This window comes from Flavihumibacter profundi (assembly GCF_020076305.1).
GTDB classification, from domain to species: Bacteria; Bacteroidota; Bacteroidia; order Chitinophagales; family Chitinophagaceae; genus Flavihumibacter; species Flavihumibacter profundi.
Map to the genome: position 1 here is coordinate 633,321 of NZ_JAIQXE010000001.1, position 57,671 is coordinate 690,991.

The window sequence follows — 57,671 nt, forward strand, 5'->3', positions numbered from 1 at the left end:
GCCCATCATTTATAGCTTTGATCACACTGTAAAAATCCTCCCTGGTTGCATTTCGGCTACTCATTAATGTCGTTTCCCTTTTGTGGAATTCAGGATGAGAAAAAATCAGGTCTCCTTTCTGCAGGCCAATTAAAACATAGCGCCCGCTATGTGTAAGGTAGTTGAGCCCGTTATTGATCGCCTGCTGGTTGCCTGTTGCATCGATCACAACTGATGGCATGTCACCATGCGTAATCTGGCGGATCTGCTCTGAAACGTTTGGGCCCAGGGCATTTACTGAATAGGGTATTTGAAACTTAGTTTGTGCAATATTTAGCCTTTTTTCATTTACATCCATAGCGATTACTCTTGCTCCGGCTATCCTGGCGAATTCCATCGTGCCTAATCCAATAGGGCCGGCCCCTATTACCAGCACATATTCCCCTTCCTGGATTTGAGCGCGGCGAATACCGTGGGCGCCAATGGCCAGGGGTTCTACCAGGGCCAGTTCTGAAGCATTTAATCCCGAACTATGCACCAATGAATAGGAAGGTACCTGAAGGAATTCTACCATGCCACCATCAACATGCACCCCGCAAACTTTTATGTTGGCGCAACAATTTGGTTTGCCTGTCCGGCAGGCCAGGCATTGGCCACAACTGAAATAGGGAATAATTGTAACCAGATCCCCTTTTGTAAATCCCGGTGCCTGGTCAAATGCGATCAGTTCGCCCGATAATTCATGGCCAAGGATCCTGGGGTAATTGAAATAGGGCTGCGTGCCATCAAAGGCATGAAGGTCGGTACCACAAACACATACCCTTTGCAATTTTATGATTGCATGTGCGGGTTGCAGCTCCGGCTCAGCCATTTCCACATAATCTAACTGTCCGGGTTTTGTACAAACTAATGCTTTCATGGCTTAAATTGAATGCGATAGGATATGGCAAAAGTTGAAGGATATTTTATTAATGGTTTGATCACCAGTTCGTCATCCTTCTGTATCCAGTTTACTTTTTCTGAACTGCCAATTAATTCAATCTTTGCAATCTGCCCATTTTTGGCCCTTTTTGCCAGGGCCTTGATACTGGTGGCCGATTTCGGAGCGCCTAGCAATGTGGCATAAACGATATTTCCTTTTTTCGTGAATCGTACATCCTGTGCAGTAAATGGAATGGTTTGATCGGCAAAGGAGCCACTGGCAGATTTCGTTGGTCCCTCTCCAAAGATAACCCATGGCCTGGTTCCATAAATTGCTTCCCCGTTAATGCTGAGCCATTCCCCTGTTTTTGTCAGTACTTCGGTTTCCTGGTCAGTAATCGTTCCATCCGGGCGCGGACCAATATTCAACAGCAGGTTTCCGTTCTTACTAACAATATCAATCAGGTTTGTGATAACATATTGGGCCGATTTAAAAGTATTGGTGGTGGTATATCCCCAGCTTTCGTTGCCAATTGCGTCATCAGTTTGCCAGGCCAGTTTGCGGATGCTGTCCAGTTTTCCACGTTCCATGTCAAGTACAGCAACGTCTTCGGGATAGGATATGTTATTTTTATAATTAATCACCACGCCTTTATTCCATTCCAGGCCTTTGTTATAATAGTAGGCAGCAAAGCTTTTCCGGTATGGATCAAGCGCTGGTTGCTCAATCCACCAGTCGAACCAGAACAATTGCGGCTCATATTTATTCACGAGTTCAGTATTTCGCAACAACCAGTCGTTCATAAATTCTGGCGACATGGTTTCATTTTCTTCATGGGCCGGACCATAAAAATCACTGAATGCCAGGTCATTTACATCAGAATCAAATTTTCTGCCTTCGTTAAAAAACCACCAGTGTTCAATACGATGGGATGAAAGTCCGAACACCAGTCCGGCTTTTTTGACTGCTACCGACAATTCCCCTATGATATCACGTTTGGGGCCCATTTCAGCTGCATTCCATTTGGTCATGGATGTTTTGTACATGGCGAAACCATCATGATGTTCCGCAACCGGAACTATATATTTCGCACCGGCTTTTTTAAACAATTCCACCCATTTGGTTGCGTCAAATTTTTCTGCTTTAAAATCAGTTATAAAATCTTTGTACCCGAATTTTTTTTGTGGTCCGAACTTTTCAACATGGTGCTTAAATTCATCGGTTCCCTGGTCGTACATATTTCGGGGATACCATTCACTGCCAAAGGAAGGCACCGAATACACCCCCCAATGGATGAAAATGCCAAATTTGGCATCCCTGAACCAATCGGGAATCTGGTAACTTTTCATTGACTCCCAGTTGGGCTGATAATATTTTTGTGCTGATAAACCGGAGATAGAAAGAAATGAAATAATGGCAAAGGCCATACAAATTTTGCGAAAGTTTTTCATGGCGCAATTATTGCCCAAACATACTTTGATCAGGCAGCTTTTAATTTTATTTATTTTACAAAAACTTGTGTTATTTTAACATTCCTGAAAATGGTAAATATAAATGAAGCCAATACTCCGGCAGGTAACTGCAACTCCCGAAAACTCTTTCCTGGTAAGGAAAGACAAGGGCAGTGAAATGATCAATACCTGGCATTACCACCCTGAACTGGAATTATTATTGATCAGAAAAAGTGCAGGAACCTGGTTAATCGGGAACCATACCGGTCCTTTCGGTCCCGGTGATATTGTGTTGATCGGTCCTCATTTGCCGCATTGTTTCCGGCATGAAACGCAGTATGCAAACGACAACACGGAAGCAACCGGGGAAACCATTTGCGTTAAGTTTTTGCCCGGAATTTTTGGCCGGCAATTCATGGACCTTCCTGAAACAAGGGGGATAAGGGAATGCCTTGCTGCAAGCGAATTTGGAATAAGGATTAATGATAGTATAAGGGAAAGGATCGGTCAATTGATAGAGAAAATGCTGGATGCTTCCAATGGCATGAAACTGGTTTACCTGTTAACTATTCTCCAGGAGATGGCCGACCATGGTGATTTTACCCTCTTGTCATCTGCTGGCCTCATGCAGACTAACGGTGTTGTAGATGCGAATAGGATAAAAAAGGTTTTTGACTACACTTTTTCCCATTATGCTGAAAGGATCCAGATAGACGATGTTGCTTCCCTTTTAAATATGACACCGCAATCTTTCTGCCGGTATTTCAAGCAAAAGACCGGTAAAACCTACGTACAATTCCTGATGGAAGTCCGTATTGGTTATGCCTGTCGCCTGTTAACGGAAGATGAGAAAAATGTGGCCGAAATCTGCTATGATTGTGGTTATAACAATATCTCCCATTTCAACCACCAGTTTAAGATGATTACTGCCACTACTCCGCTGGGATATAAAAAAAATTCCCGGCGTACGATTATTCAATGATAAATGAAGAGTATCTTCTCGGTATAAAATTGTTAATTTAAGGGTATGGGTTTGTATGTTAAATCTTTCAGTTGTTGTTTGCTGATTGCGGTGTTTTTTTTTGCTGCCTGTAAACCCAAAGCCAAACTGGTCCCAACGGAAAAGTTTGAATTCAATTCCTTTGTGGATTGCAATATGGCTACTGTCTGGGTTGGCGACACTTTCCGGATTTTCCCGGGTAAATATGGCGAAGATCCGCTATGGGGGGATGCCCATGAACTGAAATATGCCAGTGGAAACACGGTGGATGAGGCTTTCAGCCGTCGTTCAAACGAATTTACTGAGCCGGTCATGCCAATGAATGCAGCTGTTGGGAAGGAAGGATTGCATGGGGCCGTTTGGTTTGAGACCCTGTTCCAGGATAAAAATGATACTTCAGGCAAAACTATTTATGCCTTATACCATAACGAAAATTATCCATCTACATTACCCTATGATTCCATTTCGGGTGTTGGTTACCGTGATATTGACTGGCCGCAGGGATTGAAGGGCCCTGAAACCAAAACTGCAGTATGCAGGATAGGGATCATGAAATCAACGGATGGTGGCAGAAGCTGGTCTAACCGGGGTATTGTGCTGGAAGACTACCAGCCCAGGCTGATTTTGCGTCCAAACAATACAGGGATCAATTTTGCCGGTGGCGTTGGTGATCCGTCGGCAGTGGCCAATGGCGGTTACCTCTATATATTTTACGGCGAATACGGCTATCCGGGTGAATACAACCCGGCAACCTATGATCCGTCTTTCGAATGGAAAGGCCAATGTATCAGTATGGCAAGGATTGCACTCGCAGATCTTGACAACCCGGTTGGTAAAGCCCGGCGTTGGGATGGAAAGGGATTTAATGCAGCGGCAACGGGAATTGGAGTTCCTGTTAGTGCTATCCGGATACCACGTGAAAATGGCGGCGGGCCTGCTTCTTCCCCTGTTGCAAAATACTATTGGGGCCCATCTGTAAGTTGGAACAATCATTTGAAATGCTGGGTGATGCTGATGGCGAAGGCCGAGGGACCGTCCTGGAAAGGCAGCAGTATTTATATTTCCTTTAATCCAAATGCTGACCTTGGCCAGGGAGATAATTCCCAGCAATGGTCAAGGCCGGAATTATTGCTCGATAAACCCGGCCATATCTTATGGTATCCATCTTTACAACCTGTTAACAGTGCAGTTGATAAAGCCAAAAAATACACATCATTGAACCTTGGGAAAACTGCAAGGTTGTTTTTCAAGGACCAGTTTGGCGGCCAGAGTCCATATGTATCGGAATACCTGGTTGAGTTTAAGTAAACCGGAAAATAGAAAACATGAAGCAGCAAAGGGTTTTATCCTTTCTTATAGTATTGGTATTATTAGGTACAAGGGCCTTAAGTGCAGATACCTTGCAGGTTTGCTCGCCATCAGGTAAAATTTGCGTGCAGGTATGGATGGGTAAACTGTTGACATACCAGGTGCGACAGCACGGCCAAATAATTCTGGAACCATCCTTCATTGATCTGGAGCCCGTGAATAAGCCGGCAATGTCCTTTAAAGCCGCCATAAAATCATCTGCAGTGGCAAAGGTCGAAGAAGAGATTATTTCACCGGTTCCTGAAAAGCGGAAAATTATTCCGGATATCTATAATAAGCTCACCCTGGTGTTTAAGCAGCCTTACAAAATTGAGTTCAGGGCCTATGATGATGGCGTAGCTTACCGTATATCCACCGCATTCAAAGACTCCATTAAAATTAAAAACGAAGTTGCAGAATTCAGGTTTCCTGGAACGCCTTCCGCTTACTTTCCTGAAATACCTGTAAAAGCCGGCGAAGATGCTTTTAAAACCAGTTTTGAAGACCTGTATAGTTTTAAAAAAATTGCTGAGTTCCCGGCAACATCAATTGCCTACACGCCTGTTTTAATTGTGCCTGGAGCCACATCCAAAATTGCAATTACAGAATCGGACCTGGAAGACTATCCGGGTATGTTTTTAACAGGAACCGGGTCTGCTGCCTTAAAAGGGATTTTTGCAGGTTACCCGGTTAAAGAAACTATTGCAGAAGCGCTTTACTCCCAGGTAAGGGTAGCCGAACATGGCGATTTTATTGCCCTTACAAGAGGTAACCGCACATTTCCATGGCGGGTGTTGATGATTTCCGAACTGGATAAGGATTTACCATCCAATGACCTCGTTTACAGGTTAGGCTCCCCCTCTCGTGTAGCCGATGTTTCCTGGATTAACCCTGGCAATATAACAGATGAATGGATCATTGATGTAAACCTCTTTAATGTACCTTTTAAATCGGGCCGCAACACAGCCAGCTATAAATATTATATTGATTTTGCACAGCGCTTCGGATTCGACCGGATCATGATGGATGCCGGCTGGAGTGATAACAATGACCTGTTTAAAGTTAATCCCGATATCAATATGGACACCCTGGTTGCTTATGCCAGAGCAAAAGGGGTGAAAATTGCGATGTGGACCCTGGCAATGACACTTGACCGGCAACTGGATAGCGCCTTACAGCAGTTTAACCGATGGGGAATAGATTTTATTATGACTGATTTTATTGACCGCGATGACCAGAAATCAGTGAATTTCCATTACCGCATTGCCAAGGCCTGTGCCGAACATAAAATCATGATCATGTTTCATGGTACTTATCCGCCAAAGGGATTTAACCGGACTTATCCGAATGCTGTAGCACGTGAAGCTGTGCTGGGTTCGGAGTATAATATCTGGAGCGAAAAAGTTTCCCCGGACCATGATGTGCTTTTACCCTATACGAGAATGTTAGCCGGTTCCCTTGATTATGAGCCTGGTGCATTGAACAATGCAAATAAAAAAAGTTTCCGGATGATTGAGGGGATTGTGCTGAGTCAGGGCACAAGGGCGCACCAGGCTGCAATGCCGGTAATATTCGACAGCCCGATGCAGTTTTTTTCAGGAAACCCTTCCCAGGGTTGGTTGGAACCAAAGTATATGGAACTGATTGGAGGAATTCCTACAACCTGGGATGAGACCAGGGTACTTGATGGAAAAGCGGGAGAGTTCATTATTACTGCTCGCAGGAAAGGAACGAATTGGTACATTGGCGGTATGACCGGATGGGCGCCAAGGGACCTTTCCGTGAAATTGGATTTCCTGGATGATGGTGAATATAAAACAACACTTTGCAAGGATGGTGTTAATGCCGACCATTATGCAGCGGATTATATTTTGGAAAACAGTGGAGTAAAAAGGAATGAGACTTTAGGCCTGCACCTGGCTCCAGGCGGTGGTTTCCTGTTGAAATTGGAAAAGCATTAATTCCTTAATTTTCCGGTTGATTTATTTCCGGATCATTTTCAGGTAACGTCCCATCCAGTAAGGCAACAACCAGAACACGGGTTCCCTTTCCATAGTGGGGTGGCCTCCGACTGCATTCCAGGGGTTTTTATCCCAGCGTACAACCATCCTGATAGATGCAGGTGGTAAAACATTTACCTGTAAATCATTGAGTACCGGTTCATGCACAAGGGTGATATCTTCCCTTTTTGTATGGTCAATATGCCAGTCAATTAAATCCAGCGGGGTGTCGGTTAAGAAATCTATGGAAGCAGGCAATTCGCGCTGCTTATTTGCTGCATAGCAATACAGGAAATTGAGCAGCGGGTTTTTGTCATTTATCCGACGCGCCATCCATTGCTCCAAATGTTGCTGGTAAAATGCCAGGAGTTCAGGATCCTTTTCGCAATGCAATAAAATAGGGTATATGTATGCTTGTAAGCTAACATCAAAGTAAATAAACCAACCGGGGTTTTGCTGGAAAATCTTTGCCATATTATCGAGATAGTGCTCTTCTTTGATAAGCCGCAGGTAATTTTCCTGGTACTTCATCTTCCCGGTCATATAATAAGCCAATTTCAAAAAAGCCAGCAGTTCCATGGAATTCTGGTACTGGTCTGGCTGCCATTCAGGATCCCTGTTAAGTGATTCCGGTGACCATACAGACCAGCGCGTGTGCGTACCATCAACATCTACCATATTGAAATTATGGGCAATCAGGTGGTCCACTAATTTGGCGACATGTGTTCGTACCTGTTCTTTCTCTGCTTCATCTGCCGCAAGTTCATAATAAAAGTAATAGCCCATCATATGCCCGCACCATTCATCACTGCTGGCATCACCCTTCCAAAGCCATTTGCCATCTGCAGATTTTCTCCAGCGGATTTCCACTGGTTTATTCCGGGGCTCAATTACCATTTCATCAGCAAGTTCCCTTTCAGTATAAGTCCGGTTTGGATCATGCACACGGTCTCCCCATTCAACGGGCACAATAGTGCGGGCAAAATATCCGTCACCACCAGTGATCTCCTCAAGCTTCTGTAAGAAATGGTAGGCTTTTTTTGCCTTTTCCCGGGCGTCATCATCTTTGGTGGTAGCATAGCGGAAGGATTCCATTGCGAGATAGTTGCCTGTGTATTCACCATCATTATCATCATCTTCAGGCTGCCATGAATTGACATCCCCCGGAATGGTCAGGCGACAGTAACCGGCAATCCATGGCGCACGGATATGTCTTTTCATCAATACATCATAGAAATAATCCTGTTTGCCGGCAAGTGTCATTTTCTTTTTCATGATGGCACTAACGCCGTTGTCAGTAGCCACCCAGGCATTGCCATCTGCATCAAAGGCGATATCATTAACATGGTCATCCAGCAACCATCGCCTGCTGAACAAAAGGGAATGTTTGCCATTTAATGAAAACCGGGCAATCCCAACATTTGTACCAATCCATATAGTGCCATTTTCATCTTTCTTCAAACAGTTTACAAACCTGGAAGGGCAACCATCTTTCGGAAGGATTACTTTTTCTTTCACATCCTTATACAAGATACTGACCCCGCCAAGACCGCCTGCCCATAACCTGTTACCTGCATCAATTGCCAATCCGTTAATGTATGCACTTACCAGGTAAGTGGTGTCAACAAAATGATTTAAACCATTAGGTGTACAATGATATAAACCAACATCAGTAGCCACCCATACGCCATAGTTATTATCTGATATTATTTTCCTGACAGACCTTCCAATGGCATAGTTGAGCTTTACAAATGATTGTCCGTTGTAGCGCCATAAGCCTTTTGGGCCGGCTGCATATAAACCTTCTTTTGCAGTACATACAGCAGCTATAGGACCTTCTGTTCCATTCAGCAATTTCAGGGAATTATTTTTGAAGGAATAAACACCTTTCCAGGTTCCCATCCATACATCTCCCTGGTTGTTTGTTGCAATGCTGAATGCAGGACCGTTTTCAGCTGGCGGAAATGGTGAAGACCACAATTTTTCATTTGCTTTTTTCAGCAACACGCCAGATTTTGTTGCGATCCATACATTGCCATCTTTGTCAACAGCAATGCTCCTGGCACCTGCATCCATATTATCTGCAGTAACAGGATAGGGGCTATGGTATTCTTGCCAGAATGTAGTGTCTGTAAATGAATTCTCCTGTGCATTTGACAGCAATGAAACAGGCAATATAAAAATTAAGATAAATAGGTATCGCATTGTCAATATATTTTGAACCGGCGGTTAGCAGTCAGCAAATTAAATTTTGAGAAATATTTTCTTCCTGTACATTAGGTAAACCGGAATGTAGCAAAAGAGGCAATACAATAAAGCCCATAACAATGAAATAAATTCCGGGGATAATCCTGATGGCAATACTGCATTAATAATGGTTTCATTCAGGCTCGTGCCTTGTTTTCCACCAAACCTGTAATATATAACATCGTAGAATATTTCTGAAGCCAGGTAAGCCGCAATCGCATTGGAACCAAAGACTACCGCGAACTTCGACCATTTTTTTATTCCGAGTACATCGACAAGGAAATATAAAAAAGCCAGCATCATACTGTCTAGTCCTGCTGTATATAAAACAAATGAGCTGGTCCATAAATTCTTATTGATCGGGAAGAACCAATTCCACGCGTTGGCAATTGCAAAGGATATAAAGCCCGCAAAGAAAAGCCAGATGATTTTTCGTTCAGCGGTATTCTTGCTGAGCAATAAATGTCCGGCCAGCATACCGGCAATGCCTGTTACAATAGCAGGAAAAGTACTTAGCACTCCTTCAGGATCCCAGGTGCCGTTGAACAATTTTCCCGGGATAACCAATTGGTCGATCCATGCAGCAAGGTTCTTTCCGGGCTCAAGGATGGCATATCCATATCCTGGCACAGGGACAACTGTCATCAGTAAAAAATAAGCCAGCAAAATGCTTATACCCAACCTGATTTGAAATTTTTTCGTTGTGTTCAGGTATAATAGGGAACAACAAAAAAATACAATTGAAATACGTTGCAATACTCCAGTTATCCTCACTTTGGAGAAGTCGAAGGTTTGCAGTATACTGAGCAGTACACCCAGCAAAAAAAGTATGACAACCCTTCTTAGTATTTTCCTCAGGATGAATTTTTTCGCAATGCCATTTTCCAATTGCTTTGAACAGGAGAGTACAATGGAAACACCAACAATAAAAATGAACGAAGGGAAAATATAATCTGTTGGTGTAATCCCATTCCACTCGGCGTGCTTTAATGGCCCATAAATACGTGACTCTATCCCCGGATCATTAACGAGGATCATCGCGGCCATTGTGATACCCCTGAAAATGTCCAGGGATAATAATCGTTTGCCCTTCTCCAGGGGCAAAACCGTAGCTGGATTATGCTGCATGAAATAGTTATTAGGATTTTTTTTGATTTTTTCTGCTGATGGTCATTGCCTTCTAAATTGCTGAAAAGCAAAATTGACTGCCGAAATTAAGGATATAAGATTAGTAATTCAGCTAACCTTATTTTGCGATAATTCATTTCATGAATTATTATTAGATTAATCGTTGAATGGTAGAATAACCAACTTTTAATAATTGTTGCATATAAAAAACATGAAAAGACAATTCATTTATTTCTTGCTCCTTCTTCTGATGGCAAATGATTCTTTTGCGCAGACTTCTGCACAAAAACTTACCCCTGTTTCCAGCTCACTGATATTTCCACCGCAAAGCAAGCATACCCATGGCAGTAGCCTGGTAGCCCTTCCAAATGGTGATTTCTTATGTGCATGGTTTATGGGAAGTGGCGAACGTACTGCTGATGACGTGAAAATTATGGGTGCGCGCCTGCAAAAAGGCGCAAAAGTGTGGAGTGAACCATTTGAGTTAGCGGATACTTACAATATACCAGACTGTAATCCGGTTCTATTCCTGAATAGCAAAGGAAAACTTTTCTTAGTCTGGATTGCAGTGAATGCTAACCAGTGGGAATCTTCGGTCTTAAGATTTAAAACATCTTCCGATTTTTCAAAACCAGGCCCACCTGCCTGGAACTGGCAGGATAATATTTTACTTAAGCCAAATGACAATTTTGTATCAGAAGTTGCTAAAAATTTTAAATTTTTGCCAGAACGCGGAAAGGGATGGTCCGCCTATGCTCCGTCATATGATGCAATGATCATTGAGGCCAGTCACGATATAAAAAAACGGAGCATTGGGTGGATGACCCGCATTAAACCCCTGGTCCTGGATAGTGGAAAAATTTTACTTCCCCTTTATTCTGACGGCTATAATTTTTCAATGGTCGCTATATCTGATAATGACGGAACAACCTGGCGCCCCAGCTTGCCAATTGTTGGAAGGGGCAATGTACAGCCAGCTCTCGCGCTAAAGAAAGACGGCCGTATTGCAGCGTACATGCGGGATAACGGGGATTCACCCGCACGGGTTCAGGTTAGTGAATCCGGCGATAAGGGGGAAAGCTGGTCTGTGGCAACAGAATCGGAAATCCCGAATACGGCCAGTGTTGAATTACTTGTTTTAAAGGACGGGCGCTGGGCTTTCGTGGGAAATGATATCGAGGATGGCCGGTATAGAATTGGCCTTTTTATTTCAGATGACGAAGGCAAAACCTGGAAATCGAAATATTACCTGGAAAATGAAGCGCCTGGAAAGGGAAGTTTCTCTTATCCATCGCTGATTCAGGCGACAGACGGGCTTTTACACATAACTTATTCATACCAAATGGATAAGACAGGTGAAACCATTAAATATGTGGTGGTTAACCCCAGGCAGTTATAATAATTGCCTGTTATTTCTCATTTTAACTGCGATTTTGATTAAAAATATTTCGGTTATATTGGGAAGGTTATAATTAGATTAAGGAATTTGACCAGCAAAAATTAACGATTAAGCTTTTATACATTCGCCATAGCATGTTAGCAAATCTGAAAAACATAGATGCTGTTTATTGGCAGAACCTCAAAAACGGGGATACTGAGGCATTGGGTTTTTTATATGATAAATATGTAGACAAACTATTTATTAAAGCCTACAAACTTACCAATAACCGTGAATTGGCAAAAGATGCTGTGCAGGAGGTTTTCCTGGAATTATGGAGATACAGGAGTTCAATAACAGAAATTCAATACTCCCAAAGCTATCTCTCTAAAGTGCTGCTTTCTGTTACACTGAAAAAGCAGAAAAAAGAAAAATCCATTTCTTACGGTCAACTCGAAGATTCTTTCATTTCAGATGAACTGAATATAGAAAGTATCATTATTTCCCGTGATCTTGAAAACGAGAAAGAGAAAAAACTGCAAACAGCTATTTCCATGCTCAGCCAGCGGCAAAAGCAAATTTTAAAATTGCATTTTACGGACGGACTTAGTTATGAGCAGATTTCCGAAATGCTTGGCATAAACTACCAGTCGGTCAATAACCTCGCTTTCAGGACTATCCACCAGTTACGCAACCTGATGTACCTGCTTATCCTTTTTATTTTTTTATAGGCCATTTCCAGCATTATTTTCAGGATATGGGGTCCCTGTGTTTAAACACTGAAAATAAACTTTAACATTTTTGAGTATTAAGGACTCAAACGATTCTCTAATGTGTCAGTGAAGTCAACATTTTCCATTTACAAAGGGTATACGCCGGCACAATTAGCTGAAGATGAATATTTTCAGCAATGGGTAAACCTTGCCCGGCCCGACGAAGAACTTTTCTGGAATACCTTCCTTGAATTATACCCTGAACAACAGGAAACTGTCTTAATGGCCAGGGTTTTAGTGCTGGAGAGCGATAAAGACGAGGATGTAGAACCATTAACTCCAGAGGAAAAATCCAATTTGAAGAAACAGATTTTAGACCAGATCAGGCCTAATACCACTTCGAATAGCTTAGCCAGGTCAGGTACTATGGCGATTTTCAAAATCGCAGCTGTTGTTGCAGGTCTTGTACTCCTGACAGCAACTTTATTCAAAGCAACTCCTGAGAAAGTTTACGCAATTGTTGAAAAATCCGGACCAGGGGAATCCAAAAGGGTTTTTCTGGCAGATAGTTCCGTTGTGATTCTAAATGCAAATTCCACATTAACCTATGCCAGTAATATGGCAGAAGCCCCAAGCCGTGAAATTCAGCTTGAAGGAAATGCGTTCTTCAGCATAAAGAAAAAAGCAGACCATAAATCCTTCAGGGTGCATGCTAATTCACTTACAATTGCTGTACTGGGAACAGAATTCAATGTCAATGCCCGCAGTAGGGAAACTGAAGTTGTACTTGCCCGTGGTAAGGTAAAAGTTAGTTCAGACAACAATAACCTTGAGCCGGTATTCATGGATCCCGGAGAAAAAGTTCAGTTTGACCCTGTGAAAAAATCCTTTGTAAAATCCAGTACAGATGCTGGTTTGTACGAGGCATGGTCTGATGGGAAATGGCATTTTTCCTCCACATCAATGGAAGAAATTTCCGACCTTATCTATTCCTATTATGGAATTGAAACCATTTTTACTGAACCTAAGGTTAAGTCTCTTACTATAAATGGAATTATACCGGTTACCGATTTAGCGTCATTCACGAATATAATCGCCAAGACTTTGGATTTAGATATCGTTCAAAAAAACAAACAGTTAATTATTCAACATTAACGTAACCAAAAACAAACAGGGATGAAAAAGAAGTATGCTTTACTGAGATTCTTGCCTGCCTTATTGATGGGCATTCTCTTTATGATGGTGTCGCCCTTAAACACTATCGGACAAAATCTTGCAGCCGATGCTTCGGTGGTGCAAGATGCTCCGGAAGAAATGGGCGCAAAAACAATTTCCCTGGAACTGTTTATGCAGAAATTCCAACGTGTTTATAACGTGTATTTCAGCTACCAGGCAGTTTCCTTAAAGGAAATTAAAGTGACTGATATTAATATAGAAGGTAACCGGCAGCAAGACCCGGACCAGCTATTAAAAAAAGTATTGAATCCTGCAGGATTAACCTATGAAAAAGTAAGTAACGTTTACGTTATCAAACAAATCCCGGAGCCGAAACTGGTCCTCACAAAAAACGAAATTACCGCCCCGGTTGATTTTTTAGTTAAAGGATCAGTGAAAGACAAGAATGGTGCCCTGGCAAATGTTACCGTTTCTGAAAAAGGTACCACAAATGCTACAACAACAAATGCAGATGGCCGGTTTAGCCTGAATGTTGCGTCCCCAAACGCAACACTTGTATTTAGTTATGTTGGCTATAAGGCAGTGGAATTGAAAATAAACGGACAGTCTGATGTAATTGTACTGCTTGAAGCACAGGTATCTGAACTTTCTAATGTTGTGGTGACAGCGCTGGGTATTACCCGCAATAAAAAATCCATGGCCTATTCAGTTGGTGAAGTAAAAGCGGAAGACCTGGTAAAAGCCGGCAACCCAAACGTGCTTAAATCCCTGGATGGAAAAGTAAGCGGAGTGAACTTTACCAACCTTAGTAGCGATCCTACCTCCTCTGTTTTAGTGAATATAAGAGGTACCACAGCAATGCCCACAAAGAGTAATGCCAATGTTGCTATTAGTGGTCAACCGCTTTATGTTATTGATGGTATACCAGTAGGAGCTCAAACATTCACCAATAAAAACGGGGTTGATTTTGGTAATATCCTTTCGCAGTTGAATCCGGAGGATATTGATAATATCACCATTCTTAAGGGTGGTAGTGCTGGTGCCTTGTATGGTGCAGATGGCGGTAATGGTGTTGTTATGATCACCACCAAAACTGGCAAGGGCCGCAAAAAAGGGCTCGGCGTTAGCTTTAACTCTTCCTCTGTTTGGGACAAACCCACCGATTTTATTGAGGAGCAAATGGAATATGGCCAGGGTGAAAGGGCTTTCGAATGGCAATATGACAATACAGATACCTGGGGACCAAAACTGGATGGTAAATTCTCAGGCGACTACTGGGATACCAAACAGCAAAAATGGCTCAATAAAAGTATGACTTCTTCCATGGAAAACAGGATGCAGGCATACCTCCAGACTGGTAATACCCTTTCGAACACAATCGGCGTGTATGGTAATTATGATAAGGGATCATTCCGCTTCTCCTTTGGTGATATGAATAATAAAGGAGTGATGCCAAATACTAAAACAGACCAGAAGTCAATTAGCCTGAACACAGATTACAGGATTACTGATAAAGTTAAATTAACTGTTAGCTCCAGTTATATCCATACTTTATCCCCCAATAAAGCAAACAGTGTTGGTTCAAACAGCGTGATCAATAACTTATTGTTCAACTTCCCGGCCAACCTGCAACCTTTGAGCGAAATGACAAATTACTGGCTCACAGGCTATGAAAATATCCAGCAAAATGGCGCCATTATGAAAGATAATGGCCTTGATGTGGATACCGACAATCCATGGTGGTCGACTTATGAGAAAATTAACCGGTTTGGCCGCGATAATTTCTTTGGGAAAGTGCAGTTAGACTGGCAATTGAGCAAGCCATTGGCCCTGGTAGTGCGTACCGGTATGGAAAGTGTAAAAGAAGAATACGAATACCGTCAGTCATGGGGTAAAACCAAGATGGCAGATAAGTTTAAAACCGGTGACGGGCAGTATATTACTGGAACGAATAGCATGGCTATCTATAATACTGATGTTATTCTTACCTACAATAAAAATTTCGGAAAGTTTTCCCTGAATGCTTTTGGCGGTGGAAATTACCAGTATACTAATAACAATAGCCTGGAAATGAATGCAGCGAAATTATCTACTCCTGCATTATTTACACTTAATAATGCTATGCCGGGACAATTATTCGTATCCCAATCTGGTTGGGCAACAAGTCAGACATATAGTCTTTATGGTAGTGCAAGTGTTGGTTACGCAAACCAGTTGTTTTTGGATATAACAGGTCGCAATGACTGGAAGGGTATTTTGCCGGAAGAAAAAATAAATTATTTCTATCCGTCAGCTTCCTTAAGCTGGGTAGCTTCAGAAACGTTTAAACTTCCTGAAATTTTTAACCTGGTTAAGGGAAGGTTGGCCTGGGCAGATGTAGGTAACGGACTAGTAAAACAAAGGTCAGTAGACACCTATTCTTACGATCCGAGCAATTGGGGTGCAGCTAAAACCGTAAGTATTAATGCTACATTGGTTGACCCTAATATTAAGCCAATGCACTCTATTACACAGGAAGCAGGACTTGATATCTGGATGCTGCAAAATTTGCTCAAATTTGATTTCACTTATTTCATAAAAGACCAGAAAGACCAGATTGACAATATTCCTACTGTACCGGGTACAGGTTATCCTGGTATGCTGACTAATATTGGTGATGTGCGTAGCAAAGGATATGAAATGGGCTTAACGATTAACCCGGTTAGGACAAAAGACTGGAACTGGACAATTTCCGGAAGCTTTACCCATTACAAAGCAACAATCACCAGGCTTTCTGACCAGTTTGCACCAAATGGTTATGTATTTGCAGACTATGATGGAAAAACAAGGGTGAAGATTGCTGTTGGTGAAGAAATTGGAAATATTTATGAGCAAAACCCAATCCTTAGGGTTAAAGAAGGAAAATATGCCGGAATGCCACTACTCGATGGAGCTGGCGGGGAATTCCAGACTTCAGGTGATGAAAAAGACCGTGGTAAATTGGGTAATTATAACCCTGATTATATTGTGGGCTTTAACACGACTTTGCGTTATAAGCAGTTCGCGCTTAACCTGGTAGGTAGTTACAGGAAAGGTGGTAAATATGTTTCTGTTAACCAGCAATACCTGGAATCAAACGGTAGGGTATCAACTACCCTGGGTTCTGGTCCTAATAACCCCTGGTGGATGGGTGGAAGGGATGCTGAGCATGGTGGATTACCATGGCCAGCTGCAGGATCCAGCCAGTATGAGGCTATCAATACTAATAATGATGGCCAGCGCGCAGACTGGAGTGATGCCAGTTATGCAAAAGGCGTTTTTGTTAACCCGAATTTTACTGGTGATAAGCCAACCGATGCAGACTATATAGTTAATGGCGCAGATCCTAACAATACCTTTTACCAGTTTGCTTATAATAGCTATGGAGATGTTATCTGGGATTTTGCTGCAACAAGAACCTATAGCGCAACCAACTTCAAAATGAAAGAAATTTCATTGGCTTATACAGTACCAGCCAGTCTGACCAGCAAATACAAGCTTAATAATTTAACCCTGTCGTTTATCGGAAGGAACCTCATCCAGTGGAACGAATCAGGCCGTCACGAAGATCCTGAATCTGCCTTCAGTGGCGTAGGTACAGGCCTTGGCGTGCTTAGGGCTACATTGCCCAGCATTCGTTCTTATGGCTTCAAACTTTCCGTTGAATTTTAAATTATTAATGATCGAATAAATAAATAATATGAAATCTTTAATTATAAAATCACTGGCAATCGTTTCTATAGCCGCTCTTGCATCCTGTAGTAAAGATGCCCTTAGGTCTTATGACAAGAAGCAACAACTGGATGCTGTAGAATCTGTAAATGATCCGTTCCTGCTTTCTTCTGTTATCAAGCAAACAAGTCTTTTTTACCAGGGCTTTGGTTATGATAACAGCAAACTGCCAGCTGCAGTGCAATACATGCAGAGGAATTTCCAGGGTGGTGATAACCTGTATAACGGGTTTAAACAACCATCTGATGATATGTATGCAGCTTTGAATATCCTTAAGCTAATTGATGGCGCCATCGGTCTGACACATGATAGAGGTTCAAGTACACATGAAGGTATTTTCACGACTTTCAGGGTGTTGCTGTTTTCTTACATTACAGACTTCTATGGTGATATTTATTATACCGAAGCGCTGAAGGGTAGGGAAGGTATTCTTTATCCCAAGTATGACCACCAGCAGGATATTTACACTGGTCTGCTGGCAGAACTTGACAATGCCAACGCTCTGATCGCAAGCGGCACTGAACCCTTATCAAGTACTTACGACCTGATGTTCGCCGGTGATAAGGTAAAATGGCAAAAATTCACCAACTCATTAAAGCTTCGTCTTTTAATGCGTGCATCAGCCAAGATGCCGGATGCGGGAGCTAAAATGTCTGCAATTCTCAGTGACCCGTCCCAACCCATCTTTACAGAAGCTGATGATAATGCTTCCATTCCATTTGTTGGGGCAACAGCCGAAAATTCCTGGAAGGGTGGTACCAATAACTGGCCTGATGATGAGGAGTTCGATAAAAGAAGGCCTTGTAAAACGCTGGTGGATAAACTGGCAAGTTTAAATGATCCGCGTATGCATGTTTGGATTGCCCCTGTTGAAAAACCCTGGACCAGTAATAAATCCCTTGATGGTGTTAGCTTTACAACCACAGATCCTAATGGATATAGCTATACTTCAACCTGGGAATTAATAGACAGGAATAAGGCGGAAATTGCGGCCCAATCTGAAAATATCCTGGACTCTAATAAAGTTTATGCCGGCTTTATTGCAGGTATGCCCGGTGACTGGAAAAACGGTAATGGCCATTACGATGTAGAAGCTGGAGGTGTTGTGGGTAATTTTAAAGTGTCCAGGTATTCTAAATTATTCCGGGAAAATTCGCACCCACTGCTTAAAGCAATGGTCATGAACAGCGATGAAGTACAATTCATCCTGGCAGAAGCTGCTGCTAAGGGAATGATTACTGGCGATGCCGATGCTTATTACAGGAAAGGCATTACTTATTCACTGCATCGCTGGGGTATTTCAGATGCAGATATTTCTACCTATTTAGCACAGCCTGCTATTGCTTTACCAGGTGGTACTACCCCGAATCTGGAGAAAATTGCTGACCAGAAATGGCTGGCCCTATTCTTTGTTTCAACAGAATCATACCTTGATATCCGTCGTACAAAATTGCCCAATATCTTCCAGAATGGTAATCTGGGTACCCGCGATTTCCCGGTACGGTATCGTTATCCGGGTGCTGAAATCGGTCAAAACAAAGACGCATACGATGCAGGTGTATCTACCCTGTCACCAGCAGTAGATAATGAATTTTCAAAAATGTGGTTATTGCAATAAGCAATTAACCCGTAATAACTAAATACTAGTAGCATAGAACATCCTGGCCTTATTATAGGGCCAGTTTGTTCTATGTTATAAATACATGCTTGCCACATATTTCAATAGTTTATCCCAACATTCACAAAGCATGAGAAAATCCTTTTCCTTCCTTACTACTTTCGTACTTCTTTTCGCACAAATCATTTGTTTTGGTAATCCTGCGAATGAGCCTGTCTATAAGCAACCTGTTTCAATTCAATACAGTTTACCTGAAACCTTAAAAGGGGCTATCCTGAAAAAAGTGGTAGTCGATTATAACGATAATGTTTATGTGCTGACTAATAAGGGTGTTTACCGCACGAACGGGAAAGACCTGGTAAAAGATTTTCGGTATACACCTATTGCAGAAAAAAAACCGCTGGATATTACCATACAGGAAAATACCGGTCACTTGTTTTACCTCTATGAGGAAAAATGGCTGACAAACGGCTATGCCGGTGTGCCTTACCTCAATATACCCAAAGGGAAATTTGACCAGCTGGCAGTGGCTGCAGATGGCACTGTTTTACTGGTTGGCGCAAATGCCGTATCCCTCTGCAGGGATGGCAAGCTGACAGAAATTAAAAAGCCTGCCGATAAGATAAATGCAGTGCAGGTGAATAACGGAATTTTCTATGCCCTGAGTGCAAACGGAGTATATAAACTCTCTGATGACCATTTTACACAAATCCATAAAGGTAATGGCCTGCAGGCTATGGCTTTAAGGGAAAACGAAATTGTGCTGGGCACAACCAAAGGCTATTATGGGATCAATAAATTGAATGGTGATTCAAGTTTCTCATTACAAACCAAAGTGCCGGTTGAAAATATTTCCTGCCTGCAGGTAATTGACAATAAAGTTTGGGCTGGTACACCAATGGGTGCTTTTATGAAAGAGCCCGCCGGAAACTACAGGTATTATGCTTCCAGGAGATGGTTGAATGAGGATAAGGTAATTGCTATGGCGGCTGACAGCAAAGGTGATGCTTATTTCTTATCACCATCCGGATTAAATAAAATTGAATTTATTCCTTTTACACTTTTAGATAAGGCCAATTTATTCCAGGATCAAATCAGGCAAAGGCATATCCGGTATGGCTTTATTTCAAATGTAACCCTGCAATCACCTGGCGACCTTGCTTCGGCAAAAATGACCGATACAGATAATGATGGCCTCTGGTCTTCTTTTTATCTCGGCAGCCAGGCATTCCGTTACGCTGTTACCGGTGACAAAAATGCCAAGCGTTACGCCTGGGAAGCTTTTGAAGCTTTTGAAAGAATTATTTCCATAAACCCTTTGAAAGGCTTTCCTGCAAGGACCTTCGAACGGAAAGGTTTTAAAGTTGGTGAACCGGCTGCCTTTCGCGACTCACAGGACCCTGAGTGGGAATGGAAAGGAACCACCAGCAGTGATGAATTTTGCGGCTATATTTTTATTGCATCCGTACTGAATGAAATGGTTGCAGAAACAGAAAGCGAGAAAAAAAGGGTGGCAGATTTTATAGATAAAATCCTTACCCATATTATCGATAATAATTATTATTTCGTTGATGCCGATGGCAAACCCACTTTATGGGGAAGATGGAACCCTGAATATATCAACTCCTTCCCGGAATCAGTAGAAGACCGGAAACTTGGTAGTGCCCATATCCTCGCCGGACTTCAGTTAGCATATGCATTAACTGGAAAAGAAAAATACAAGACTGAAGCGTATAAATTAATTAACGAGCACGGATACCTGAAGAATATGATGGTGAGCTATACCAAAATAAAAGAGACCCCGGGTACCATCCGGATGGGCATCGACCTTGGTATTGGTGGCTGGAACCACTCTGATGATGAAATGGCTTTTTTGACTTACTGGCCATTATACCGTTATGCGTTTACCCCTGAATTGCAGGAACAATACAAGTGGGTAATTACAGACCACTGGCAGATTGAAAAGCCGGAAAGGAATGCCCTTTGGAACCTGATCTCCCTGGCAACGGCCGGCGTTTGTGACGCGCCATCTGTTAACTGGCATTTGCAGGAATACCCGCTTGACCTGGTTAGATGGAATGTTAAAAATTCGCACAGGAAGGATATCGTCCTGCTTCCTGCAAATTTCAGGAAACAATCTACTGAGGTACTTTTGCCACCGGGCGAAAGGCCAATGAACCGCCACAATGCGAATGCTTTTGAACTCGACGGCGGCGAAAACGGTATGTCCGAGCTGGCTGGTGATGAATACCTTTTGCCTTATTGGATGGGGCGTTACTTAAAAGTGATAGAATAGTTTAAATTGCTGTATATGAAACCAATTGTTCAGATTTCCCTCGATTTAACCAATATTGACGAAGCTTTAGAGACTGCCGCAATGGCTATGCGTGCCGGCGTGGACTGGCTGGAAGCCGGAACCCCGCTGATCCTGGCGGAAGGCTTGCGCGGCGTCCGGTTATTGCGCGAGGCTTTCCCGAATGTTCCTATTGTGGCTGACCTGAAAACAATGGATGGCGGTTACCTCGAAGCGGAAATGATGGCGAAAGCCGGCGCCACCCATGTAGTGGTTATGGCAAGGGCCCACGAAGAAACCATTAAGTGTGTGGTACAGGCCGGCCGTGATTTTGGTGTTAAAGTAATGGGCGATAACCTTGGTTGTCCCGATATGGTTGCAGCTGCAAAGTGGCTGGAAGACCTTGGATGTGATTATGTAATCCATCATATCGGTTACGATGAAAGGAGGGGCATAGCTGCCCGTGGATTACGCATGCCCAGTCCGTTAGACCAGCTGCGCGAAGTGGTTAATGCCGTGAAAATCCCTGTACAGGCAGTTGGTGGCTTGTCCCTGGAACAGGCCATTCAATGTCCGGCTTATGGTGCTCCGCTTGTTGTTCTGGGCGCACCTTTAACCATTGATGCCGATGCTTTTAAAACTGCCGATGGCAACCTGGAAGCATCACTCCGCATGATATGTTCAACCATTCATGGTTACGGGGATGTTACTGTTAAATAAACATGATTAATCTAATAAACGTTCTGATATGTCTACGATAAAATCTGCAGCGGTAATCAATTACTCATCTGCAAAAGGATCCGTTGAAATAAGGGAAATAGCAAAACCCGAAATTGGCGAAGAGGATGTGCTGCTTGAAGTGGCCAATGTTGGTGTTTGTGGTAGTGACCTGCACCAATGGACTGCTGACCATAGCTGGACCGTTAATTACCCGGTAGTGCTGGGCCATGAATTCGGCGGGCATATCGTTGAATTGGGCAGCCGTGTTGCCAACTGGAAAATTGGTGACAGGGTAGTCAGTGAAACTGCAGCGGTTGTGAATATGGCCAGTCCTATGTCCAGGATTGGTTTGTATAACCTTGATCCCGACCGTAAAGGATTTGGTTATGGTGTGAATGGCGCCATGACAAAATATGTAAAAGTGCCTGCAAGATGCCTGCACCGTGTTCCGGATGAACTTCCTTTCGAACAGGCCTGCCTGACCGAACCCTGTTGCGTGGCGTATAATGCAGTTGTAAATAATTCCGGTATTAAACCCGGCGATCGTGTTATTGTGATCGGACCCGGAACCATCGGCATTTTGTGTGCAGCTGTTGCGAAACTTTGTGGCGCACAGGTTGCTGTAACCGGATTGGAAGCTGACCGCAAAAGGTTGGCCATTGCCGAACAATATGGTTGCGAATCTATTGTTGGTGATGCAACAGAATGGGCAAGAAAAGTTGATGGTTTGGGTGCAGATGTAATTATTGATGCAGCAGGTACAAGCTTTACACTGAAAATTGCCCTCGACCTGGTTCGCCCTAACGGACATATTACTAAAGTTGGATGGGGCCCCCAGCCACTGGGCTTTTCCCTTGATCCGCTGGTACAAAAAAATATCACCTTACAGGGAAGCTTCAGTCATAACTGGCCTGTATGGGAAAAAGTAATTGCTCTGCTTGCAAGCGGGCAACTGGATGTTAAACCTATTATTGGTGGTGTATGGCCAATAACAGAATGGCACGAAGCATTCGAAAAAATGCACAAAGGTGAAGTCGTGAAAAGTGTTTTAAAACCAGTATAATTTATGCGGTTAGAAAATAAGGTCATTATTATCACAGGCAGTACCACGGGTATTGGCAAAGCTATTGCTTTGCGCTGTGCCCAGGAAGGCGCCAGGATTGTATTGCATGGCCTCGAAGAAGAATGGGGCCAGGAAGTACTCGACCTGCTGGGCAATGATAGGGCAGTGTTGCACATTGAAGATATCAGCAGGGAAGGTGCTGCCGGCAGACTGGTTGAAGTTGCCATTACAAAGTTTGGGCAACTGGATGCCGTAGTGAATAATGCTGCCATGGTTGCTTCTTCAAATATTCAAACCACTGATACAAAATTTTTAGAGCGGATATTTGCTGTTAATACAATTGCACCTTTTAACCTTATCAAAGCCGCATTGCCTTACCTGGAAATGCAGCGTGGTGCAGTATTAAATATCGGTTCTGTTAATGCGTACAGTGGTGAGCCAAACCTTTTTGCATATAGCATTTCAAAGGGTGCCTTAATGACCATGACCAGGAATTTGGGTGATACCTTATTTCGCGAAAATGGGGTCAGGGTTAACCAGGTCAATCCGGGTTGGGTACTTACTGAAACAGAAATACAAAGAAAAAAGACGCACGGCCTTGCGGATGACTGGTACAAGGATTTACCGTCTGTGTATGCACCTGCCGGCCGTATCCTTAAACCATCTGAAATTGCTGCTGCTGCAGTATATTGGCTGGCCGATGAGAGCGGACCTGTCAGCGGGCAGGTAATGGACCTGGAACAATATCCATTTATTGGCCGCAATCCGCCAAAAGATACCTCAACTATAAAAACTTCTAAATAATTATTGCGCATGCCTAAACTTGCCGTATTTCCCAAAGCATTTATGCAGGCACTCTGTAAGGACGGTTCCATGCTTGTTGAAGAATGGATCAAACTGGCAGCAGGACTGGATGTCGAAGGCCTGGAATGGTACGCCGGTTTTTTACAGATGGCCGACCAAAAAAACTGGAGTAAGTTTCGCAGCATGGTTGAAGACCATGGTAAAACCATTCCCATGATGTGCTGCTCACCAGATTTTACACATCCTGATAAAGCATTCCGCGATAAGGAAATTGCCAAGGAAAAGTATTGGATTGATATGACCTATGCACTGGGTGGCAGTTATTGCAGGGTGTTATCCGGACAACGGCGCCCTGAATTGTCGATGGAAGAAGGTGTGAAACTCGCAGCGGATTGTATTTACGAATGCCTTCCTTACGCCCAGGAAAGAAATATTACCCTGATCCTCGAAAACCATTACAAGGACGATTTCTGGGAATACCCGGAATTTGCCCAGAAAGCTGATGTGTTTTGCGCGCTGGTGGATGCAGTTAACCATCCTAATTTTGGGGTGAACTACGATCCCAGCAATACCTACCTGGCTGGTGAAGACCCGCTTGACTTATTAAAGCGTATAGCCAAACGCGTGGTAACCATGCATGCCAGCGACCGCTACCTGAAAGAAGGGACCATTGAAGACCTCCGGAAAGAAGAGGGCGGCGCAGCCGGATATGCTAAACGATTGAGCCATGGTGAAATCGGGAAGGGGCTTAATGATTACGACGCCATTTTCTCTACACTGAAACAAGTTGGTTTTGATGGATGGATCAGTATTGAGGACGGGGTTGACGGTATGGACCAGTTAGAAAGAAGTGTTGCCTTCCTAAGAAAAAAACTCCCGCTTTACTGGGATATGCCTTAATAAAAATTACATGAAGACGATTTGCTTTTCACTATTACTTTCTATGATGAGTTTTGCCGGCCTTGCCCAACAACCAGCCCAGGCTGTATCCAATAAGACTGCCAAAAAATGGGTCAAAAAAAAGGAATGGGCAAATGGTTTAGCACTTGAACCCCATCAAACAGTAAATAAGCCTGCGTTTTATACAGCCTACCATACCAACCAAAAATGGTGGGATGCGGCTTTCGCTTTTTTAAAGGAACAAAACCTGGATGAAATAAAACCCGGTAAGTATCCTATTGTTGGTGAAGATGTATTTGCCTCTGTAACTGAAGCACCATCCCATCCAAAGGAGGAAGTGAAGTGGGAATCACACAGGAAATATATCGACCTGCAGTATATAATAAAAGGAAAGGAAATCATTGGTATTGCAGATGCATCAAAGGCTACCATTACAAAACCATATACGGTAGATGTGGTCAATTATACGGCAGACGGAAAGTATTATACCACAGAACCTGGTAAATTCTTTTTATTTTTTCCCAATGATGCCCATCGCCCGACCATTAAGGCAGAAGGTTATGATGTGGTAAAGAAAATTGTAATTAAAATAAGGGTGGACGCTAATCAATAAGCCCGGCCAATAATTAAACAAAAAACATTCTGGCATGAAAACAACAAATAAATCATCAAGGCGGATTTTTTTGGAGAAAATTGCTGCGGCATCTGCTGGTGTTGCCCTTTCGGCTACAGTAGGTGAAAAAATATATGCTGCACAAAAATCACCGGTTATCAATCCATTCGCCAGTGATAAAAAGTTTGTACCCGTAATGGTTACACCGTACAAGCAAAATGGCTCAATTGATTATGATTGTCTTTCGAGGCTGGTTGATTTTTACAGAGCTGCCGGTGTTAAAGGATTTTTCGCTAATTGCGCCAGCAGTGAAATGTATAGCCTGAGCCCGGAAGAAAGATTATCACTCGGCCGGCATGTGGTAAAACAGGTTAACGGCGCGATGTCTGTTGTTGCAACGGGCTCATTTGGAGATACCCTGGAGCAAAAAGCCGATTTCACAAAGCAGATGTACCATACCGGTGTTAACGCAGTTATTTTAATAACCTCGCATTTTGCAAAAAAGGAAGAATCAGATGACGTGCTGATTGCCAATTTAGACAAATTCCTTTCCATCACTGATAATATTCCTTTAGGTACCTACGAATGTCCTTCTCCTTATAAAAGGATTATTACCCCTTACGTATTTAAATATATGCTGGGTACCAACAGGTTCATTTACCACAAAGACACTACGATTGACCTGGATAAGGTAAAGGAGAAAATAGCCATGATCGGTAACAACAGGCTGGAATTCTATGATGCCTGCGTTGCCAATACCATGTATTCCCTGCAGGCCGGTGCAAAAGGCATGTCTGCTATCTGCGGAAATTTCTATCCTGAAATCCTGGTGTGGATGTGCAACAATTCCACTAATCCCGATCGCCAGGAAGATGTGAAATGGATGCAGGCACAGCTCACAAAGACTGAAGATATCGTTGGGCAGAATTATCCCCTCAGTGCAAAATATTTCCTGCATAAAAGAGGGCTGCCTATTGAAGTTACCAGCCGCGTAAATCCCAACCCTTTAACAGCTGCACAAAAACTGGCATTGGATGATACCTATAAAGTATTCCTTGGCTGGTGCGACCGTTTAGGCATTCGCCCGGCGAAAGCATAATTCCCAGCACCTATGCGCAAGACTATTTTGTTGCTTGTTTTTTGTATTGCCCTGGTGCATTTGTTTGCGCAGGACAATACCTATAACCTCATGCCGGTTCCCAGGTCGTTGAAAACACATGGGAACTCTTGTGCCATCAATAAGCAATTCACCATTGGTATTATTGGACATCCGGGTGACCGGGTTTATAAAGAAGCTTCCAGGGCTTTAAGGCGGCTCGACAACCGGATGGGATTTTTCTTCACCCAGGGTAATATTACCCCTAAGGATTCCAGCTCTTCCGCAACACTGTTGATTGATGTGAAGCGCAAGGCCGAACTGAATTTACAGGAAGATGAGAGTTATCATTTAATTACGGGTTCAAAACAGGTGAAGATCACTGCCAATACTGATCTTGGCGCAATACGGGCATTGGAAACCCTCCAGCAGTTGGTTAGTGTGCAAAAGGGGGGCTACTATTTTCCTGGCGTAGAGATTTACGATGAACCGCGTTTTCCCTGGCGCGGCCTGTTGCTTGATATAACCCTCCACTGGATGCCGATGGATGTGGTAAAACGAACCTTGGATGCAATGGCTGCCGTTAAGCTGAATGTGTTTCACATGCACCTTACCGAGGACCAGCTATTTGGCATTGAATCAAAAGTTTATCCAAGGTTAACCTCTGTTGGCGCCGAGGGTAATTTTTATACGCAGGAAAATATAAAGGAGATTATAGCCTATGCCGACCAGCGGGGTATCAGGATTGTGCCTGAGTTTGATGTGCCCGGCCATTGCACGGCCATGCTGAAAGCGTACCCGCAACTGGCCAGTGTGCAACGCGACTATGAACTGCAACGGTATTATGGGGTTTTCGATCCTGCGCTCGATGTTACTAAACCGTATACCTATGCGTTTTTAGATACCCTGTTTACAGAAATGGCTGCCTTATTCCCGGATGAATATTTTCATATCGGCGGCGATGAAAATACCGGCAAGGACTGGGACCGCAATCCCGAGATTAAGGCTTACATGCAGCAAAAAGGCATGACCACTTACCGCGAACTCGAGACGGAATTTATCAGCCGGTTGCTGCCGATCCTGAAAAAAAACGGCAAGAAAATGATGGGCTGGGATGAGATTTTCCGCCCGGGTGTTCCGCATGATATTATGATACAGTCATGGCGGGGTTTGGAATCATTGGTAGATGCTGCCAGGCAGGGATATACAAGTTTGCTATCTACAGGCTATTATATTGACCTGATACAACCCACAGATTATCATTACCTCGTAGATCCTGTTCCGGTTAACACGCCGCTTACAAAGGAAGAGCAAAAATTTATTGTGGGTGGGGAAGCTACCATGTGGACGGAACATGTAACGCCGGAAACAGTGGATTCCCGTATCTGGCCAAGAACTGCGGCTATTGCTGAGCGTTTGTGGTCATCCCAGTCGGTAAATAATGTGGATGATATGTACCGGAGACTGGATAAAATTGATTTATACCTGGAAGGCCTGGGTACAACGCAGTTAAAAAACAAAGGCATGCTGATGCGCAGGCTGGTTAACGGCTACAATACCCAGGCACTGGAAGTATTGGTGAATGTAATTGAGCCATTGAAGCTGTATGAAAGGAATGAAGGGGATACCATGTACACGGTATTTTCTCCCTATACCAAAATTGCTGATGTAGCAACGCCCGACCAAAAAACAGCAAGGGAATTCAGGAAGCTGGTTGCCGCTTTTTGCCAGTCGAAAGACGCTAAGGTGGTTCCCGAACTACGGAAAAGCCTTGAACTATGGAAAAATAATGATGTTGCTTTTCAAAAACTAATACAACAATCCCCGGTACTGAAAGAAGCAGCTAATTTGTCTGAACATTTAGCTCAGATCGCAAAAGTTGGCATTGAAGCGTTGCAATTTATTACCTCTGGTAAAAAGCCGCCACTGGGTTGGGAGACGAAGAGCCTGCAAATTACCAAAAAAGCAAAAGAACAGGGGGGGCGTTGTGAATTGCAGGTTGTTACAGCCATTGAACAATTGGTCAAAACCGCATTATAATTCAACGTTTTTTATTAGCTTACTGGAATTATTTGAAAAGGTTGTATAAGTATTAAAAAATACATGATAATGAAAAAGAAAACGGTAGGTTCGGATTCAAGGCGGAATTTCATCCGCAATTCAGCGTTAACTGCAGCTGGATTCATGATTGTGCCACGCCATGTACTGGGTCGTGGGTTTATTGCCCCAAGTGACCGCCTGGTTGTTGCAGGCATTGGTGCTGGTGGTAAAGGTACCAGTGATATCAAGAATTTCTTCGATAGTGGGAAAGCAGATATCGGGTTCCTTTGTGATGTTGATGAACGCCAGTGTGTGGAAACCAGGAAGAGATTTCCCAAAGCGAAATTCTACAAGGACTTCCGCGAGATGCTTAGCAAGGAACATAAATCTATAGACGCAGTTTCGGTTTCAACACCAGACCATACACATGCTGTTGCTGCAATGGCTGCTATGTCCCTCAACAAACATGTTTACGTTCAAAAGCCGCTGACCCACGATATTTACGAAGCAAGGATGCTTACCGAGGCTGCGCATAAATATAAAGTGGTTACGCAAATGGGTAACCAGGGATCTTCAGGTGATGGTGTACGTCAATTGCAGGACTGGTACAATGCCGGTGTGATTGGTGATGTGCATACCATTTATTGTTATACAGACAGGCCGATCTGGCCCCAGGGTGTAGGCCGTCCTTCTACTTCTTCACCGATCCCGGCCGGACTTGATTTTGATCTATGGTTGGGTACTGCACCAAAGCGTGATTATTTTGATGGTATTCTGCCGTTTAACTGGCGTGGCTGGTGGGATTACGGTACCGGTGCTTTGGGTGATATGGCCTGCCATATTATGTCCCCGGCATTTGCTGTTTTGGGATTGGGTTACCCCACAAGTGCCGAGTGCAGTGTGGCAACAAAATATATTCAAAACTGGGACAGTGGTTATTTCCCTGAAAGTGGCCCGATTGCTTCCCATATCACATTAAACTTTAAGGGTCAAAATGGTAAACCAGATATCGAATTGCATTGGATGGATGGTGGAATACAGCCATCACGTCCGGCGGAACTGGGTGCCAATGAAGAAATGGGAGATGGCGGTAATGGTATCCTGTTTTATGGAACAAAAGGTAAAATGATGGCCGGCACATATGCAGTAAACCCGCAATTGCTGCCCACTTCAAGAACTAAGGAAGTTAAAGTGCCCCAAACAATTGCCCGCGTAAAAAATGGCGAAGATGGTCACTATGCAGCCTGGGTTGAAGCAGCTATTGCCGGTTATGGCAGTGATAAAGCAAAGAACCTGAGCTCACATTTTGATATCGCTGGTCCCTTAACGGAAAGTGTGCTGATGGGTAACCTTGCCATCCGTAGCTTTGACATCCGGAAGAAAAATGCAAAAGGTGATGACTTTGATTACCCGGGCCGTCATATTAAATTACTCTGGGATGGTCCAAATATGAAGATCACCAACTTCGATGAAGCTAACCAGTTTGTTAAACGCCAGTACCGTGAAGGCTGGAGTTTGTAAACTTTTAATACGATTTCTATTTCTTAGCCCTGGCTTTCTTAGCCAGGGCTTTTTTTTGGTTTTCACCAATCCGGTATTTGACAATTTTTGTAATTAGGGAAACCGGTAGTGGTTGGTCATATGGGAACTGGACCCCGCCCTTCGACCCTTTAAAATTCGAAAGCTCCTCCTGGAATTCTTTTAATCCGGATGGCGCCGGGAAAAAACCGATATGCGCTTTAAATCCACCGAAATGTACCAGGTTGCCGTCAAGCTTAAATGTCGGGATCCCATAACCAATGGTTTCCGTAGCCTCAGGGGCAGCCTTACGGATTATTGCCCGCATATGCTCTAATCGTACCTGGATATCTTTTGGAAAACCAGCAATATACTCATCAATTGTGGCAGCCATTTTACAGGATTTTAAGCGTTCAGTAATTCATCAATATTGAACTTTTTCATTTGCATAAATGCTTTCATCACGCGTGGTGATTTCTCCGGGTCATTCATGAGCTCCCCCAGGATTGTGGGAACTACCTGCCATGATAAGCCGAATTTGTCTTTCAGCCAGCCGCACCGCGATTCTTCGCCGCCTTCCGTAAGCATTCCCCAGTAGTAATCAATTTCCTCCTGCGTTTCGCAGTTGATGACAAATGAAAATGCTTCGGTTAATTTGAAATGCGGGCCACCATTTAAAGCTGCGATCTGCAGGCCTTCCAGTTCAAAATTGGTGACCATTGGATTGGAGCTAATGATCCTTGCATTTTTAAATATTGTTGTATAGAAGGCAGCTGCTTCTGCTGCTTCATTATTGAACCAGAGGAAGGGAGTTATTTTTTGCAGGGCCATAAGATCAATGGTTAGGCTGGTTAACGGGACTCGGTATACTTTTTAAAACTGTCAAGTATGGCTTGCCAGCCATCTTTTTGCAGATTTATTGGGTTAGTCTTTTCAGCCTCGAATTTTTCGGTAACAATTATACCTTCATCAGATAGCTGAAAACTCACTTCCACTTTCCTGCCATCGGCAATGGTATAAGTGATCAATCTATGAGGGATGATAGAATCGTAGGTCCATACGAAATCAAACCCGGTACTACCATCTTTGGCTTCCATCCGGATGGTACTCTTACCGCCATCCCTGAAATCGCTGGATGCTGCCGGCGCATGCCAGTCTTTCGAGGCATGGTACCAGTGGGTGATATGGCCAGGTTCGTTGAAGAAGTCCCAGACCTTTTCCATCGGGGCATTAACGGTGGTGGAAACGGTTATTACTGTGGAGGATGATGGTTCCATGACAAAGCTTTTTATTTGATAAGAAATGTAAAAACGGGAAAATAGGGGGGATTGCTACCAGAAAGTTAAATTAAAATTCTATGGTTAGCCTTGCTTTTACAAAAAATGGGGTACCGGGAGTAAAATGAATTTCTTCCACGGGGATGGGCTCATTGTATAACCTGCTTTCTGTAAGGAACTGCGTCTCCTTCCATTTTAGGTTAAAAATATTTTCTGCTACGAGACCTGCACTCCATGTTTTATTGAAATGCCAGGTTGCATTAGCGTCAGTGATAAAATATCCTTTGGCAATAACCGTGTTAGTTTGATCGGCCGGCCTGTTTCCCAACCAACGGTAACGCAATCCGGCATTGAATTTTACGCCAGTGTAGGCTAATCCACCGGTACTGCTGAATTTGGGGGCAAGGGGCAGGTACTGTGCATTTTTCGGTTCGTCTATAGCACGGCCAATGGTATAATTGGCATCTATGTCGGCAAAGAGGTGCTTAAAAATCTCATATCTGATTGAAACATCAATGCCCTTGCGAAAGGTTTTCCCACCTGGCTCAACAACAGCTTCATCGCCGACATAAATGAATTCCTGGTCAAGGTATAAAAACCAGGCAGCAGCATTGACCAGCATATTCTTTAAGGGCTTGGTAATTATCCCCAGGTCACTGCCCCATGCTGCAGGTAAAACATTCTGGCCGTTTTCGGGGATTACCACCCTGGCATCATTACTATGAAATCCCCTTCCGGCTTTAAGGTATAGGGCGGTTTGCTTTGATGCCTGGTATTGTAAGTTCAATTTTGGACCCAGGATGCCTTTGCCAACTGATTTATTGGGAAGGCTATTGAGGTCATCTCGGTATTGGAAATTGAAATAATCATACCGCAAAGCACCGTTAATGGTCCAGTTATTTTTTTTATAGGTTTCACTCAAATAGCCTGAAAGGCTGGTTTCCCTGGCTGGCCCGAATGACATTGGCTCAGTAACCTCAGTACGCTGGTAGGTCCTGGAAAGTTCCAGGTTCCTGATATCATCATGGCGAAAATTTGCCCCTGCTTTAAACAGCAGGCTGGCGCCGTTCCGGAGATACTTTTCCTTTGTAAAGCTGCCGTTGTAGCCAAAGAGGTTGCGGTTTTCCTTTTGCCGGATCTGATCACCATGTATTGTGTCTTCTTTAAAAAATGTGTAGTTGCTGTATAATTCAAAATTGTAGTTGGAATAGTACACCTGGTTTTCCATTGTCCCCCCATTCTTAAGCCGGCTGGTCAGCTTTGTGCTTAGGTTGGTACGGGAGGTCTGTCCGCCCTGGTTCGGGTCAATTGCGCCAAACCAGCCTATGCTTCCATCTGCCACTGCGCGTTCGGGAATCAGGCCACTTGCATTCCATTTGCTGTATAATGTAGAAGCCTGTGTGGTGAGGGTGGCGTTTTTGAAATGGAACTGGTGCTTGCCCGACAGGTTATACCTTTCCAGGTTTTGCGGATGTTCAAACGGTCCATCTGTAAAGTATAGTTCGCCGGCTATATATGCATTTTGTTTTTGGGACGGTTGAATGACATTGAAGAGTCCGGCAGTCCTTAGCGTATTAAATATACCGCCTTCCACCCGCACCATATTTTTCGGGAGTTCATTAAAAGTATGCAGGGCTACATAACCCGCCGTGGTAAAATCACCTTTATCTGCGTAGTAGGGGCCTTTCCCGAAATCCAGTTTTTCAATGGTTTCAGGAATTACAAAATGCAGGTCTGCATAACCCTGGCCATGGGCATGGCTTACCATATTCACGGGAATACCGTCGGCACTGATATTCACATCTGTGCCATGGTCAACATCGAACCCGCGAAGGAACAGTTGTTCTGCCTTCCCCCCGCCGGCATGCTGCCCGATAAACAAACCGGGAACCATCCGTAAAATTTCCTGTGAGTTATTTAACGGCCGGGTGGTTAAATCAATCTTGTGCATATTGCTGAGTAAGGCATTGTCCAGTTTGGCGACGACCACTATCTCATCAAGGGAAGCCATTGCCTGGCTGAGGTAAATGACATTAGCCGTATTGTTTGTGGTGGCTAACATTGATTTACCGAGATAACCAACTTTAGATATAAAGATAGAATCTGATGGACCTGCTTTGATACTGAAATAGCCATCCTTGTCTGATATAGCGGAATATCCTTTTGTTGTTAAAATGGTGGCAGCATCAATGGCTGTTTTATATTGGCCATCCACCAGGCGGCCACGGTACACCTGGGCTTTTAGCGCAAAAGGTAAAAGCAGTAAGAGAAGGAATGCATATTTCATTTCGGTTGTAAAGTTAAAGCGCTGCCTGCCATTTTCAACAGCACTGCTTGGAGTTTCCCCGGCTTCCCTTAATTTCATAGCCATACAGCCATATTTATGAGAAAGCATGGTATCGGGTTATTAGTAATACTTTTTATTTGTTTTCCGAAAGCAAATTACGCGCAGCAAGCACCACCCGATACGGTTATTGCCGGTATTTATATTACCAGCATCCATGATATTGATTTCAAGCAGAAAGAGTATGTGGTCAATTGCTGGTTGTGGCTGAAGTATAAGAACAAGGATTTCAATTTTGTGGATAACCTGGAGATCCCGCAGGCGAAAAGCGTAACCAAATCGTTCTCCACCATAGATAGTTCCAATGGCCGGGTTTCCCTGATGATGAAGCTGCAATGTGTGATGAAGGATTCCTGGAAGATCAATAATTTCCCGTTTGACCAGCAGAAACTCAGGCTCTCCATTGAAAATTCCCAGTATGATGTCAATTCCCTGGTGTTTAAAGCCGATACGGCCGGAAGGCATTATGACCCCCGCTTTGCTTTAAATGGATGGCTTATTGACAGTTGTGTGTTGCAAACCGGAGTGAAGGCTTATGAAACAGCATTCGGGGATGAGTCGCTTTCCAAACAACATATGGATTACAGCAATTTCAGGGTTCGGATGACCATCCATCGCGATGCGACCGGGCTGTTCTGGAAAATGTTCCTGGGTATGTACATCGCCTTCCTGATTGCCTATATCTGCTTTTACATCCATTATGACGGAATCGATTCCCGTTTTGGGCTTAGCGTTGGTTCGTTGTTTGCCGTGATTGGTAATAAATACATTATTGATTCTTCCCTGCCCGAATCCTCCTCGTTTACGCTGGTGGATACTTTACACGGCCTTACCCTGTTTTTCATTTTTGGCATAATTACAGCAACAACGTACACGATGAAACTGGTAAAGGCAAACAGGGTAGAAGCTGCCAGGCGTTTTGATAAACGTATGGCTGTTTTGGTACTGGTTGCTTATATCCTTTTAAATACCTGGTTCATCTGGCAGGCGGCGAATGTGTAATTGACCTTTTGGAAACCGTATGTTTTGTTCCCCGTTTGAGGGATATCATCATAGTGCCTGATGAAAGTCATGTATAGGCTTTTCCGTTCATGCATACTTTTATCAAAATAAGTACAGAGCGTATTTCAAATTTGAATTATGCTTTCCTTTAATTAATTATGATGCACTATTTAAAACAATTAAGGCCATCCGCCTTTTATCTGCTGCTTGCAATAATAGCAATCGGGTTATTCAGTTGCAACCAGAAGAAGCCTGAAGGCGCTGGAACTGGAAAGGAAGAAACGGGAACTGTACAACCAGCAGGTGAAATGGACCGTACAGTCCTTCCTATTAAGGAACCTAAACGCCAGACCTACTCTGAGCTCGATGCCCGTAATGCCAAGGCGCCTGAACGTTTTGAGGTGAAAGCACCGAAGGGAGCACCTAACGTAGTGATTGTTTTAATTGACGACATGGGCTTCGGGGTATCTGAAGCTTTTGGGGGGCCTGTACATATGCCCAACCTGGATAAGCTCGCCCAGAGTGGTATCAGGTATAACAATTTTCACACGACCTCACTTTGTGCACCAACCCGGGCAGCCTTGTTAACCGGTTATAACCATCACTCAGTAAACATGGGATCTATTACGGAAACAGCCACTGCTTTTCCGGGTAACACTTCCATGAGGCCCCAGACGATAACGCCAATGGCGGAAGTACTTCGCCAGAACGGTTTCAATACTGCATTTTTCGGTAAAAGCCATGAAGTGCCCACCTGGCAAATTTCACCATCAGGCCCCCAGGATTTTTGGCCTACGAGATCGGGGTTTGAAAAATTCTATGGCTTCCTGGGTGGGGAAACCAACCAATATGCCCCGTTAGTGTATGATGGCGTTACCCAGGTGGAAATTCCAAAGGACCCCAGGTACCATTTTACTGTTGATATGACCGACCATGCGATTTCATGGGTAAGGTTCCAGCAGTCAATAACACCCGACAAACCCTTCTTCATGTATTATGCCCCTGGTGCAACACATGCGCCGCACCATGTTCCTGCCGAATGGTCGGATAAATACAAAGGGAAATTTGACCAGGGATGGGATAAGGTTCGGGAAGAAACCCTCGAACGACAGAAAAAACTGGGCATCGTACCACCAAATACCAAGCTTGCGCCTAAGCCTGCTGATATAAAGGATTGGGATAAGCTTTCTGCTGATGAAAAGAAATTGTTCACCAGGCAGATGGAAGTTTATGCAGGTTTTGCCGAACACACCGATCATGAAATAGGACGGCTTATTGCTACCCTTGAAGATTTAGGTAAAATGGATAACACCGTTTTCATTTTTATAGCAGGCGACAATGGTGCCAGCGCGGAAGGCCAAATGAACGGTATGTTCTCTGAAATGACCTATTTCAATGCAGTCGTGGAAACTGTCCCTGATATGCTGAAGCATTATAAAGAATGGGGGTCACCCAGTACATACCCGCATTTTGCTGCAGGATGGGCCGTGGCCATGGATGCGCCTTTTTCTTATACAAAACAGGTTAGTTCTGACTTTGGGGGAACCAGTAATGGTATGGTTATTCACTGGCCCGAAAGCATTAAGGCCAAAGGCGAGATCCGTTCACAATTCGGGCATGTGATTGATATTGCCCCAACCATCTATGAAATTACGGGTATCCCTTCCCCTAAAATGGTGAATGGTATAGAACAGGATCCCATAGAAGGTACAAGCCTCGCCTACACGTTTAAAGATGCCAATGCAAAAGAGCGGCATACCCTGCAGTATTTTGAAATGTTCGGGAACAGGGCCCTTTATAAAGACGGGTGGTTTGCAAGGACAATTCACAGGCCGGCCTGGCGCCCCAAACCCCTTAATACCTTACAGGCGGATGTGTGGGATTTGTATAAAGTGACTGAAGATTTCAGCCTTGCCAACAACCTGGCGGATAAATATCCTGATACACTGAAAGCGCTGCAGGCTTTGTTTATGAAAGAAGCCGAAAAGTATCATGTACTTCCCCTGGATGACCGTTTCCTGGAAAGAACAGACGCCAAATTAGTTGGAAGGCCAACGGTTATGGAAGGACGCAATACTATGTTACTCGGTGACGGGATGACAGGAATGGGGGTTGATATTTTCATTAGTTTAAGAAATACCTCTTATAACCTTACAGCAGATGTTGATGTTACTGCAAATGGGAATGGAGTAATCGTTTGCCAGGGTGGCAGGTTTGGTGGTGTATCATTTTACCTGAAGGCTGGCAAACCTGCATTTGCCTATAACTACCTTGGCCTGCAATCCTACTCAGTTATCGCTTCGCAGGCAATTAAGCCAGGTAAGCATACACTGGTTTACAACTTCGCCTACGATGGCGGCGGACCAGGTAAAGGCGGTTTGCTTAGCATCAATGTGGATGGGAATAAAGTTGCTGAGGGCCATATTGAAAAGACACAGCCCGGCATATTTTCAGTGGACGACCTTGCAGATGTGGGTGTTGATGAGGGAACTTATGTAACCGATTACGGGGCTTCTTCAAAGTTCAATGGCAAATTGGGCAATGTAAAGATCGAGGTTAAGAAATAATTCAATTGTTATAGTAAATAAACTAAGATGAAAACAAGGTATTTTAAAAACAGGTTTATCCAGGGTATCGCAGCAGCTTTCTTTCTGCTGGGGGGTCAAAACGCAATGGCCCAGCAACCAGCACCAACCGTACCCGATACGGCTAAGATGACGTATAACCAGATTTCAAACACGATGAAATTATATGTTTTTCCTTCTAAGGGACAAAGCAAGGACCAGCAAAAAAAGGATGAGTTTGCTTGTTATAACTGGGCTGTGGAACAGTCTGGCATTGATCCTTTGAACCTGCCTAAAGTAGAAGCGCCACCGCCTCAAACCGGTCCAACCGGCGGGGCTGTAAAAGGTGCCGCCAAAGGTGCGGCAGTGGGTGTGGCCATTGGTGCCATAGCGGGCGATGCAGGTAAGGGTGCAGCTATTGGCGCTGTTGCCGGCGGTGTGGCCGGAAGGCGTCAAGGCAAACAGGCGCAGGCCGAGCAAAACAAGCAAGCGGAGGCTGCAGCTGCAAAAACAGAGCAGGATATGAAAAATAGCTTCCAGAAAGCTTTTTCAGCATGTATTGAAGGGAAAGGGTACACGATTAAATAAACCGACAACAATAAAAATTTTTCATTTATGAAGCAGCTTATCTTTTTCGCAGTTATAATTACCTGCCTCTATTCATGTTCAGCGCCATCTGCTCCTGCTGATAAAATAAGAACAGAAAACCTTGCCCTTGCCAAAAAGTTTCTGCATGCTGTGGAAACCAAGGATGCTGTGACGATGGACTCCCTGCTTGCAGATAATTACAAAGGATTTGGTCCTTCTTATGGTGATTCAGTCAACAAAGAAGAAGCCCTTAAAGGCTTTAAGTATAATTCAGAAAACCTTTATGAATCAGTTAAGTATACCCGCTTTCAAAATATTGCGGTAACGGTAGAAGAGGGTGAAGAGGCTGAGCCGGGTAACTGGGTTTCCAACTGGGCCGAAATTGCCATTAAATACAAGGATGGCCGGGGGCCGGTACATGCCTGGGTGAATGCTGTTTACAAAATTAAGAACGGGAAAATCGTGTTGAGCAGGACCTTTTACAATGAAGCAGATGTGTTGCGGCAGCTGGGGTATAAATTTACTCCACCTAGTGAATAGTAATTTTTTTTGATCCAGGCGAGAGAAAGCAGCGTCTATGCCAAACCGTAATTTTTTTTTAAAAATTTCCCTGGCCCTGATACTGGTTGGATCGGGATCGGAGGTAATGTCACAGCTTTCAAAAAAGGCCCAGGAAGTCTGGCCCTCTATTGATGCTTATTATACTATTAATCATAGGTTTCGGTTATACGGAACCGCTGGCGGGACTAAACTCGATGAGTCATCCTATTCTGATGGAGCAATAGGACTGTTTGTTGACTATTTCACGTTTCCTATAGTAAAGAAAATCCACTCCAACTATAGCCATGCTGATAGTCTTCCCGGAAAGTATATATTCTTTAGGGGTGGTTATCAATATAGTGCCACCCCGCCGAGTTCAGAAGACCCTTTCAAAGAGAGCATGATCGTTACTGAGGCGGATGCCAGGTTCTACCTGCCCTGGGCAATGTTACTTACCAACAAAAACCGTTTCGACTGGCGGATAAATAACGGTGAATTTAAAAGCCGCTACCGGCCGCGATTGAACGTTGAAAAGGACTTGCGGACCCAATACCTGATTTTTACAGCCTATGGGTTTGTAGAATACTTTGCCAACTTCGGTAATAGCGCTGTCAACCGTTTCAGGACCCAGCTGGGGGTTGAATTAAGGGTAACAAAAAGGACGAACTATGAAGTTTTCTGGAACCACCAGTTTGAGCACCAGCCAGAGATCCAGACCGTAGATGCCTTCGGTATGACATTTAAAATGTACTTGGTAAAAAAACAAAAGAAGGCTAAATAGAATTATAAATGTATTCGGGTTAATTATAAAATTTTATATTATGGAAAAGCAGAGACTCCAGGAAGCAAGAGAAAATAAACTCCCATGGAAAAAATGGGGGCCTTACCTGAGTGAACGCCAGTGGGGTACTGTGCGTGAGGACTATAGCGAAAATGGTGATGCCTGGAATTTCTTCACCCACGATCATGCCCGCTCGCGTGCATACCGTTGGGGTGAGGATGGTATCGCCGGCATTTCCGATGACAAACAGCATCTCTGCTTTGCATTAGCCCTGTGGAATGGGAAAGATCCCATCCTCAAGGAGCGTATGTTCGGATTGACCAACAGCCAGGGTAACCATGGGGAAGATGTAAAGGAATATTATTTCTACCTCGACAGTACACCGACGCACTCTTACATGAAAATGTTGTACAAGTACCCGCAGGCGGCTTATCCTTATCTTGACCTTGAACAAGTGAACAGCCGGCGTTCACGCGAAGAGATGGAGTACGAACTCCTCGATACCGGTATATTTAATGAGAACCGGTATTTCGATGTCTTCGTCGAGTATGCTAAAGCCGGACCTGAAGATATACTGGTGAAAATCAGCGCAGCTAACCGTGGGCCTGAAGCAGCTGAACTGCACCTGGTGCCAACACTCTGGTTCCGGAACGACTGGTCAGCCTGGATCGCAGAATCTAACAGGGCCGAAGTGAAACCAAACCTCCGGCAGGTTAATGCAAAACCAGGTATTAGCGCTATCACAGCAAGCCATCCACTACTGGGTGAATTCATATTAGCCTGTGATGCCGATGTGCCTTTGTTATTTACAGAAAATGAAACGAACCATGAAAGACTTTTTCCTGGATCCAAAAACGAAAGCCCGCATGTTAAGGATGGCATAAATGATTATGTTGTATATGGCAACGCGGGTGCTGTGAACCCCGAAAAGCAGGGTACAAAAGCTGCAGCGCATTATACCGTAAATATCGGTGCCGGCCAGACTTCAGTGATCAGGTTGCGACTTACAAAAAATCCGGCAGAAATTAAGGACAGCCCGTTCGGGCTTAATTTTGAAAAGATTTTTGCGGATAGGTTAAACGAAGCCAATGCATTTTATAAGTCAGTCACACCGCCATCAATAAGCGAAGACAAGGCCAATGTAATGCGCCAGGCGCTTGCGGGTATGCTATGGAGCAAACAGTTCTTCTTTTTTGACGGCGATAACTGGCTGGATGAACACAATTCCAATCCCCTGCATAAAGGCTATAAAAACGCCCGGAATTCTGAGTGGTACCATATGCTGAACGAGGACGTTATTTCCATGCCCGATAAATGGGAATATCCCTGGTATGCGGCGTGGGACCTGGCTTTCCACACATTACCCATATCAATAGTGGACCCCGATTTCTCCAAAAATCAATTGGAGCTGATGCTAAGAGGGGCATATATGCACCCTAACGGCCAGATGCCTGCATACGAATGGAATTTCAGCGATGTGAATCCTCCGGTACATGCATGGGCGACCTTGTTCCTGCACCGCACTGAGCAGGCCCTGCGCGGTGAAACAGATATTGAATTCCTCAAGTCGACTTTCAATAAGTTGTTGCTGAATTTCACCTGGTGGGTGAACAGGAAGGACCGCTATGGTAAGAACGTATTCGAAGGAGGTTTCCTGGGCCTTGACAATATCGGTGTTTTCGACCGCAGCGCACCATTGCCCACCGGTGGCAGCCTGGAGCAGGCGGATGGCACTGCCTGGATGGCACTTTTCAGCCAGAATATGCTGGAGCTCGCAGCAGAAGTCGCTGCCCAGGACCCCAGTTATGAACCGATGGTTTTCAAGTTCATCGAACACTTCTTTTTTATCGCCGCGGCTATGAACCAGCCGGGGGATGAAAGTATGTGGGATGAAGAAGACGGATTCTATTATGACCTGCTCCGGTTACCCGATGGCAGTGCCCATCGGCTTAAAGTGCGGTCAATGGTGGGATTGCTGCCATTGTGTGCCAGTACTGTCATAGAAGAATACCAGCGGAAGCGACTGCCGAAGTCGATGGCTACTATAGGAGAACGTTTGCGCCGTATGCCTGAACTTAAAACATCCATCCATCCTACCGGTGAAGGTAATTTGGGGGTAGCCAATAGGGGTATCCTCGCCCTTGTGAACCCGGATCGCCTGCGCCGCATCCTTACGAAGATGCTGGATGAGAATGAGTTCCTGGGACCTCACGGCATCCGTTCGATCTCTAAATTCCACAAAGACCATCCGTTCGTTTTCAACGTCAATGGCCAGGAGTACCGGGTAGACTACCTTCCGGCCGAATCTAATACGGGTATGTTCGGTGGTAACTCCAACTGGCGCGGACCGGTATGGATGCCTGTAAATGTTATGATCATCAGGGCACTGCTCAACTACTACCTGTATTACGGCGACAATTTCAAGATCGAATGCCCGACAGGGTCTGGTAATATGATGAACCTGTTTGAAGTTTCAAAAGAAATCGGCGACCGGCTTACCAGCACTTTTTTGCTGGATGAAAAGGGCAGGCGACCAGTCTATGGCGGAACAGAAAAGTTCCAGACTGATCCCAACTGGCGTGATAATATCCTCTTTTATGAGTACTTCCATGGCGACAATGGTGCCGGGCTTGGTGCCAGCCACCAAACCGGATGGACCGGTGTCGTAGCCAAAATTATCCAGCTTTATGGAATGATGGATCCAATCCAGGCGCTTAACACTGGTAAGGAGTCTGCATTTTTAAAAAAAACGGACAAGAGCTGAAAGAGATTGAAAGTCAGAAGTGAAATAAGTATCAAATGAATTCAAAACAAATTATTTGTTGTTGCGGCATCTTCTTATCAACCTTATTTATGAAAACTACTTATGGCCAGAAGGCCCCGAAGTTAAAAATGACCACGAATATTCCTGCCGGGATCGCATTGCCGGATAAAGTGCAGACACGCCTGGGAACACTTAAATTTTTTGATGGGTTTCCCGATAAGGCATCAGTCAGCATACTTTATGATAACCTGGATTTCCAGCGGGCTGTGCAGGCCTATTTACTGGCACTTCCAGCAGTTAATGTAATGGGACTGAGGGAAGGTTTGACGAAACTTGGACCACCCAATTTCACTATTCCCACTTTCGAATCCATGATGGATTCCCGGTCCCTGTTTCTGACAGCCAATGCAAACACCGCATACACGTGGATTTGGATTAATCTTCATGATGGTCCACTGGTGGCAGAGGTTCCCCCCATGATCCTGGGGATGATTGACGATTTCTGGTTCCGTTATGTTACGGACATTGGTATCGTTGGTCCCGACAAGGGACAAGGAGGCAAGTACTTGTTATTGCCTCCCGGCTATAAGGGCGAAGTTCCGGATGGTTACCATGTTGTGCGGGTTCCTACCTATGAGTCTATTCTCGTTTGGCGCAATTTCCCGGTGAATGGAAATATCGAACCTGCAATTGAAAAGCTAAAAAGCCTGACAAAGATTTACCCGCTTGCAGCGTCAGCAAAGCCAAAGGCGAATACTTTTGTAAATGTTTCAGGGAAAGATTTCAGCACTATCGCACCAGCAGATTATACCTTCTGGGAATACCTTAATGTGGTAGTTCAAAATGAACCTGTTGAATCCATCGACCCCGTAACCCTGGGCTTTTTTGCCGCTATAGGTATCGAAAAAGGGAAGCCTTTCGCACCAGACGAGCGCATGAAGAAGATTCTTACTGAGGCCGCATTGGTAGGAGATGCCACGGCCCGGACATTAACCTACCAGAGTCGCATTCCAGAAGCATTTTATTATCCTAACAGTACCTGGCGGCAATGGTTAGGTGGTTATAGGTTCGAGTCGCAACCCGGTGTGAGCTACCTGGATGCCGCTGCATTTTTCTATTTCTATGCCACAGGTGTAACGCCTGCTATGGAAGCGAAGATGGTTGGGCAGGGCTCCCAATATGCAGTTGGAATTGTGGATGCTAAGGGCAATCCATTGGATGGTGGCAAAAACTACCGCTTACATGTACTACCCAAAGTTCCGGTAAAGGATTTCTGGTCGGTTATCTTATATGATAACCAAACGCGTTCCATGCTCCAGACCGACCAGAAATTCCCGATGGTAACCAGTCAAAATAAAAATTTAATTGTTAACCAGGATGGATCTGTTGATGTCTACTTTGGGCCTAAAGCACCGGCAGGCATGGAAAACAACTGGATACAAACAATTCCTGGCAAAGGCTGGAATACATTATTCCGCCTTTACGGGCCGCTGGAGCCCTGGTTCGATAAAACCTGGAAATTATCTGAGATAGATGAGGTGAAGGGGTAAAAAACCTGATGCAATAAAATGCAATGATCCTCTCCGTAGCTATATTTGCGCCTACTTAAATAGGATATGAAAAAAATAGCAATTGCATCAGGTTTTTTCTTAATAACTGTATTGGTCTCTTTCGTGGCAAATGCCCAGGCTGGTAAAGCAAAAGGTATACAGGTAATGGCTGCGCCGGTAGATGCGAAGCTCGTCCTGCCCGCAGGATTTTCTTCTACGATAGTCGCTGACGGTGTAGCAGGAGCAAGGCATATTGCGGTTAGCCGGCAGGGTGGTATTTATATTAAACTGGCATGGCTGAACGAAGGCAAAGGCATCGTTTATTTGAAAGATACCAACCACGATGGCCTGTTTGACCAGCAGCAACTATTCGGCAATTACCCGGGTACAGGTATCTGCATCCGCGACAATTATTTATATGCCTCGTCGAATGATGACGTCTACCGTTATGCGCTTGACAAGAACGGGGAAGTGCTGCATCCAGACCAGCCGGAGAAAATCATCACCGGACTGGTTAACCACGACCGCGATAATTCCAAATCGATCACGACCGATGGCAAGGGACATATTTATGTGAATGTTGGTTCCTACTCGAATTCCTGCCTGCTGGATCCCAATTCCAAAAAGGCGCCGAATCCCTGTCCCTTGCTGGATTCCGTGGGTGGCATCTGGCAGTTTAATACGGCTAAATTGAACCAGCACCAGGGTGATGGTGTTCATTATGCCACCGGCTTCAAAAATGTAGTGGGACTGGATTGGAACAGCCAGGTAAATGCCCTTTATATTATGGAGCATAACCGCGGCCAGTTGCATGAACTTTATCCAGAATATTATACCGAAGAACAGGGCGATTTAACTGCCGCGGAAACCATGTATAAAGTAACCAAAGGATCCACTGGCGGTTGGCCCTATGTGTATTACGACCACTTCCAGCATAAGCAGATATTATCACCGGAATATGGAGGTGATGGTAAGAAAACGGCGACCAAAAAATACCAGGACCCGACCATGGCGTTCCCCGCACACCTTGCGCCAAATGGCTTATTGTTCTATACCGGCAACCAGTTCCCCGCGAAGTATAAAAATGGGGCTTTCATTGCCTTCCATGGCCGCTCCGCCCAATTGAAGAAAGGCTACCTGGTGGCTTTTGTGCCGATGAAGAATGGCCAGCCTTCAGGACCCTGGGAAATCTTTGCCGATAATATTATGCTGGAAAAGGAACTGCACAAACCCTGCGGATTGGCACAAGGTCCGGATGGCTCGCTTTATGTAACGGATGATACCAATGGCCGGATTTATAAGATCAGTTATAAGAAAGGATGATTTCGGGGCTATTGAATTATTTTGTTGGCGACTGATTTTGCGGACTGTATAGCACCATCCATGTACCCGCCGTATTGCGTGCTTGTTTCAGTTCCCGACAGGAATAATTTGTTGTTCATATAGTTATCCTGGAATATAGCATGACCATTTTTGTGATGCGGCGGCAGGAAACTATCATTACCTGAAGTAATGAATTGGTCATTCCATATTTTATCCTGGTAGCTGGTAAAACCCTTAGCGGTTTCGCCAAAATAATGCGCCAGTTGCCCGATAACTTTTGCCTGGCGTTCTTCCCGGGTGTAATGAAATGCACTTCCATTTAAAAAACCTTTTAGTGCAAAAGCGGAATCCTTAAAATCTGAGTGGTCGTAAATTTCTGTGGCTAACCCTGATTGGCTGAAGATGGTTCCGGAGAATCCTTTTTCCCTCCAGAAAGGTGTTGCATATTCTACGGCAAACTTAACCGATCCGCTCATCCAGGTTTGCACTTCCTGCATTGTTGCGGCAACCTGCGCTGGTAATGCCGGGAGAAACTGCACAGTGTTAATAAGCACCTTAGGAGGGATAGTTGACACCAGGGTTTTGCACCGGTATACCTTATTGAGGCTGTCTGTAACGCAGATATGGTCACCTTCGTCGGTGATCCGGGCAACAACCGTATTTAGTTGAATGGTATCGGGGCCAATGATTTGGCTCAGCCTGTCAATGATTGCGCAGGTGCCGTTTTTAATCCGGTAATAAGGGGAATCTGCAGCGGGAATAAAGAATTGTTGCGGGGGTTCAAAAGACATGGCTTCAAAAAGCGCTATGCCTTCATCGTGTTGTTTAAAAAAGCCGATTTGCAATTCAGCCAGCAATTCCTGTACATGCAGGTGCTGGTTACCGAACCAGGTGGCGCCCATTTCCATTGGTGTATCCAGTTTGCCGTAAATCGTTTGAATTCTTCCTCCCAACCGGCTTTTGGCTTCCAGTATCCTGCACTTTATGTTTTTTTGCTTAAGGTAATAAGCAGTGGACAAGCCGCTTAATCCAGCCCCTAATATGATAATATCCTCCATTCTTTTACCAACAACTTTCGGGTTAAAAAGTTAGGGAACCGGCAATATAAAATACATGAACCTTTAATTATTCTCTATGAGCAAATTCAGCAGCTTTATAATATGCCTTTTACTCCTGGTATTTAAACAGGCAGATTGTCTTGCACAGCAGCATTATGAATATCCTTTGACCAAAAATTACCAGCCCGATGATCCCCAATTATATGAGACCATTGTCCGGTTGGACAGCCTCTTTTTCAATGCCTACAATACCTGTACGGTTAACCTCGATAAGTACGCCGCTTTCTATGCAGAGGATATAGAGTTCTACCACGACAAGGGAGGATTAATGACTTCAAAAAAGGAACTGGTTGAAGCCACAAAAAAGAATATCTGCGGCAAAGTGACCCGCGAACTGGTAAAAGGCAGCATAGAGGTATATCCCATTAAAGATTACGGAGCCATAGAAATTGGCTTACACAGTTTTCACAACAACACCGAACCTTCAGGTGCACCGTCAAAAGTTGGCCGGTTCATGGTGATCTGGCACAACGATAAAGGCAGCTGGAAAATAGCCAGGGTGGTAAGCCTGCATTGACCTAACCATTCGGGAAATCCGGATTATTCCAGTTTTCATACTGTCGTTCCCTTTTGCAATTCCGGGTCCACCTGCCAATGATTTTCCGGGAACAGGCCTCTTTGGCTCCCCGATACTACCTCTTTGGGTCCTCTTTGGGTCCTCGGCCCCGGAGGTCTTTCCGAGGACCCAAAGAGGACCCAAAGAGGAGGCAAAGAGGTGTTTTCGAGGTAAAACAGACATTCATCACAGGAATGAGTATAGCCCGTCACAGGAATGGGTACAGACCGTCACATAATTGAAGAAAAATAGTGGTTGTGGTTTGATTTTTGTTACCGGAAAATTCAAAGGCTCCCTCAGTAAAGAACTTGTATTCCGTGAGTGGGTGCTGTAACACCGGCCCAGGCAAAAACCCAGGTAAACCCATCGCAGGCAAATTGCAGAATCCATTATCGGTTAATGTCTGATTTTTATGGTGCTTCATTAATTACTTTTATTTTCTGCAACCATTTCTTCACTTTGGTTTCTGCCTCTTTGGCCTTTTCATCTTTGATAACAAGATACTGGCCATCTCTTTCCGCCCCAGCCGTTATTGCAAATCCTTCGAGTATCTTGCTGTCAGGGCAAAGCTCCTTTACAGTTTCGAAACCACTTCCTACACCATAGCCAGCATTTGTATTGAAAGGGATTACCGTTTTCCCGCTTAGGTTATACTGGTGTAAAAAGCTTTTCATCGGTGGCGGCATCTTCATATCCCAGGTAGGAAAGCCCACAAATACAAGATCATATTTTTGAATGCTGTCAATCCTGGTTTTTAATGGTGGTAAATAACCTGTCTCATTTTCATTTACCACCTGTTGTACGGTGGCCTTGTAATTTTCGGGATAAGGCTTTTCCAACTCAAGTGCAACCAATGTACCGCCAGTATTTTTATGAATGATTTCTGCAATTGCTTTTGTATTGTTTGTCCGTGACAAATACACTATCAATATTTTTTTTGAAAATACAGTTTGTGCGTGGGTGCAACCGTATGCAATACATAGGTTGAAGATTGCCGATAGAACAACAACATTTTTCATTTCGGTAATTCTTTATTGTCTTTGTGGTGATTTAAAAACGCATTTTTGCCTGGCAGATTCCGACCGGTTTCCTGGTCGATATTCCAGCCGAACTTTGTTTCGAATTGATAAAAGCGCTTCACCGGGAATTCGTTCTACTTCAAAATGACTGTATACCCCGGCTAAGGTCAAGCCAGGTTTTAAAAGGTTCCATGGATTCAAATAATTCAGGTTCGCGTTAATTAATGTTGCGGCTGAGGCTGGTTGTTATCATTGCTATTCAATTTAACGGGCCTCATCAAATGTGAGAAAGTGAGTGACCCCATCTTCCATTTGCCATTTTCTTTGAGGTATACCTCAGTGACCATAAAAGGATTGGTGACTTCGCGTCCGCCAACTACTGCCACGAGGTCAATGTCATTCAACAGGATAGCGGTGTTGCCGAACATGTTCACTATAACTGCGTAAACCTCGGCTTTCTTATACCAGATACCCCCGCTTTTTATAGTGGCAAGCTCCTGGGTTTTTCCCCAGGTTCCTCCCATGTGGATGAACATGGATTTTTCATCAAACAGCACATTTAAGGAGTCTACATTCTTGTCAGCCATCCAATTCCATTTCTGTTTTGAAAGGTTGATAATTTCCTGTTGTTCAGGTGTAATTTTCGCGGCAGTTTTAATTGTTTCGGTTGGCTGTGCATAGGACGATTGCACACCTGTAATTACCAGGAACAGTCCAAGAAGTAATGATTTCATAATTTATTTTTTAGTGTATTAATTGCTTGATTTTCTTTCTCCCAGCCATTTTACCATTTTGGGGTCGCGGTGGTCGAAGAATGCGCTTACTTTGTTGTCTAACGCCTTGATTGCATCCATGTCGCCTGTACCCAATTCAAAGTCGAAGATGTTAAAGTTCTCTGCCATTCGTTCTTTACGAACTGATTTTGGAATAGCGACTACATTCCGTTGTATTAGCCAGCGCAAAATAATTTGCGCAATCGTTTTGTTGTACTTTGTTGCGATGGAACGAAGTAATTCATTTTGAAAAATATTGTTTTTGCCTTCAGCAAATGGCCCCCATGATTCTATTTGTACTTTATTTTCCTGTAAGAATTGTTGTGTTTCAATTTGCTGGTGAAAAGGATGCGTTTCAATTTGGTTGACAGCAGGAATTATTTCGTTGTGAATGATTAAGTCAATCAGCCTGTCCGGATGAAAATTACTGACGCCAATTGCTCTTACCTTTCCTTCATTATACAATTCTTCCATGGCTCTCCATTCACCATAAACATCACCATATGGCTGATGAATCAAATACAAATCCAGGTAATCCAGTTTTAATTTTTTCAATGAGTTTTCAAATGCTTTTTTTGTTCCCTTAGATCCATCCGACTGAATCCATAGTTTAGTCGTGATAAATAATTCTTCTCTTGCCACACCACTTGCTTTTATTGCGTTTCCAACAGCTTCTTCATTGCCGTACGATTGTGCTGTATCAATCAATCGGTAGCCGGTTGAAATTGCATCTATTACACTTCTTTCACACTCCGCCAAATCAGTTACCTGGAAGACACCAAATCCCAGAATGGGCATTTCTACACCGTTATTTAATTTTACTACTTGCATCTCTTGTTTAGTTGTAATTACAAAGCTCTACCTATTTGACTGCGCAGACGGTATATGGATTTCGGTTTTCTCTACCATTATTGCTGATGCTGTAGATTGTTTATTGATAACGGTTAGTGTAAGTTCCCGGAACTGACTGCCTTTTCTATTAGATCTAATCTTGCTTTTCTTGGGTCTGGTTTACTGACAGCCGAACCATCAGCCTGAAACTCCAATATCTCGCCGCTTTTGGGATCATAGGTTGACCATTTCGACAGTCCGGCACCGTTAGGATTTCCTGTTTTGGCGAAGTTTGCCCAATAAGTGTTCATCATTTTGGCCACCTCCTTGTCTTTTTCTGCGACAGTGGCTCCATTCCACCCCCTTAGATTGTTAAAAACATAGCCAATTTCGGAGGCATGCCCGGCGCCAAACCGCATCATCCCTTGCATTGGAGGAGAAACGTAGGAGAACAGGTAAATATAGGCCGGATAGCCTTTTGCTGTAAAGGCATTTGCGGTAAACCTGGCAGGCTCGGCCCAAACCTTGTCAGTATTTACCAGCGTGAGCATTTTTGCAAAATCAGCATTGCCATCAGGATCGTAGACTGTCGACGCTTCGTTCTTCATACTTCCAAACAATGATAACAATTCATCTTTTGAACGGGCATTAACGAAACCTGCCGGAACCTCTGCACTGTTCGATCCGATTATCAGCGAAATGCCTGCCTGCCTGCCGGCCTCGTATGCGCTCTGCGCAGTTTCCACAACCAGCTTACCATCGAGAATCGGACCCGGGTAGGTAGCCGGACCACCAGGGCCAGCGGTTTCCTGGCCTCCATCTACAACCTGGGCAACAGTAAGCGCACGCAGCTTAGCCAGTGCGGCTGCATCAGTGCCTTCGATGCCGTATTTGCGGGCAAAGTTTATTCCGATGGTTTCTGCCGAAACGGGGTAATAGGGATCGGCATTTTCTTCATGTATTGGTCTACCGGTAAGGACACCATTCCGGCCACCACCAGACTCGATGATTGCCTTTTTGAAAAGTCCTTTTGCGGCAGGCATTGCCAGGAGTGAATGAACTGACACACCACCGGCAGACTCACCGAAAATAGTAACATTCCCCGGATCGCCTCCAAATGCGGCGATATTCTTTTGCACCCATTTGAGTGCAGCAACCTGATCCATGTAACCGTAGTTGCCTTTCGGTTCTTCCGGATGCTCACTGCTTAGGGCAGGGAAGGCGAAAAAGCCGAGGCGCCCGAGACGATAGTTGAATGTGACCAAAATGACGCCTTGTTGAGCGAATTTCTCACCAGAAAAGTCAGGCTGGGAACCACTGCCGAACACGAAAGCACCGCCGTGGATCCACACCATGACGGGCAGTTTTGAACCCTCTTTGGTTCCTGCAGGTACCCACACATTGAGAAACAGGCAATCTTCCGATGAGGTCTTCGAGATTGAGTCGGCGCCGCGGGGAAAGCCCAACTGCGCACAGTCTGCGCCGAACTTATTTGCGTCACGTATTCCCTTCCATGCAGGAAAAGGTTGTGGCGGGCGCCAGCGATAATCGCCAACCGGTGCTGCCGCATAAGGTATGCCCTTGAAAATAGAGACTTCCCCCTCGGTAACGCCACGCAAGACTCCGTAATTGGTACGAACCGTGGGCATAGTGACCGTAGGAGCGTTAACAACAGTATTCGGTGCTTTGCTTTCTGTTTGCTGAGCATGTAAAGAACATGCGATAAGAATCAGCATAAAACCGAATGATACATTTTTCATCGTTAACTTTTTATTTGGTTGGTAGGCTTAATCAGGTTTAACATTATGAAGTACGCTTAAAGGTCATTGCATTTTCCCGCCAGGATGGTATACGGATTCCGGTTTCTTCTACCAATATTGCTTATTTGGAGCTGCACAGTAATGAAAGCATAAACAAAGCTTTAATTTTACAGGAGTTAAACATTGATTTATGGATGACCTGCGGCGCTTCGAAACGATTAACGATTACAACGCATTCAATAACAATGAAACGCGCCACCCGCTGGTGAGTGTTGTGGATTTGTCAAAAGCAAATCCCCGGCAGGGTTCAAAAATGTACTTCGGGTTTTATACCATTTTTCTGAAAGATGTGAAATGCGGCGACCTTATTTATGGTCGTAATACATATGATTACCAGGAAGGCACATTGGTTTTTCTCGCTCCAGGGCAGGTCGCAGGCCTTAACAGCAATGGAGAAACCTACCAACCGAAAGGTTATGCCCTTATCTTTCATGCCGATTTAATACACGGTACTTCCCTTGGACGCCATATTAATGACTATAGTTTCTTCACCTATCAATCAAAGGAAGCACTTCATCTATCGGAACGGGAAAGAAAAATTGTGTTGGATTGCTTTTCAAAAATCGAATATGAATTGGAACATGCCATCGACACTCATAGTAAGCGGTTGATAGTACAAAACATTGACTTGTTTTTGAATTATTGTGTACGCTTTTACGACCGCCAATTTATTACCCGTGAAAATGTACACAAGGGTATTTTGGAAAGGTTTGAGCATTTGCTGAACGAGTATTTCCAGACTGACAAACCACAAACAATTGGGTTGCCTTCTGTAGCCTGGTGTGCCAATGAATTAAATTTATCAGCTGGCTACTTTGGCGATTTAATAAAAAAGGAAACAGGTAAAACAGCTCAGGATTATATCCAGGCAAAGGTGATTGATGTTGCTAAAGAAAGAATATTCGATCACAGTAAATCTGTGAATCAAATTGCTTATGAACTAGGATTTAAATATCCCCAACATTTTACCCGTTTATTTAAGCAAAGGGTAGGGCAGTCGCCCAATGAATACAGGACTTTGAACTAATCCTTGTTACTATTCAATACATGGCCGTAACAACAAGAATATAGCAATCAAATCCAGGGCATAAAAAAAGGTCCCTGAATTAATCAGGAACCCTTCTAAAACTCGTATTCAATATTCTGTGCCCAGAACAGGAATCGAACCTGCACTACCTTGCGATAACCAGATTTTGAGTCTAGCGCGTCTACCAATTCCGCCATCTGGGCTAGTTGCCGCGTTCACTCGCGGGGTGCAATATTACGGAGAGCAGCTATTTTGTCCAAAATTCGCTGCAAGTATTTTTTCTGGTAGTAGTAATCCTTTACTGGCAGCAGCGCTTTTTCGGGAGTAATACCTTCCTGATAGCCTGCCAGAGTCCCTTCAACGTCATGGTATATTGTTTTTAATAATTCATTGGTTGCGGCTTCCACTTTCGCCAGTTCTGCGGGTTCCGGGTCCATCTCCAGCTCCATCAGCTGTTCGTTGATATCCATCACTTCCCCAAGGAACAGCGGATTCAACTGGAACTTTTCCTCGAGCTCGACGAATCCCTTTAATTCCAGCAGGTATTGAATCGTGGCATCCTTGTTCAGAAAAGTTTTATACGCCCTGTTCACCATGGCTGATTTCTCCAGCACATCGGCCTGTTCTTCCGATCCGGCCTGTGCAAAAAAATCGGGATGGTACAAACGGCTTAGCTCATAAAATTTCTTTTTCAGTGCAGCCTGGTCTATGGTAAAGCTAATCGGGAAGCCAAATAATTCAAAATAATTCATCTTTTGCAAATTTACGGGTATTCCGGCTACCAGTTTAACACGGCCATCCGGCCATTGCCGCCGGCGAGGTACACAGCTTTGCCGTCTTTCGAACGCTGGCAGACATGGTAGCCGGTTTTGCTGATATTGCGCCAGTGGCGGCCGCCATCTGAGGATACATCCACACCGGAAGTACCACAGGCGATCAGTTTTTTGCCTTTTATATAGGTTACGGATGACCGGTACCCGAATGGGGGCTCTTCAGGAACGGCCCAGGTCCTGCCAGCATCACTGGTTATGGCTGCATTCCCGGCTCGACTGCTATCATGGGTGAAATCGCCGCCGACCACTACCATATGCCGGGGATTCTTTGTGCGCCCGGATCCCTTTATGGCCAGTGAATTGGCACCGGTGCTATTGGCTTTTTGTACCAGTGGCAGGTCCACCCAATAGTCATGATTATCACGGTGGATAAAAGCCCTGGACTTTAATCCGCCCGTAACAAAGGCAAAGTTATTTTTTGAAAGGATCTTTATATTAGTGCCGCTGGAGGCAAAACATGCTTCGCCGGAATCTGGCTTGGGAAGGATCTCCGGCGAAATAGCCGTCCAGTGTTCCCCGGCATCACCGGTAGACAGCAGTACTGTTTTGCCACCAATAGGATCGCCAATGGCCATGCCTTGTTTATCTTTCCAGAAGTCCATCGCGTCGAGGAAAATACCGGAACGGTTATCGCGATACACTTGTTGCCAGGTTTCACCCCCGTCGTGGGTATGAAGAATCAGTCCGGGTGAATCCACTGCCATGATCACCGCAGTAACCACATCAAAAGCCTCAATATCCCTGAAGTCGCGCTTTTCATAGCCTTTCACGGGGATCCAGGAAAAAGATTTCCCGCCATCGGTACTTCTTCCGACAGTGCCTTTATTGCCACTCACCCAAAGCAGCCTGTTATTCACAACGCTGAGTCCGCGGAAACTAATACCCGGCTTTGGTTGCAGGGTATCCAGGTGCTGGGAAAACGCACACAGCGGAAGCACTAACAACAATGTATAAACGATATAGGAGATGGTTCGCGTATTCATCCCTGAAAACTACGGAATAATTGGAAAACCCTGCAAAGCCTGCCAGTAGAGCAGGGCGATAAAGGCAAGCCAGGTGATGGCCATGATGACCATGGTTGTTTTTTTCGGGAAAAGGTAATAGCCTGCCAGTGGCAATAATTGCAGGGTATGCAGGCCGAAAAAATGTGGTACCCGCAGGTCGCCGAATTCGCGGCTCCAGTTGGTCAGGGGAAGCCCGGCACTGCCATCGGGTGCACCAATCGTATGCTGGTTCAGGTACACCATATGCATGCCTTCAAATGCGAATATTACGAAGAAGAGGAGGCCAAGCCTCATGCCCCAGAGATAGCCTGGGCTCATCCAGATGGGCCATTCTTTTTGCCGGAAGAAGCAGTAACAGATCCAGCCGGTCCATAAAGTGAAAACAACTATGGCAATGCCCATAAGCTGGAAAAGGATGCCATCCAGCAGGGTTGCCGTATTGAAGTGGGAAGTTTTTCCAAGTGCTGCCTGGCCGGTAATAATCACCAATTCAATGACCATGGCAAATACGAGTACCCAGCTGTAAATTTTTACCGTTTTCTGGTTGTTCAGGTAAACCAGGATCCAGGCCATGGTAAAACAGACCGTTGAAATTGACCCGAAAAATTTGAAAGGCTTTACAAACGCGTTTACGCCCAAAACCTGCAGGTTTGAAAAAACTACCAGCAACCCACAAACGAAAGCGCCCAGGAGGCTAAGCAGCCCGGCGGAATATAAAACCCTGTTCCTGCTTTTACATTGGATGAGCAGGCTTTTCCAGGCAGGTAATTTATTGGTTGTTAAATTAACCATAGATTATTCTGTACCCCCGAACCATGATTTTCTTTCATACCAGCGCAGGAGCAGGTAAAGCAAAAGTCCAAACGGACCGAACATAAATGTAAAGAACAGGCAGGGCAGGAGAGGCCAGAAGCCGATGCCTTCCCTGCGGGCGTCATTCACTATGAAAATGCCGGTAAATAAATCAAAGGCCAGGTAATGGACCCAGCCCGCCAGCAACGCGGCACGGCTGTGAAACAGGTTGGAAATATTGTCCAGCGAGTTGAAGCTGTCCGCTGAAAAACTGTCCAGGTTAGTGGCAATAAGCCAGGTGTACAGCAACGCAAAAAGAGTAACGATGGTACCCGTAAGCACTTTACCGATCCACAGGGTTTTGGAAAAGATAAGCAGGGAAATCCAGCCAATGAGGGCCAGGATACTGCTTAGGCGGAAGATGGTGTCGGGGGTCATGGTGTTTAATTTGGGTGAATGGTGAATGGTGAATGGTGAATGGGAAAACGGAGGCCCACTATTCACAATTTACTATTCACTATTCACAATTTCTCCAATGCCAATTCAATCCTCTGCTTTGTTTCCCCATCACTAAGTTCTTCGGGAACAAATTTTTTGCCAATCACTTTTTCGTATAATTCAATATATCGTTTGCTGATCGTCGTTACCCATTCTTTGTCCATCACGGGAACTGTTTGTCCTTCTTTACCCATGAAATTGTTAGCGATAAGCCATTCGCGCACGAACTCTTTGCTCAGTTGTTTTTGCTTTTCGCCGGCTGCCTGTCTTTCTGCAAATCCATCTGCATAAAAATAGCGGGATGAATCGGGCGTATGGATCTCATCCATCAGGTAAATAGTGTCACCAATTTTCCCGAATTCATATTTGGTGTCCACTAAGATAAGTCCCTGTTTTGCTGCAATTTCCTTACCGCGGGCAAACAATTGCAGGGCATATTTTTCCAGTACTGCCCAGTCTGCGGCACTGGCTAAGCCTGTGGCAATGATGTCTTCTTTAGAGATATCTTCGTCATGGCCTTCAGAAGCTTTGGTGGAAGGCGTGATAATAGGGGAGTGAAAATAATCATTTTCTTTAAGCCCATCCGGCATAGCAACACCACATAAAACCCTCTTCCCGCTGCTGTATGTCCGCCAGGCATGCCCGGTAAGGTTGCCACGCACAACCATTTCAATTTTAAAAGGCGTACATTTCTTACCGATAGACACATTAGGCGCGGGCACAGAGAGCAGCCAGTTCGGACAGATATCGGTGGTAGCCTGAAGCATAAATGCAGCTATCTGGTTTAAAACTTGTCCTTTATAAGGGATAGGTTCAGGAAGAATGACGTCGAATGCAGAGATGCGATTGGAAGCAATCATCACCAAAAGGCGATCATTGATCGTGTACACGTCACGGACTTTTCCTTTGTAGAAAGCGGTTTGGTTGGGGAATTGAAATGTTGCCATTGTGCTAAGTTACCAACCCATAACCGAAAGTTGCCAACCCACCCACTAAAAAAATTCATTAGATGATAGAAATCCTTATTTTGTAAGAGAATATAACCTAAAACACAAGAGGTATGAGAAAAACCTACAGCAAAATTGCTTGCATGCTGTTGGCCGTCTTCTTTTCGATTGCTGCTTTTGCCCAGACAATAACTATTACCGGAAATGTAAAAAACAGCACCAACCAGGAAGTCGTCCCTGCAGTATCAGTAACAATTAAAGGAACAACCACCGGTACATTTACCGATGATAAAGGGAACTTCACCCTTACTACCACACAGAAGCCTCCATTAACCTTAATTATTTCTTCTATCGGTTACGAAAGCCAGGAAGTGGTTGTTACCAATGCTGCAGAAGCAGTGGTGGTAAAAATCGCACCAACTTCATCGTTGGGAACTGAGGTTGTCGTTTCTGCGAGCCGAGTTCCGGAAAGGATACTGGAATCACCGGTATCCATTGAAAGGGTGAATGCCGCAGCCATCCGGATTGCGCCTGCTGCATCTTATTATGATATTGTAGCAAATATGAAAGGTGTGGATGTAGTAACCTCCTCCCTGAACTTCAAAACACCAACCACGCGCGGATTTGGCGGAAGCGGTAATACCCGTTTCAACCAGGTGGTGGATGGCATGGATAACCAGGCACCCGGACTGAACTTCTCTGTTGGTGCCATCATCGGTACCTCTGAACTCGATGTAGACAATATGGAATTACTGCCAGGTGCATCATCTGCATTATATGGACCAGGTGGTATGAACGGAACCCTGCTGGTTACCAGTAAGAATCCATTTAAATATACCGGGCTTTCCTTCCAGCTCAAGGAGGGTGTTATGAATACTGATGGCCGTTACAACGATCCGTCGGCCTACCATAACTGGTCGGTTCGCTGGGCAAATAAAGTAAGTGAAAAGTTTGCCTATAAAATCACTGCTGAATACATCCAGGCGAAAGACTGGGTAGCAGCGGACAAAAGGAACTATGACAGGCTCAGTCCAACAGGACAGGGAGTGATTAAAGGAACCCGCGAGACAGACCCGAATTATGACGGGGTAAATGTGTATGGTGATGAAACAACAGCGGATATCCGTGCTGTTTTACAAGGAATCGGCCAGCAGGCGTATTTCCTGCAACCCTATATCAATACCATGATGGGATCCCCGATAAATGTATCGCGGACAGGATATGATGAAAAGGATATCATTGACCCCATGACCCTAAACTTCAAGATTGGGGGTGCTTTTCACTATAAGATTACCGACAAGCTGGAAGCGGTTTTTGCAGGTAACTGGGGTACCGGTAATACGGTATATACAGGAAGTGACCGCTATTCTTTCAAGGATTTTAAAATGGGCCAGTATAAACTTGAACTGAATGGCAAAAATTGGTTCCTGCGGGGATACACTACCCAGGAAAATGCAGGCCAGTCCTTCAATGCAACCGTAACAACGCGCCTTGTAAATGAGGCCTGGAAGCCGACGATTACCTTTAAGGATGGTGTGCCAAATCCGCAACCTACCGATTGGCTGGTGGAATATACACAAGCCTACCTGGCGGGAAAGATGGCTGGAATGGGAGACCTGGATGCGCATACCCAAGCCCGTTCAGTGGCAGACCAGGGACGTCCGGCAGCCGGGTCAGACCAGTTCAAGCAGCTGTTTGATAAGATCCGTGGTATTCCGATTTCCAGCGGTGGCGGACTTTTCATTGAAAAGTCTGATATGTACCAACTCGAAGGCCAGTATAATTTATCGTCTGTAACCAGTAAAGTTGCCGATGTTCTTGTAGGTGGTAACTACAAAGTTTATAGCCTGAATTCAGAGGGTACACTTTTTGTGGATTCAGCAGGACGGATCCGTATTTGGGAAATTGGTGCTTATTTGCAGGCAAGCCGCAGGTTCTTCAACGATAAGTTGAAGCTGACATTC

Annotated in this window: 46 protein-coding genes and 1 tRNA gene (2 of these 47 cut by a window edge); 28 read left to right on the top strand and 19 right to left on the bottom strand. The window is 44.5% G+C overall.

Annotated features, from left to right (window positions below):
* On the bottom strand, nucleotides 1-898 hold the 5' portion of the coding sequence (locus LAQ65_RS02660) for a zinc-binding alcohol dehydrogenase family protein (RefSeq protein ID WP_224115385.1). The gene continues 116 nt to the left of window position 1, outside the view; 898 of the gene's 1,014 nt are visible here — the first part of the coding sequence; it begins with the start codon at nucleotides 896-898; its stop codon lies off the left edge, out of view.
* Entirely contained in the window at nucleotides 895-2,352 is a 1,458-nt protein-coding gene (locus LAQ65_RS02665) for an alpha-L-fucosidase (RefSeq protein WP_224115386.1), read from the bottom strand. Before LAQ65_RS02665 ends, LAQ65_RS02660 begins: the two co-directional genes overlap by 4 nt.
* A gap of 103 nt (nucleotides 2,353-2,455) precedes the next feature.
* Here LAQ65_RS02665 and LAQ65_RS02670 point away from each other — a divergent pair, with 103 nt between their 5' ends.
* Genes LAQ65_RS02670 through LAQ65_RS02680 form a run of 3 tightly spaced genes read left to right on the top strand, consistent with a single transcriptional unit; the run spans nucleotide 2,456 to nucleotide 6,660 of the window.
* A complete protein-coding gene (locus LAQ65_RS02670) occupies nucleotides 2,456-3,334 on the top strand; it encodes an AraC family transcriptional regulator (protein ID WP_224115387.1) in 879 nt (292 codons plus the stop codon).
* Between the two features lie 45 nt (nucleotides 3,335-3,379).
* Nucleotides 3,380-4,660: a DUF4185 domain-containing protein gene (locus LAQ65_RS02675; RefSeq protein ID WP_224115388.1), complete on the top strand. Its 1,281-nt coding sequence runs from the start codon at nucleotides 3,380-3,382 to the stop codon at nucleotides 4,658-4,660.
* 17 nt (nucleotides 4,661-4,677) lie between these two features.
* The gene (locus LAQ65_RS02680) at nucleotides 4,678-6,660 is read left to right on the top strand and encodes a glycoside hydrolase family 97 protein (protein ID WP_224115389.1); all 1,983 of its coding nucleotides are present in this window, start codon (nucleotides 4,678-4,680) and stop codon (nucleotides 6,658-6,660) included.
* 21 nt (nucleotides 6,661-6,681) lie between these two features.
* Here LAQ65_RS02680 and LAQ65_RS02685 read toward each other — a convergent pair whose 3' ends face one another.
* Together LAQ65_RS02685 and LAQ65_RS02690 are read right to left on the bottom strand one after the other, a co-directional pair.
* Nucleotides 6,682-8,904, bottom strand: a complete 2,223-nt coding sequence (locus LAQ65_RS02685; protein ID WP_224115390.1) for a ligand-binding sensor domain-containing protein — start codon at nucleotides 8,902-8,904, stop codon at nucleotides 6,682-6,684.
* A 39-nt stretch (nucleotides 8,905-8,943) separates the two neighbouring features.
* Nucleotides 8,944-10,074 carry an acyltransferase family protein gene (locus tag LAQ65_RS02690; protein ID WP_224115391.1) on the bottom strand — a complete coding sequence of 377 codons (1,131 nt, stop codon included), beginning with the start codon at nucleotides 10,072-10,074 and terminating at the stop codon, nucleotides 8,944-8,946.
* Between the two features lie 211 nt (nucleotides 10,075-10,285).
* Here LAQ65_RS02690 and LAQ65_RS02695 point away from each other — a divergent pair, with 211 nt between their 5' ends.
* The 14 genes from LAQ65_RS02695 (at nucleotide 10,286) to LAQ65_RS02760 (ending at nucleotide 29,759) form a co-directional block, all read left to right on the top strand.
* Nucleotides 10,286-11,473, top strand: a complete 1,188-nt coding sequence (locus LAQ65_RS02695) for a sialidase family protein (RefSeq protein ID WP_224115392.1) — start codon at nucleotides 10,286-10,288, stop codon at nucleotides 11,471-11,473.
* Between the two features lie 134 nt (nucleotides 11,474-11,607).
* Nucleotides 11,608-12,183, top strand: a complete 576-nt coding sequence (locus LAQ65_RS02700) for an RNA polymerase sigma factor (RefSeq protein WP_224115393.1) — start codon at nucleotides 11,608-11,610, stop codon at nucleotides 12,181-12,183.
* Nucleotides 12,184-12,291: 108 nt separating this feature from the next.
* Nucleotides 12,292-13,320: a FecR family protein gene (locus tag LAQ65_RS02705; protein WP_224115394.1), complete on the top strand. Its 1,029-nt coding sequence runs from the start codon at nucleotides 12,292-12,294 to the stop codon at nucleotides 13,318-13,320.
* Between the two features lie 21 nt (nucleotides 13,321-13,341).
* Nucleotides 13,342-17,031 carry a SusC/RagA family TonB-linked outer membrane protein gene (locus LAQ65_RS02710; protein ID WP_224115395.1) on the top strand — a complete coding sequence of 1,230 codons (3,690 nt, stop codon included), beginning with the start codon at nucleotides 13,342-13,344 and terminating at the stop codon, nucleotides 17,029-17,031.
* Nucleotides 17,032-17,059: 28 nt separating this feature from the next.
* Nucleotides 17,060-18,709, top strand: a complete 1,650-nt coding sequence (locus LAQ65_RS02715; RefSeq protein WP_224115396.1) for a SusD/RagB family nutrient-binding outer membrane lipoprotein — start codon at nucleotides 17,060-17,062, stop codon at nucleotides 18,707-18,709.
* Between the two features lie 130 nt (nucleotides 18,710-18,839).
* Nucleotides 18,840-21,005 carry a ligand-binding sensor domain-containing protein gene (locus tag LAQ65_RS02720; RefSeq protein WP_224115397.1) on the top strand — a complete coding sequence of 722 codons (2,166 nt, stop codon included), beginning with the start codon at nucleotides 18,840-18,842 and terminating at the stop codon, nucleotides 21,003-21,005.
* A gap of 15 nt (nucleotides 21,006-21,020) precedes the next feature.
* The gene (locus tag LAQ65_RS02725; protein WP_224115398.1) at nucleotides 21,021-21,722 is read left to right on the top strand and encodes an orotidine 5'-phosphate decarboxylase / HUMPS family protein; all 702 of its coding nucleotides are present in this window, start codon (nucleotides 21,021-21,023) and stop codon (nucleotides 21,720-21,722) included.
* A 28-nt stretch (nucleotides 21,723-21,750) separates the two neighbouring features.
* The gene (locus LAQ65_RS02730) at nucleotides 21,751-22,785 is read left to right on the top strand and encodes a zinc-binding dehydrogenase (RefSeq protein WP_224115399.1); all 1,035 of its coding nucleotides are present in this window, start codon (nucleotides 21,751-21,753) and stop codon (nucleotides 22,783-22,785) included.
* Between the two features lie 3 nt (nucleotides 22,786-22,788).
* Nucleotides 22,789-23,589 carry an SDR family NAD(P)-dependent oxidoreductase gene (locus tag LAQ65_RS02735; protein ID WP_224115400.1) on the top strand — a complete coding sequence of 267 codons (801 nt, stop codon included), beginning with the start codon at nucleotides 22,789-22,791 and terminating at the stop codon, nucleotides 23,587-23,589.
* Between the two features lie 9 nt (nucleotides 23,590-23,598).
* A complete protein-coding gene (locus LAQ65_RS02740) occupies nucleotides 23,599-24,489 on the top strand; it encodes a sugar phosphate isomerase/epimerase family protein (protein WP_224115401.1) in 891 nt (296 codons plus the stop codon).
* 10 nt (nucleotides 24,490-24,499) lie between these two features.
* Nucleotides 24,500-25,102: a YhcH/YjgK/YiaL family protein gene (locus tag LAQ65_RS02745; RefSeq protein WP_224115402.1), complete on the top strand. Its 603-nt coding sequence runs from the start codon at nucleotides 24,500-24,502 to the stop codon at nucleotides 25,100-25,102.
* 34 nt (nucleotides 25,103-25,136) lie between these two features.
* Nucleotides 25,137-26,201, top strand: a complete 1,065-nt coding sequence (locus LAQ65_RS02750; RefSeq protein WP_224115403.1) for a dihydrodipicolinate synthase family protein — start codon at nucleotides 25,137-25,139, stop codon at nucleotides 26,199-26,201.
* Between the two features lie 12 nt (nucleotides 26,202-26,213).
* On the top strand, nucleotides 26,214-28,238 hold the full coding sequence (locus LAQ65_RS02755) for a beta-N-acetylhexosaminidase (protein WP_224115404.1): 2,025 nt from the start codon (nucleotides 26,214-26,216) through the stop codon (nucleotides 28,236-28,238).
* Nucleotides 28,239-28,307: 69 nt separating this feature from the next.
* Nucleotides 28,308-29,759 carry a Gfo/Idh/MocA family protein gene (locus tag LAQ65_RS02760; protein ID WP_224115405.1) on the top strand — a complete coding sequence of 484 codons (1,452 nt, stop codon included), beginning with the start codon at nucleotides 28,308-28,310 and terminating at the stop codon, nucleotides 29,757-29,759.
* Nucleotides 29,760-29,775: 16 nt separating this feature from the next.
* On the opposite strand, the gene LAQ65_RS02765 is transcribed toward LAQ65_RS02760, so the two are convergent.
* From LAQ65_RS02765 to LAQ65_RS02780, 4 genes are all read right to left on the bottom strand, one after another.
* On the bottom strand, nucleotides 29,776-30,150 hold the full coding sequence (locus tag LAQ65_RS02765) for an iron chaperone (protein WP_224115406.1): 375 nt from the start codon (nucleotides 30,148-30,150) through the stop codon (nucleotides 29,776-29,778).
* 11 nt (nucleotides 30,151-30,161) lie between these two features.
* Entirely contained in the window at nucleotides 30,162-30,587 is a 426-nt protein-coding gene (locus LAQ65_RS02770; RefSeq protein WP_224115407.1) for a VOC family protein, read from the bottom strand.
* 20 nt (nucleotides 30,588-30,607) lie between these two features.
* Nucleotides 30,608-31,033 (bottom strand): SRPBCC domain-containing protein, encoded by a 426-nt coding sequence (locus LAQ65_RS02775; RefSeq protein WP_224115408.1) that lies wholly within the window; start codon nucleotides 31,031-31,033, stop codon nucleotides 30,608-30,610.
* 70 nt (nucleotides 31,034-31,103) lie between these two features.
* Entirely contained in the window at nucleotides 31,104-33,404 is a 2,301-nt protein-coding gene (locus tag LAQ65_RS02780; RefSeq protein ID WP_224115409.1) for a TonB-dependent receptor, read from the bottom strand.
* A 12-nt stretch (nucleotides 33,405-33,416) separates the two neighbouring features.
* Here LAQ65_RS02780 and LAQ65_RS02785 point away from each other — a divergent pair, with 12 nt between their 5' ends.
* From LAQ65_RS02785 to LAQ65_RS02820, 8 genes are all read left to right on the top strand, one after another.
* Nucleotides 33,417-34,379 carry a ligand-gated ion channel gene (locus LAQ65_RS02785; protein WP_224115410.1) on the top strand — a complete coding sequence of 321 codons (963 nt, stop codon included), beginning with the start codon at nucleotides 33,417-33,419 and terminating at the stop codon, nucleotides 34,377-34,379.
* A 158-nt stretch (nucleotides 34,380-34,537) separates the two neighbouring features.
* Nucleotides 34,538-36,946, top strand: a complete 2,409-nt coding sequence (locus LAQ65_RS02790; protein ID WP_224115411.1) for an arylsulfatase — start codon at nucleotides 34,538-34,540, stop codon at nucleotides 36,944-36,946.
* Nucleotides 36,947-36,973: 27 nt separating this feature from the next.
* The gene (locus tag LAQ65_RS02795; protein ID WP_224115412.1) at nucleotides 36,974-37,531 is read left to right on the top strand and encodes a YMGG-like glycine zipper-containing protein; all 558 of its coding nucleotides are present in this window, start codon (nucleotides 36,974-36,976) and stop codon (nucleotides 37,529-37,531) included.
* Nucleotides 37,532-37,558: 27 nt separating this feature from the next.
* Nucleotides 37,559-38,071 (top strand): nuclear transport factor 2 family protein, encoded by a 513-nt coding sequence (locus LAQ65_RS02800; RefSeq protein WP_224115413.1) that lies wholly within the window; start codon nucleotides 37,559-37,561, stop codon nucleotides 38,069-38,071.
* A gap of 37 nt (nucleotides 38,072-38,108) precedes the next feature.
* Nucleotides 38,109-38,852, top strand: coding sequence for a DUF2490 domain-containing protein (locus LAQ65_RS02805; protein WP_224115414.1), 744 nt, complete (start codon nucleotides 38,109-38,111; stop codon nucleotides 38,850-38,852).
* A 40-nt stretch (nucleotides 38,853-38,892) separates the two neighbouring features.
* Nucleotides 38,893-41,616, top strand: coding sequence for an MGH1-like glycoside hydrolase domain-containing protein (locus tag LAQ65_RS02810; RefSeq protein WP_224115415.1), 2,724 nt, complete (start codon nucleotides 38,893-38,895; stop codon nucleotides 41,614-41,616).
* A gap of 89 nt (nucleotides 41,617-41,705) precedes the next feature.
* Nucleotides 41,706-43,166, top strand: coding sequence for a DUF1254 domain-containing protein (locus tag LAQ65_RS02815; RefSeq protein WP_224115416.1), 1,461 nt, complete (start codon nucleotides 41,706-41,708; stop codon nucleotides 43,164-43,166).
* 66 nt (nucleotides 43,167-43,232) lie between these two features.
* Complete coding sequence (locus LAQ65_RS02820; protein ID WP_224115417.1) at nucleotides 43,233-44,489, top strand: PQQ-dependent sugar dehydrogenase; 1,257 nt, start codon at nucleotides 43,233-43,235, stop codon at nucleotides 44,487-44,489.
* 8 nt (nucleotides 44,490-44,497) lie between these two features.
* Here LAQ65_RS02820 and LAQ65_RS02825 read toward each other — a convergent pair whose 3' ends face one another.
* Nucleotides 44,498-45,547, bottom strand: coding sequence for a flavin monoamine oxidase family protein (locus tag LAQ65_RS02825; protein ID WP_224115418.1), 1,050 nt, complete (start codon nucleotides 45,545-45,547; stop codon nucleotides 44,498-44,500).
* Between the two features lie 76 nt (nucleotides 45,548-45,623).
* Here LAQ65_RS02825 and LAQ65_RS02830 point away from each other — a divergent pair, with 76 nt between their 5' ends.
* Nucleotides 45,624-46,124 (top strand): nuclear transport factor 2 family protein, encoded by a 501-nt coding sequence (locus LAQ65_RS02830; RefSeq protein WP_224115419.1) that lies wholly within the window; start codon nucleotides 45,624-45,626, stop codon nucleotides 46,122-46,124.
* Nucleotides 46,125-46,573: 449 nt separating this feature from the next.
* On the opposite strand, the gene LAQ65_RS02835 is transcribed toward LAQ65_RS02830, so the two are convergent.
* From LAQ65_RS02835 to LAQ65_RS02850, 4 genes are all read right to left on the bottom strand, one after another.
* Nucleotides 46,574-47,182: a flavodoxin family protein gene (locus LAQ65_RS02835; RefSeq protein WP_224115420.1), complete on the bottom strand. Its 609-nt coding sequence runs from the start codon at nucleotides 47,180-47,182 to the stop codon at nucleotides 46,574-46,576.
* 221 nt (nucleotides 47,183-47,403) lie between these two features.
* Complete coding sequence (locus LAQ65_RS02840) at nucleotides 47,404-47,916, bottom strand: nuclear transport factor 2 family protein (protein ID WP_224115421.1); 513 nt, start codon at nucleotides 47,914-47,916, stop codon at nucleotides 47,404-47,406.
* Between the two features lie 18 nt (nucleotides 47,917-47,934).
* The gene (locus LAQ65_RS02845) at nucleotides 47,935-48,786 is read right to left on the bottom strand and encodes an aldo/keto reductase (RefSeq protein WP_224115422.1); all 852 of its coding nucleotides are present in this window, start codon (nucleotides 48,784-48,786) and stop codon (nucleotides 47,935-47,937) included.
* Between the two features lie 113 nt (nucleotides 48,787-48,899).
* Entirely contained in the window at nucleotides 48,900-50,546 is a 1,647-nt protein-coding gene (locus LAQ65_RS02850; RefSeq protein WP_224115423.1) for a carboxylesterase/lipase family protein, read from the bottom strand.
* Nucleotides 50,547-50,736: 190 nt separating this feature from the next.
* On the opposite strand from LAQ65_RS02850, the gene LAQ65_RS02855 reads away from it, so the two are divergent.
* The gene (locus tag LAQ65_RS02855) at nucleotides 50,737-51,633 is read left to right on the top strand and encodes a helix-turn-helix domain-containing protein (RefSeq protein WP_224115424.1); all 897 of its coding nucleotides are present in this window, start codon (nucleotides 50,737-50,739) and stop codon (nucleotides 51,631-51,633) included.
* 119 nt (nucleotides 51,634-51,752) lie between these two features.
* Here the strand turns inward: LAQ65_RS02855 and LAQ65_RS02860 are convergent.
* The 6 genes from LAQ65_RS02860 to LAQ65_RS02885 form a co-directional block, all read right to left on the bottom strand.
* A tRNA-Leu gene (locus LAQ65_RS02860) sits at nucleotides 51,753-51,836 on the bottom strand.
* A 12-nt stretch (nucleotides 51,837-51,848) separates the two neighbouring features.
* Nucleotides 51,849-52,385 carry a Fe-S protein assembly co-chaperone HscB gene (gene hscB / locus LAQ65_RS02865; RefSeq protein WP_224115425.1) on the bottom strand — a complete coding sequence of 179 codons (537 nt, stop codon included), beginning with the start codon at nucleotides 52,383-52,385 and terminating at the stop codon, nucleotides 51,849-51,851.
* Nucleotides 52,386-52,411: 26 nt separating this feature from the next.
* On the bottom strand, nucleotides 52,412-53,449 hold the full coding sequence (locus LAQ65_RS02870; RefSeq protein WP_224115426.1) for a YCF48-related protein: 1,038 nt from the start codon (nucleotides 53,447-53,449) through the stop codon (nucleotides 52,412-52,414).
* Between the two features lie 9 nt (nucleotides 53,450-53,458).
* Nucleotides 53,459-54,262, bottom strand: a complete 804-nt coding sequence (locus LAQ65_RS02875) for a hypothetical protein (protein ID WP_224115427.1) — start codon at nucleotides 54,260-54,262, stop codon at nucleotides 53,459-53,461.
* Nucleotides 54,263-54,265: 3 nt separating this feature from the next.
* The gene (locus LAQ65_RS02880) at nucleotides 54,266-54,700 is read right to left on the bottom strand and encodes an ABA4-like family protein (RefSeq protein ID WP_224115428.1); all 435 of its coding nucleotides are present in this window, start codon (nucleotides 54,698-54,700) and stop codon (nucleotides 54,266-54,268) included.
* Between the two features lie 83 nt (nucleotides 54,701-54,783).
* On the bottom strand, nucleotides 54,784-55,707 hold the full coding sequence (locus LAQ65_RS02885) for a phosphoribosylaminoimidazolesuccinocarboxamide synthase (RefSeq protein WP_224115429.1): 924 nt from the start codon (nucleotides 55,705-55,707) through the stop codon (nucleotides 54,784-54,786).
* 113 nt (nucleotides 55,708-55,820) lie between these two features.
* On the opposite strand from LAQ65_RS02885, the gene LAQ65_RS02890 reads away from it, so the two are divergent.
* Nucleotides 55,821-57,671, top strand: partial view of a TonB-dependent receptor gene (locus tag LAQ65_RS02890; RefSeq protein WP_224115430.1) — the 5' portion only. The gene runs 903 nt beyond the window's last position; 1,851 of the gene's 2,754 nt are visible here — the first part of the coding sequence; it begins with the start codon at nucleotides 55,821-55,823; its stop codon lies beyond the right edge, outside the window.

Coding starts and splice junctions, on each gene's coding strand:
- LAQ65_RS02665 (WP_224115386.1), bottom strand. CDS start 2,352: ATGAAAAACTTTCGCAAAATTTGTATGGCCTTTGCCATTATTTCATTT.
- LAQ65_RS02670 (WP_224115387.1), top strand. CDS start 2,456: ATGAAGCCAATACTCCGGCAGGTAACTGCAACTCCCGAAAACTCTTTC.
- LAQ65_RS02675 (WP_224115388.1), top strand. CDS start 3,380: ATGGGTTTGTATGTTAAATCTTTCAGTTGTTGTTTGCTGATTGCGGTG.
- LAQ65_RS02680 (WP_224115389.1), top strand. CDS start 4,678: ATGAAGCAGCAAAGGGTTTTATCCTTTCTTATAGTATTGGTATTATTA.
- LAQ65_RS02685 (WP_224115390.1), bottom strand. CDS start 8,904: ATGCGATACCTATTTATCTTAATTTTTATATTGCCTGTTTCATTGCTG.
- LAQ65_RS02690 (WP_224115391.1), bottom strand. CDS start 10,074: ATGCAGCATAATCCAGCTACGGTTTTGCCCCTGGAGAAGGGCAAACGA.
- LAQ65_RS02695 (WP_224115392.1), top strand. CDS start 10,286: ATGAAAAGACAATTCATTTATTTCTTGCTCCTTCTTCTGATGGCAAAT.
- LAQ65_RS02700 (WP_224115393.1), top strand. CDS start 11,608: ATGTTAGCAAATCTGAAAAACATAGATGCTGTTTATTGGCAGAACCTC.
- LAQ65_RS02710 (WP_224115395.1), top strand. CDS start 13,342: ATGAAAAAGAAGTATGCTTTACTGAGATTCTTGCCTGCCTTATTGATG.
- LAQ65_RS02715 (WP_224115396.1), top strand. CDS start 17,060: ATGAAATCTTTAATTATAAAATCACTGGCAATCGTTTCTATAGCCGCT.
- LAQ65_RS02720 (WP_224115397.1), top strand. CDS start 18,840: ATGAGAAAATCCTTTTCCTTCCTTACTACTTTCGTACTTCTTTTCGCA.
- LAQ65_RS02725 (WP_224115398.1), top strand. CDS start 21,021: ATGAAACCAATTGTTCAGATTTCCCTCGATTTAACCAATATTGACGAA.
- LAQ65_RS02730 (WP_224115399.1), top strand. CDS start 21,751: ATGTCTACGATAAAATCTGCAGCGGTAATCAATTACTCATCTGCAAAA.
- LAQ65_RS02735 (WP_224115400.1), top strand. CDS start 22,789: ATGCGGTTAGAAAATAAGGTCATTATTATCACAGGCAGTACCACGGGT.
- LAQ65_RS02740 (WP_224115401.1), top strand. CDS start 23,599: ATGCCTAAACTTGCCGTATTTCCCAAAGCATTTATGCAGGCACTCTGT.
- LAQ65_RS02745 (WP_224115402.1), top strand. CDS start 24,500: ATGAAGACGATTTGCTTTTCACTATTACTTTCTATGATGAGTTTTGCC.
- LAQ65_RS02750 (WP_224115403.1), top strand. CDS start 25,137: ATGAAAACAACAAATAAATCATCAAGGCGGATTTTTTTGGAGAAAATT.
- LAQ65_RS02755 (WP_224115404.1), top strand. CDS start 26,214: ATGCGCAAGACTATTTTGTTGCTTGTTTTTTGTATTGCCCTGGTGCAT.
- LAQ65_RS02760 (WP_224115405.1), top strand. CDS start 28,308: ATGAAAAAGAAAACGGTAGGTTCGGATTCAAGGCGGAATTTCATCCGC.
- LAQ65_RS02765 (WP_224115406.1), bottom strand. CDS start 30,150: ATGGCTGCCACAATTGATGAGTATATTGCTGGTTTTCCAAAAGATATC.
- LAQ65_RS02770 (WP_224115407.1), bottom strand. CDS start 30,587: ATGGCCCTGCAAAAAATAACTCCCTTCCTCTGGTTCAATAATGAAGCA.
- LAQ65_RS02775 (WP_224115408.1), bottom strand. CDS start 31,033: ATGGAACCATCATCCTCCACAGTAATAACCGTTTCCACCACCGTTAAT.
- LAQ65_RS02780 (WP_224115409.1), bottom strand. CDS start 33,404: ATGGCTATGAAATTAAGGGAAGCCGGGGAAACTCCAAGCAGTGCTGTT.
- LAQ65_RS02785 (WP_224115410.1), top strand. CDS start 33,417: ATGAGAAAGCATGGTATCGGGTTATTAGTAATACTTTTTATTTGTTTT.
- LAQ65_RS02790 (WP_224115411.1), top strand. CDS start 34,538: ATGATGCACTATTTAAAACAATTAAGGCCATCCGCCTTTTATCTGCTG.
- LAQ65_RS02795 (WP_224115412.1), top strand. CDS start 36,974: ATGAAAACAAGGTATTTTAAAAACAGGTTTATCCAGGGTATCGCAGCA.
- LAQ65_RS02800 (WP_224115413.1), top strand. CDS start 37,559: ATGAAGCAGCTTATCTTTTTCGCAGTTATAATTACCTGCCTCTATTCA.
- LAQ65_RS02805 (WP_224115414.1), top strand. CDS start 38,109: ATGCCAAACCGTAATTTTTTTTTAAAAATTTCCCTGGCCCTGATACTG.
- LAQ65_RS02810 (WP_224115415.1), top strand. CDS start 38,893: ATGGAAAAGCAGAGACTCCAGGAAGCAAGAGAAAATAAACTCCCATGG.
- LAQ65_RS02815 (WP_224115416.1), top strand. CDS start 41,706: ATGAAAACTACTTATGGCCAGAAGGCCCCGAAGTTAAAAATGACCACG.
- LAQ65_RS02820 (WP_224115417.1), top strand. CDS start 43,233: ATGAAAAAAATAGCAATTGCATCAGGTTTTTTCTTAATAACTGTATTG.
- LAQ65_RS02825 (WP_224115418.1), bottom strand. CDS start 45,547: ATGGAGGATATTATCATATTAGGGGCTGGATTAAGCGGCTTGTCCACT.
- LAQ65_RS02830 (WP_224115419.1), top strand. CDS start 45,624: ATGAGCAAATTCAGCAGCTTTATAATATGCCTTTTACTCCTGGTATTT.
- LAQ65_RS02835 (WP_224115420.1), bottom strand. CDS start 47,182: ATGAAAAATGTTGTTGTTCTATCGGCAATCTTCAACCTATGTATTGCA.
- LAQ65_RS02840 (WP_224115421.1), bottom strand. CDS start 47,916: ATGAAATCATTACTTCTTGGACTGTTCCTGGTAATTACAGGTGTGCAA.
- LAQ65_RS02845 (WP_224115422.1), bottom strand. CDS start 48,786: ATGCAAGTAGTAAAATTAAATAACGGTGTAGAAATGCCCATTCTGGGA.
- LAQ65_RS02850 (WP_224115423.1), bottom strand. CDS start 50,546: ATGAAAAATGTATCATTCGGTTTTATGCTGATTCTTATCGCATGTTCT.
- LAQ65_RS02855 (WP_224115424.1), top strand. CDS start 50,737: ATGGATGACCTGCGGCGCTTCGAAACGATTAACGATTACAACGCATTC.
- hscB (WP_224115425.1), bottom strand. CDS start 52,385: ATGAATTATTTTGAATTATTTGGCTTCCCGATTAGCTTTACCATAGAC.
- LAQ65_RS02870 (WP_224115426.1), bottom strand. CDS start 53,449: ATGAATACGCGAACCATCTCCTATATCGTTTATACATTGTTGTTAGTG.
- LAQ65_RS02875 (WP_224115427.1), bottom strand. CDS start 54,262: ATGGTTAATTTAACAACCAATAAATTACCTGCCTGGAAAAGCCTGCTC.
- LAQ65_RS02880 (WP_224115428.1), bottom strand. CDS start 54,700: ATGACCCCCGACACCATCTTCCGCCTAAGCAGTATCCTGGCCCTCATT.
- LAQ65_RS02885 (WP_224115429.1), bottom strand. CDS start 55,707: ATGGCAACATTTCAATTCCCCAACCAAACCGCTTTCTACAAAGGAAAA.